The organism is Streptomyces sp. NPDC048297 (assembly GCF_043201585.1).
Taxonomy (GTDB): Bacteria; Actinomycetota; Actinomycetes; order Streptomycetales; family Streptomycetaceae; genus Streptomyces.
Genome location: NZ_JBICZA010000008.1, coordinates 1 through 57,671 on the forward strand (window position 1 = coordinate 1; position 57,671 = coordinate 57,671).

A 57,671-nucleotide genomic window follows, 5' to 3' on the forward strand; every position below is an offset into this window, starting at 1 on the left:
AACTGACCCGTCACCCCGATGCTGGAACGCACCCCGTCCGGATCCGCGACCAGATCATGCCCGGCCACGCTCACCTGTCCCTCGTCCGCCTTCAGAAGCGTCGAGAGGATCTTCACCGTCGTCGTCTTGCCCGCACCGTTGGGACCCAGAAGAGAGAACACCGAACCCGCCGGGATCGACAGATCCACCCCGTCCAGCACCCGGTGCTCGCCATACGCCTTCCGCAGCCCGACAACCGAAATCGCCGCACTCGTCATCGCAATCCTCCTCACTGACTTGCACGTTGTTCAAGTCCATACCGTAGGGGTGACTTGCACGATGTGCAAGTGCTGGCTTGAACTTTGTGCAATCCGAATTTCTGATCTAGCCTGAGCCCATGCCCCGTGACACGTTGACCCGCGAACAGATCGTGCGTGCCGCCATCGAGCTGCTGGACGCCGAGGGTCTCGAGGGCTTGAACATGCGCAGTCTCGGCAAGCGGCTCGACTCGGCGGCCACCGCCGTCTACTGGCATGTGAAGAACAAGGACAACCTCGTCATACTCGCCAGCAACGAGGTGTGGAACGAGGTCGGACTACCCGACCTGGACACCGTCGACTGGCGTACGGCGGCGACGACCATGGCGACCGATCTCTACCGCATGGTCACCGCACACCCGTGGCTGGTGATGGCCTTCGCGTCGCAGCCGCTGTACGGGGAGAACAAGGCCCGCCATGACGACCACAGTCTCGCGGTCTTCGAGAAAGCCGGCTTCGTCGGTGCGGAGGCCGACCAGGCGGCCGCCGCGGTCTTCACGTTCGTCCTCGGACACTCCATCGGTCTGTCGGCCACCGTGTCGGTGAACCGGCGTCTGACCAATGCCGGCCGGAACGCCCAGGAGACCATCCGGGAGGCCATGACGCAGGCGACGGAGATCGCGATGCGGTTCCCGCACCTGCGCGAGCGCGTCGACTCCTTCGCCGCCGGCGACTACGGAGCCGCACCCGAGCACAGCTTCGAGTTCGGGCTCCAGGCCATCCTGGACGGAATCGAGCACCGGCTCGGCGCCCGGTCGCTGCCGCTGCCGGACCGGGACGACCGGACCGACCGGACCGACCGGGCCGGCGCGGAGGACCTGGACAGCGTCCATCGGTGAACTCCCGTCGGTAGGTGAGGGGTTCGCTCCCCTCGGTTCGCCTACGACGTTACGGAGTCCCCTTATCGCCGGGTTATCGACGCGCTATCGCGTCCGGACATGCGAAGTCCCCGCCGGGGATCCAGCGGGGAATCCGGCGGGGACTTCGCATGTCCGGGCAGGTCAGGATGGTACGGACCGGCAGGTCAGGACAGTACGGACCGGCAGGTCAGGACGTGCGGACCGCCAGGGAGCGGACGCCGGTGAACTCGGGCGAGCCGAAGAAGACCGGGGCGATGTCCGGGTCCACCCGCAGCACCGGATAGCGGTCCAGGAGCAGGTTGAAGATGATCCGGGTCTCCACCCGGGCCATCGCCGCGCCGACGCAGTAGTGGGCGCCACGGCCGTACCCGACGTGCTGGTTGGGCGCGCGGCCCGCGTCGAAGGTGTCCGCGTCCGGGAACTGGCGCGGGTCCCGGTTGGCGGCGCCCAGCTGGATGCTGACCAACTGGTCCTTGGGGATCTTCACCCCGCCGACCTCGACGTCCGCCTCGGTGGCCCGGTACGAGGTGGTCGCCGGCGTGAAGTACCGCATGACCTCCTCGAACATGCTGGGCACCAGCGCGCGGTCGGCCCGCACCCGCGCCGCCTGCTGCGGGAACGACTCCAGGCACAGCATGGTGTTGCCGATCAGGATCGGGCTGGTCAGGTGGCCCGCGCCCAGCACGGCCACCGCGAAGTTGATGATCTCGTCCCGGGCCATCGGACTGCCGTCGAGACAGCGGAACTCCAGCATCAGGCTGAGCAGGTCCTGCCGGGGCTCCTTGGCGCGCTCGTCGATGATCTCGCCGAGGAAGTCGCGCAGCGGCAGCAGCGGGCCGAGCAGCGAGTCGAAGTACTCCTCGCCGCCCTCGCCGACCGTGCTCATCTGGACGTCCGCGTCCATCGTCTGGTCCACGGCCTTGAACATGTCCCGGTGCTCGGGCGGGGTGCCGAGCAGTTCGCTGAACAGGATCCCGGACAGGTCGTCGATGAAGTCGCCCAGCAGGTCGAACCGGTCCCGGCCCGCCAGCTTGTCGAGCAGTTCGGTGCCCAGCCTGGTGATGCGGATCTCCAGGTCGTCCATCCGCTTGGGGCTGAACGCCTTGCCCACCTGGCGGCGCATGTGGAGGTGCTCGGGGCCGTTCATCTGGGCCATGTCGCCCTTGATGAGTTTGGCCTGCTCCTCGTCGACGTCGAACAGGCGGGTGGAGTCGGCGGAGAACGACTCGGAGTCGTTCAGCACCTCCAGCACCTCCTGGTACCCGGTGACCTGCCAGACGCCGAGGCTCTCCTCGAAGGCGACCTTCTGCTCGGGCAGTTGCCCGCGCAGCCAGTACTTGTCCGGTCCAAGACCCCACCGGTCGGCGAACTCGGTCATCCGTCGTCACCCCCTACTTCGTCAGGACGTGGAGGGAGCGCACGCCCACCATGTCCTCCGAGGGGAAGAACGTGGTCGGCTTCTCCGGGTCGGACTGGAAGTCCGGGTACCGGTCGAGCAGCGCGTTGACGGCGATCTTCCCTTCGAGACGGGCGAGCCGGGCGCCCAGGCAGAAGTGCACGCCGTGGCCGAAGACGATGTGCGCGTTGGGGGTGCGCTCGGGGAGGAACGCGTCCGGGTCCTCGAACTGGCGCGGGTCGCGGTTGGCGGCGCTCACCCACGGCAGGATCATCTGCTCGGCCGGGATGGTGACCCCGCCGACCTCCACCTCCCGCGTGGTGACCCGGGACAGGGTCGCGGCCGGCGGCAGCAGGCGCAGCGCCTCCTCGATGGCACCGGGCACCAGCGAGCGGTCCTCGCGCACCCGGTCCCGCTTGTCGGGCTCGGTGTCCAGGCAGGTCATGGTGTTGCCGACCATCATCGTGCTGGTGATGTGACCGGTGATCAGCAGCACGTTGGCGATGTTGACGACCTCGGTGTCGGTCAGCCGGTCGCCGTCCTCCTCGGCCTGCGTCAGATACGTCAGCAGGTCCTCGCGCGGCTTCTTGCGGCGCGCCAGCACCTCGCCGTGCATGTAGTCCAGCAGCGGCTGCAGCCGCTGCTCGGCACTGTGGATCTGCTCCTCGATGCCCTCGCCGCCGGCGACGAAGTCGAGGCCCGCCATGTTCTCGATGATGTCGAACGCGGCGCCCTTGAACAGGTCGAAGTCCTTGCTGTCGACGCCGAGCATGTCGGCGATGACCCGGACCGGCAGCGGGTAGGCGAGGTCCGCGACCAGCTCGAAGCTGCCCTTCTCCCGGGCCGCGTCGAGGAGTTCGTCGGTGATCTTGATGATCGAGGGCTCCAGGTTGCTCACCACGCGCGGGGTGAAGGCACGCCCGATGAGCTTGCGGTACTTGGTCTGCTCCGGCGGGTCCATCTGGGAGATGTCGCCCTGCTGGAACTTCTCGTCCACCTGTACGGCGGCGTAGGCGGCCGTCTTGGCGGAGAAGGTCTCGTGGTCACCGAGGACCTGCTCGACCTCGGCGAAACCGTAGATGTTCCACGCGCCGAAGGCCTCGCTGAACTCGACCGTCTTCTCGGGGCGGATGCCGCGCAGCCAGGGGCTGTTGGGGTGGAAGTTCCACCGCTCGACGACTTTCGACATGGGGAAGGGGATTCCTCTCGCTGCTTGGCTGGGCGGTTCTCGGGCTGGGGCTACTTCTCCGCGGCCATCGCGGCCCGCAGGGACCTGGGCCGCAGGTCGGTCCAGTTCTGCTCGACGTACTCAAGGCACTCGGCGCGGCCCGCCGGGCCGAAGACGGCCCGCCAGCCGGCCGGCACGTCCGAGAACGTCGGCCAGAGCGCGTGCTGGTCCTCGTCGTTCACCACGACGTGGAACTGGCCGTTCTCGTCGTCGAAGGGGTTGCTGCTCATGTGTCGGATCTCCGTTTCCTCGGGGCGTCACAAGCCGTCGAAGGCAGCGCGGGTCGGTGTCGGCGCGGGTCGGTGTCGGCGCGGGTCGGTGTCAGGGCCGTTCGGGTGTCTCGTTCAGCCCCCGTGCGGTGAACTCCCGGTCGATGACACGGCAGATCTCGTCGGCCGGGTCGGCGTCGATCAGGCCGTGGTGGGTGGACTCGATGTCGACCTGGGTGACCGTCCCGGTGATGTACGGCTTCCACAGGTCGCCGTAGCGGGCGTCCGGGTTGGGCACCGCGTTGAAGAACAGCGCGTCGCCGTGGAAGACCGGCGAGGTGAACCCGGGTGTCAGGGAGGTGTGGTTGACGATGACGCGGACCGCGTTGTCGAGGAACGCCTCATAGTCCTCCTGGGAGCCGACACCGCTGGTGAGGTGCTCGCGGAAGTACTCGCGCAGCGCGCTCGGGGTGGGCGCCGGCTGGGTCGCCAGGTAGTCGCCGGGCACGCTGTCCAGCAGCACCAGGAACGCCACCGTGTGGCCACGGGCCTGCAGTCGGGCGGCGACGGCCTGCGCGAGGGTGCCGCCGATCGAGTAACCGGCCAGGTGGAAGGGGCCCTCGGGCTGGAGCGCCAGGATCTCCTCGACGTAGTCCAGGACCATCTCGTCCAGGGAGCCGGGCAGTTGGGCCGCTCCGTCGAAGCCCTTGGCCTGGATGCCGTAGACCGTCCGGTACTGCGGGAGGCGTCCGCCGAAGCCCAGGTAGGGCCAGCAGATGCCGCCGCCGGGGTGGACGAACCACAGCGGTGCCCCGGAGCCCGCCGCGGCCCCGGCGCCCTCCGCCGCGCCCGCCTCGCCGCCCTCCGCCGTACCCGCCCCGCCGCCCTCCGCCCTACCCGCCCCGCCGCCCTTGATGGACAGCACCGGTGCGAACGGGTCGCCCGAGGCTCCGGAGTCGCCCTCCTCCAGCAGCGCGGCCAGTTCGGCGACCGTCGGCGCGTCGAACACCGCGCGCAGCGGCAGGGTGACGCCGAGGACCACGCTGATCCGGCTGATCAGGCGGGAGGCGAGCAGCGAGTGGCCGCCACGGGCGAAGAAGGAGTCGTCGACGGTGACCGACGCGAGGCCCAGCACCTCCGCGAACAGACCGCACAGGATCTCCTCGCGGGTGGTGCGCGGCGCCCGCCCGGCGGAGTCGCCGGCGAAGTCCGGGGCCGGCAGCGCCCGCTTGTCGAGCTTGCCGCTCAGCGTCAGCGGCAGCTCCTCGATGACCATCAGCGCGGCGGGCACCATGTGCTGCGGCAGCCGCTCCCGCACCAGTGCGCGCACCTCGGTCACCAGCTCCGGGTCGCCGGCCCGGTCCGCGGCCGGCACCAGGTAGCCGGCCAGGCGCCGGTCGCCGCCGCTGGTGTCGACCACCACCGCGGCCTGGTCGACGCCCGGGTGGGCGGTCAACCCGGCCTGTACTTCGCCGAGTTCGATGCGGAAGCCGCGGATCTTGACCTGGTCGTCGGCGCGCCCGTGGAAGACCAGCGCGCCCTCGGCCGTCCACGCCACCACGTCGCCCGTGCGGTACATCCGATCCCCGGGCTCCCCGAACGGGCAGGCCACGAAGCGGGAGGCGGTCACGAGCGGCTTGCCGAGGTAGCCGCGGGCGAGGCCCGGACCGGCGATGTACAGCTCGCCGGGGACACCGGCCGGGACCGGCCGGAGCGCCGCGTCCAGGACGTACAGGCGGGTGTTGTGGATGGGTGTGCCGATCGGGAACACCCGGTCGTCCGGGGCCATCGGGGCGCTCATGGTGGCGCACACGGTGGTCTCGGTCGGGCCGTACACGTTCATCATCAGGCGGCCCGGCGCCCACTGGGCGACCAGCTCGGGCGGCGGCGCCTCACCGCCGACCAGCAGCGCGACCACGCTGGTCAGCGAGCCGGCGGGGAGCGCGGCCAGCATGGACGGCGGCAGCATCATGTGCGTGACCTGATGCCGGTCCACGGTCCTGGCGAGCGGCAGCCCCGGCGCCAGCTCCTCCTTGTCGGCGAGGACGAGGCAGGCCCCGGACAGCAGCACCGTGAAGATCTCGCACAGGGAGACGTCGAAGCTGGGCGAGACCAGCTGGAGCATCCGGCTGCCTGCGGTGACCCGCATCCGCTGGACGTGCGACTCGACCAGGCTCGCCACACCCCGGTGGGTGACCGCCGTGCCCTTGGGCAGACCGGTCGAACCGGAGGTGTAGATGACGTACGCGGCACTGTCCGCCGTCGTCGCCCGGTCCACGCGCGGCACATGCCCGCCGCCGGACGGCACCCGGTCCACGCGCAGCGTGGCCAGGTCGTGCCCGGCCAGCACCTCGGCCGCGGCGGCGTCCACCACCGCGAGCCGGGCACCGGAGTCCGCCAGCATGTAGGCGATCCGCTCGGCCGGGTAGGTGTGGTCCACCGGCAGGTAGACGCCGCCCGCCTTGGTCACGCCGAGCAGGGCGACGATCAGGTCCGGGGAGCGCAGGGTGGCCACCGCCACCACGGTCTCCGCCCCCACGCCCCGCTCGCGCAGCGCGTACGCCAGCCGGTCGGCGCGCTCGTCGAGCTGCCGGTACGTGATCGCCTGGTCCTCGAAGAGCAGCGCGGTGGCGTCCGGGGTCGCGGCGGCCTGCCGTTCGAAGTGGTCGGCGACGGTGCCCTCGGCGGTGAGCGCCGCCGTGTCGTTGAAGCCGTCGAGCAGGTTCCGGCTCTCCTGCTCGGACTGGAGGGGGACGGCGGCGACGGGCACGTCCGGGTCGGTCGCGATCTGGCTGAGGACCCGGCCGAGCCGGGCCGCGATGCCCTCGGCGGCGGCCTGCCCGAAGTGGTCCCGCTGGTACTCCATGACGACGTGCAGCCGGTCGTCGGCGGCGGCCGCGATGCCCAGCGGGTAGTGGGTGCCGTTGCCGGTGCCCACGCCGGTGATGGCGATGCCGCCGTTGGCCTCGGCGTCGCCCAGGCCGCCGCGCTCCATCGGGAACGACTCGAAGACGACGACCGTGTCGAACAGCGTGCTCAGACCGGCGATCCGGCTGATCTCGGTGAGGCCGACGTGGTGGTGGTCCATCAGCGCGCCCTGCCGGTCCTGGAGGCCGGTCAGCACCTGGCGGAAGGTCTGCCAGGGCGACAGCTCGGCGCGCACCGGAAGGGTGTTGATGAACAGGCCGGCCATGGACTCCACGCCCGGCACGGCGGGCGGGCGCCCGGAGACCGTCGTACCGAACACCACGTCCTGCCGGCCCGTGAGCCCGGCGAGGACGATCGCCCACGCGCCCTGGACCAGGGTGTTGAGCGTGACGCCGAGTTCGGCGGCGGCCCGGATCAGGTCGCGGGCGGTGTCCGGGGCGAGCGGGATGTCGGCCTGCCCCACGCGCCGCGCGTCGGCCCGCACGCTGCGGTCGGTGACGACGAGCGTCGGCTCCTCGACCCCGGCCAGCTCGGTCCGCCAGGCCCGCGCCGAGGCGTCAGCGTCCTGCTCCGACAGCCAGCGCAGGAAGTCCCGGTAGCGGTGCGCCCGCGGCAGCACCGACGGGTCGCCGGCGGAGCCGTACAGGCGCAGCAGCTCGCCCATCAGGATGCTCAGCGACCAGCCGTCCAGCAGGGCGTGGTGGGAGGTCAGGACGAGCCGGGCCTCCTCGGGTCCGGTCAGCGCCAGGGTGATCCGCAGCAGCGGGGGCCGTGCCGGGTCGAAGTGGTCGGCCTCGTCGGCGGCGAGGATCCGGCGCAGCTCCTCGGCGCGCGCGCTCTCGTCCAGGTTCCGCAGGTCGGCCTGGTGCCAGGGCAGTTCGACCGTGTCGAGGACCAGCTGCACCAGCTCGCCGGCCGCGTTCGACACGTAGGCGGTGCGCAGGTTGGCGTACCGGTCGAGCAGGGCCTGCCCGGCGGCGCGCATCCGGCCGGGGTCGACGGCGCCGGTCAGGTCGTAGACGACCTGCACGTGGTAGGCGTCGTACGAGGTCTGCGCGAGCATCGACTCGAAGAGCAGGCCGTGCTGGAGCGGGGTCAGCGGCCACACGTCCGCGAGGGACGGGTAGCGGTGTTCCCAGCGCTCCAGCTCGCTCTGGCGTACGGCGACCATCGGCACGTCGGACGGGGTCAGGCCGCCGGCGCCCGGCTGTGCGGCGTGCCGGGCGAGGCCGGTGAGGGCGGTGCCCCACAGGTCGGCCAGCTCCTGGACGTCCTGCCGGGCGAGGACGCCGGTCGGGAAGCCGAAGCGGACCGAGAGCCGCGGGCCCTCGTCGGTGTCGGTGACGGCCGCGTTGATCTCCAGCGTGGACATCACCGGCATGTCGGCGTCCGGAACGGCGATCAGCTCGTTCATGCCGGGCGTCTGCGTGAAGCCGAGGCCGCGCAGTTCCTCGGGCATGTCGGTGGTGGCGGAGAACCGGCCCAGGTAGTTGAAGGCGATCTGGCCCGTGGGGTGCGGGGCGAGGACGGCACCCGTCTCGTCGTTCAGGTGGCGCAGGAGGCTGTAGCCCATGCCCTTGTCGGGGATGCGCAGCAGCTGTTCCTTGACCGCCTTGATCACGGAACCGGCCGCCGCGCCGCCCGCCAGCGCCTCGTCCACGTCGGCGTCACCGACGTCGAGACGCACCGGGAACATGCTGGTGAACCAGCCGACCGTACGGGACAGGTCGGCACCCGGGACCACGGCCTCCTCACGGCCGTGGCCCTCCAGCTTGACCAGCAGCGACGACTCCTCGACACCCCGGTCGCGGCGCCAGCGGGCCACGGCCAGCGCGAGCGCGCTCAGCAGGCCGTCGTTCACACCGCCACGGAAGGCGGCCGGGACGGTGGTCAGCAGGGCCTCGGTGACCTCGGCCGGCAGCTTCAGCCACACGTGGTCCACGGTGGACACGACGTCCACGGCCGGGTCGACCGGCCGGGAGCCGATCACCGGGTCCGGGCCCTCCACGACCGAGCGCCACAGGTCCAGCTCGGCCGTGCGCTCGGGCGCGTGCGCCTCCTCCACCAGGGCGTGCGCCCAGCGGCGCGCGGAGGTCGCCACGGCGGGCAGCTCGGGGGTGCGGTTGTCCCGGACGTGCTTCCAGGCCTCGGCGAGGTCGGGCAGCAGGATGCGCCAGGAGACACCGTCCACGACGAGGTGGTGCAGCACGATGACCAGACGGCCACCGGTGGCCGCGTCGAACCACACGAACTGGGCCATCACACCCGCCGCCGGGTCCAACCGGTCGGTGGCCGCGTCGAGTTCGGCGACGGCCCGCTCGTGCCAGGCCTGGTCCCAGCTGCCGTCGGCCGCCACGCGGTGGACCAGCGCGGTGAGGTCCACGGAGCCGGGCGCGGCGACCTCCAGGCCGTCGGCGACGAGCCGCGAGCGCAGCAGGTCGTGCCGGTCCCAGACCGCCCGGAGCGTGGCCACCAGGCCCGCCCCGTCGATGCCGGCCGGCAGATCGGCGACCGTCGACATGGTGAACCTGCCGAATCCGCCGCCCAGTTCGAGCAGATAGCGGGCCACCGGCAGCAGCGGGGCGAACCCGACGCCGCCGCCCTCCAGTTCGGCCAGCTCGACCACGTCACCGCGCCCGGCCGCGACCCGCGCCAGCTCGGCCACCGTGCGGTACTGGAAGATCTCGCGCGGCGTCACCTCGACGCCCCGGGCGCGGGCGCGGGAGACGACCTGGATGGAGCGGATGCTGTCACCGCCGACGACGAAGAAGTCGTCGTCCACGCCGACCCGGTCGGCGCCGAGCACCTCGGCGAACACGGCGGCGAGGGTCTTCTCCGTCTCCGAGGCGGGCGCCCGGTAGGTCTCGCTCCGGAAGGCCGGCGCGGGCAGCGCGGCCCGGTCCAGCTTGCCGTTGGGCGCGAGCGGGAGCCGGTCCAGGACGACGAACGCGGACGGCACCATGAACTCCGGCAGCCGCGCGGCGACGAACTTCCGCAGCTCCGGCACCTGCACGCCCGCCGTCAGGTCGAGGCTGTCGCGGGTGCGGGCGGAGTCGTCGGCGCCGCCGCGGGACGGGACGACGTAGCCGACGAGCTGCCTGCCGCCGCCGTTGCCCTTGCCTGTGCCTTTGCCTTTGCCCGTGCCCGTGCGGACCATGACGACCGCCTGCTCGACGGACGGGTGCGCGGTGAGGGCCGCCTCCACCTCGCCCGGCTCGATGCGCAGGCCGCGGATCTTCATCTGGCCGTCGCCGCGGCCGACGTACTCCAGCTGTCCGTCCCGGTTCCAGCGGACCAGGTCGCCGGTGCGGTACATGCGCGAGCCGGCCGGTCCGAACGGGTCCGGCACGAACCGCTCGGCCGTCAGCGCCGGGCGCCCGTAGTAGCCGCGGGCCACCGAGCCGCCGGCGACGTACAGCTCGCCGGGGACACCGGGCGGCACCGGCAGCAGGCCGTCGCCCAGGACGTAGGCGCGGGCGCCGTCCAGCGGGGCGCCGATCGGGGCGCCCGTCCGGTCCGTCCACTCCGCGTCGCCCGGGAGCGTGAAGGCGGAGGCGTAGAAGGTCTCGGTCTGGCCGTAGCCGTTGACGACCCGCACCCCGGGGAAGGCCGCGCGGGCCCGCTCCACCAGGGCGGCGGGCAGCGGCTCGCCCGCGAAGACCAGGGTCTCGACGGCCACCTTCCCGGCGATCTGGTCGAGGAGTTCGGCGAACACCGACGGCACGGAACTGACCACCGTGCCCTGCCAGTTCTCCCGCTCGCCCAGCTCCAGGACGTCCCGGACGACCTCGGCCACGGCGCCGGTGGTCAGCGCCGTCAGGATCTCGAACACCGACACGTCGAAGTTGACGGAGGTGCCCGCGAGGACCCGGCCGCCCGGCTCCAGGCCGACCGCCGCCACCAGGGAGGGCAGGCAGGCCGCGATGTTGCGGTGGGTGATCGTGACACCCTTGGGGACACCGGTGGAGCCCGAGGTGTACATCACGTACGCCGCGTTGTCCGGGTGTACGGCGGCCCCTGGTACGGCGATCTCGTCAAGGGGTACGGCAGCCTCGTCGTGCCCGGCGTCGCCGGAATCCGGTCCGGACTCCAGGTCCGGCCCGTCCAGGTCCAGCCCCTCCAGGGTCAGCACCGGCACCTCGTGCGCGGGCAGCGCGTCCGCCGACTCCCCGTCGGCCAGCAGCAGCCGGGGGCGTGCCTGGTCGAGCATCAGGCCGAGGCGGGCGCTGGGGTAGCGCGGGTCGATCGGGACGTACGCGGCACCGGACTTGAGGATGCCGAGCAGGGCCACGACCAGGTCGGCCGTGCGGGGCAGCGCGAGCCCGACGAGGGACTCGGCGCGCACGCCCCGCTCGCGCAGGACGCGGGCCAGCCGGGTGGAGCGCTCGTCCAGTTCGCGGTAGGTCAGGGCCCGGTCGCCGCAGACGACGGCGGTCTCCTGCGGGCGGGCGGCGGCCTGGGCCGCGAACAGGGCGGGCACGGTGGTGCCGGGCGTGGGACGGCCCGGACCGGCGACGGCGGCGAGCCGCTCGTCCTCGCCGGGCAGCAGCACGTCGGGCAGGCCGATCCGCTGCTCCGGGTCGGCGACCAGCTGCTCGACCAGGCGCACGAAGCGGGCCGCGAGGTCCTCCACCGTGCTCCGGTCGAAGAGGTCGGTGGCGTACTCGAGATGGCCGATCACGCCCTGGCCGGGGATGTCGCCCATGTTGAAGAACAGGTCGAACTTCGCGGTCCCGGTGAAGGACGGCTCCCAGGCGACCTTCAGGCCGCGCATCCGGAAGTCCTCGCGGGTGATGTTCTGCCAGGCGAACATCACCTGGAACAGCGGGTGGTAGGCGGTGGAGCGCTCCGGGTTGAGGAGTTCCACGAGCCGCTCGAAGGGCGCGTCCTGGTTGTCGTACGCCGTCAGCGCCTTGTCCCTGACCCGGCCGAGGACGTCGGCGAAGGTCGGGTGGCCGGACAGGTCGGCGCGCAGCACCCAGGTGTTGACGAAGAAGCCCACCAGGTCGGCGAGGGCCTCGTCGGTGCGGTTGGCGATCGGGGAGCCGATGGTGACGTCCTCGCCGCCGCCGAGCCGGCCGAGCAGCACCGCGAGGGCCGACTGCAGGACCATGGCGGCCGTGGCGCCGCGGTCCCGGGCCAGCCGCTCGACCGCCTCCGCGACCTGCGGGGGCAGGCCGAACTCCACGACGTCGCCGTGGTGGGTGGGCGCGGGCGGGCGCGGCCGGTCGGTGGGCAGCCGCAGCGGCTGCGGCACCCCCGCCAACTCCCCCCGCCAGTAGGCGGCCTGGGCGTGCAGCACCCCGTCCGGGTCGTCCTCGTCGCCGAGCAGTTCGCGCTGCCACAGCGTGTAGTCGACGTACTGGACGCTCATCTCGGGCCAGTCCGGCTCGGTGCCGTCCAGGCGGGCCGCGTAGGCGGCGGCCAGGTCGCGGGCGAGCGGGGCGATCGACTCGCCGTCGACGGCGATGTGGTGGATCACCAGCGCCAGCAGGTGTTCGTGCTCGTCGACGCGCAGCAGCGTGGTGCGGGTGGGGATCTCGGCGGCCAGGTCGAAGGGGCGGCCGAGGACCCGCCGCAGCTCGGCGTCGGCGCTCTCCCGGGTGACCTCGATCAGCGGGGTGGCGAGGTCGACCGCGGCGGCGGGCAGCACCCGCTGGTACGGGGTGCCGTCCTCCTCGCCGATGACCGTGCGCAGCACCTCGTGCCGGGCGACGACGTCACGCAGCGCGGCCCGCAGCGCCTCGGTGTCCAGGGCGCCCGTCAGGCGCAGCACGAACGCGTGGTTGTAGGTCGCCGAGGGGCCCTCGAAGCGGTCCACGAACCACAGCCGGGTCTGCGCGTACGACAGCGGGACCCGCTCGGGGCGGACCCGTGCGGCACGCAGCAGCGGACGGGCCGGTCCGCCGCGCGTGACGTGCTGGGCGAGCCGCGCGACCGTGGGCGCGTCGAACACCATCCGGACGCCGATCTCCGCGCCGAGTTCGGCGCGGATCCGGTTGACCAGACGGGTGGCCAGCAGGGAGTGGCCGGTGCGGACGAAGAAGTCGTCGTCGATGCCGACCCGCTCCACACCGAGCACCTCGGCGAACAGCCGGCACAGCACGTCCTCGGTCGCGGTGCGCGGCGCCCGGTAGGCGACGCCGGTGAACTCCGGGGCGGGCAGGGCGGTGCGGTCCACCTTGCCGTTGGGCAGCACCGGGAAGCGGTCCAGGGTGACGAACGCCGAGGGCACCATGTGGTCGGGCAGCTTCGCGGACATGAACGCGCGCAGGTCGCCTGGAGCCTCGCCCGCGACCGGAATGACGTACGCGGCCAGGTACTTGGACGTGCCGCTCGCGTGGCCCTCGCGGGCGACGACCACGGCCTGGGCGACGCCGGGGTGCGCGGTCAGCGCCGCCTCCACCTCGCCGGGCTCGACCCGCACACCACGGATCTTGACCTGTCCGTCGCCGCGCCCGACGTACTCCAGCAGTCCGCCGTCGCTCCAGCGGGCCAGGTCGCCGGTGCGGTACATGCGCGAGCCGGGCGGGCCGTACGGGTCGGGCACGAAGCGTTCGGCGGTCAGCGCGGACCGGCCGCGGTAGCCGCGGGCCAGGGAGGCACCGGCGACGTACAGCTCGCCGGTCACGCCCTGCGGGACCGGGCCGAGGCCCGCGCCGAGCACATAGGCGCGGACGTGTTCCAGCGGGGCGCCGATGGGTGCGCTGCCGTCGCCGCCGAACTCCTCCTCGGGGGCGAGCGCGAAGGCGGTGGCGTAGAACGACTCGGTCTGGCCGTAGCCGTTGACCACGCGCAGGCCGGGGAAGGCCTGCCGGGCGCGGGCCACCAGCGCGGCCGGCAGTCCCTCGCCCGCGAAGACCACGGCGCTGGGGCTGATCCGTCCGGGCAGGGCGTCCAGCAGTTCGGCGAAGGCGGACGGGACCGAGCTGATCACGTCGGCCTCCCAGTCGTCCCGCTCGCCGAGCGCCAGCACGTCCCGGACCAGTTCGACGGTGCCGCCGCAGGTCAGGGTCGTGAAGATCTCGAAGACCGACACGTCGAAGTTGACGGAGGCGCCGGCCACCACGCGGGTGCCCTGCCGGGCGCCGAGTGCTGCGGCGAGGGCGGGCAGGCAGCTGGTGACGTTGCGGTGGGTGAGGGTGACGCCCTTGGGCAGGCCGGTGGAGCCCGAGGTGTACATCACGTACGCCACGTTGTCCGGCAACGGGCCGCCGCCCTCGGGACCCGCTTCGACGCCCGCTTCGGTACCCGCCCCGACGCCCGCTTCGGTACCCGCCTCGACGCCCGCTTCGACGCCCGCCTCGGTACCCACCCCGACGTCCGCCGCGGTACCCGCCTCGATGTCCGCGAGGTGCAGCACCGGCAGGCTGGTCTCCGGCAGCACCGCTGCGGAGTCGCGGTCGGTGAGGATCAGCGCGGGCGCCGCGTCGCCGAGGATGAACTCCAGCCGCTTGCTGGGGTATTCGGGGTCGACCGGCACGTATCCGGCACCGGCCTTCAGGATGCCGAGCAGCCCCACGACCAGGTCGGCGGTGCGCGGCAGGGCGACGGCGACCAGCGTCTCGGGTCCGGCGCCCCGCTCGCGCAGGGCGCGGGCCACCCGGTCCGCCCGCTCGTCCAGTTCGCGGTACGACAGCCGCTGCCCGGCGGCGACCAGGGCGAGCGCGTCCGGGGTGGCCGCGGCCTGCTCCTCGAACCTGCCGGGGATCGTCGCGTCCGGTGCCGTCGTGGCGGCGGCGCCGGCCCGTACCCGGTCCCGCTCGGCGTCGGTGAGCACGTCCACCGTGCCGACCGGCCGCCACGGCTCGGTGACCAGGGCGTGCAGCACCCGCTCCAGGCGGACGGCGAGGGTGTCCGCCGCGCTCCGGTCGAGGGCGTGCGGCTGGTACTGCAGCGACAGCCGCAGATGGGGGTCGGCGTCGGCCATGACGGTCACCGGGTAGTGGGTGCCGCTGAACGGCGTGATGCCGGTGATGGCGACGCCCGCCGTGTCGTTGGCCTCGCTCAGGCCGACGTGGTCGACCGGGTAGGACTCGAACACGACGAGGGTGTCGAAGAGGGTGCTGGTGCCGACGGTCCGGTGGATCTCCGTCAGCCCGTAGTGGTGGTGGTCCAGCAGCGCGCCCTGCCGTGCCTGAAGTCCGGCGAGCAGCTCGGCGAAGGTCTCGCCGGGCGCGATCCGCACCCGTACCGGCAGGGTGTTGATGAACAGGCCGACCATGGACTCCACGTCCGGCACGGCCGGCGGGCGGCCCGAGACCGTGGCGCCGAACACCACGTCCTGGCTGCCCGTCAGCTGGCCCAGCAGCACCGCCCAGGCGCCCTGCACCAGGGTGTTGAGGGTGACCCCGAGGTCGGCGGCACGCGCCGACAGGTCCAGGGCGAGCCGCGAGGTGAGCGGTACGTCGACGTGGCCGACGTCGTCCACACGCTCCCCGGCGTCCTTCTCCCGGGCCAGCAGCGTCGGCTGGTCGAACCCGGCCAGCTCACCTGCCCAGGCCCGCGCGGAAGCGGTGCGGTCCTGCCGCTCCTGCCACACCAGGAAGTCGCGGTACGGCCGCACCCGGGGCAGCGCCGAGGGGTCGGCCGCGGAGCCGTACAGCCGCAGCAGGTCCTGCATCAGCGTCGGCACGGACCAGCCGTCGAAGAGGACGTGGTGGGCGGTGAAGACGAGGGCCGCGCGGTCCGGGCCGCGGGTGACCAGGGTGCAGCGCAGCAGCGGGGGCGCCGCCGGGTCGAAGCGGGCGGTCCGGTCCCCGGCCAGCAGCGCCTGGAACTCCTCCTCACCGGCGCCGGACAGGTCCACGTGCCGCCAGGGCAGTTCGACGTCGTCCAGGACCAGCTGGGCCAGGTCGCCGGAGCTGCCGGGCACGAACGCGGTGCGCAGGTTGGCGTACCGGTCGAGCAGGGCCTGCCCGGCGGCGCGCATCCGCCCGGGGTCGACGGCGCCGGACAGGTGGTAGGCGAACTGCATCTGGTAGGCGTCCTGCGTCGCCTCCGACACCTGGGACTCGAAGAGCAGGCCCTGCTGCAGCGGGGTCGGCGGCCACACGTCCGCGAGGGACGGGAAGCGCCGCTCCCAGGCCTCCAGGTCGCGCTGGCGCACCGGGGTGAGCAGCACGTCGGACGGGGTCAGGCCGCCTGCGCCTGGCCGGCTCACATGCCGGGCGAGCCCGGTCAGGGCCGACTCCCACAGGTCGGCCAGCTCCTGGACGTCCTCGCGGGAGAGCACACCGGCCGGGAAGCCGACGCGGGCGGTGAGCCGCCCGGAGTCGGTGACGAGCGCGTTGATCTCCAGCGTGGACATCACGGGCATGTCGGCGTCGGGGACGGCGATCAGCTCGTTGGTGCCCGGGGTCTGGGTGAAGCCGAGGCCGCGCAGTTCCTCGGGCATATCGGTGGTGGCGGAGAACTGGCCGAGGTAGTTGAAGGCGATCTGCCCGGTGGGGTGCGGGGCGAGGACGGCCGCGGTCTGGTCGTTGAGGTGGCGCAGCAGGCCGTAGCCCATGCCCTTGTCGGGGATGCGCAGCAGCTGTTCCTTGACCGCCTTGACGACCGTGCCCGCGGCGGCGCCGCCGACCAGCGCCTCTTCCAGGTCGGCGCCGCCGATGTCCAGGCGCACCGGGAACATGCTGGTGAACCAGCCGACGGTGCGGGACAGGTCGGCGCCGGGGACGACGGCCTCCTCGCGGCCGTGGCCCTCCAGCTTGACCAGCAGCGAGGACTCGTCGATGCCCCGGTCGCGGCGCCAGCGGGCGACCGCCAGCGCGAGCGCGCTCAGCAGGCCGTCGTTCACGCCGCCCCGGAAGGCGGCGGGCACGTCGGTCAGGAGTGCCTGGGTGACGGCGGCGGGGACGCGGACCCAGACGTGGTCGACGGTGGAGACGGTGTCCACGGCCGGGTCGACGGGCCGGGAGCCGATCAGCGGGTCCGGGCCCTCCACGACCGAGCGCCACAGCTCCAGCTCGGCCGTGCGCCCGGGCGCGGACGCCTCCTCCACCAGGGCGTGCGCCCAGCGGCGCACGGAGGTGCCGACCGCGGGCAGTTCGGGCGTGCGGTGTGCGCGGACGTCCTTCCAGGCCTCGGCGAGGTCGGGCAGCAGGATGCGCCAGGAGACACCGTCCACGACGAGGTGGTGCAGCACGATGATCAGGCGGCCCGGCACGTCCGCACCGGCGTCGAACCACACGAACCGCGCCATGACCCCCGCGGCCGGGTCCAACCGGCCGGTGGCGGCGCCGAGTTCGCGCTCGGCCGCCGCGTACCAGGCGTCGTCCCAGCTGCCGTCGGCCGCCACGCGGTGGATCAGCGGGGCGAGGTCCACGGAGCCGGGCGGGGCGACCTCCATGCCGTCGTCCAGCAGGCGCGAGCGCAGCAGGTCGTGCCGGTCCCACACCGCGCTCAGCGTGGCCACCAGGCCCGCCTCGTCGATGCCGACGGGCAGGTCGGCGACCGTCGACATGGTGAACCGGCCGAATCCGCCGCCCAGTTCGAGCAGATACGTGGTGACGGGCGACAGCGGGACGAAGCCGACGCCGCCGCCCGCCAGCTCCTCCAGCACCTCGGCCGCCCGGCCCCGCCCGGCCGCGACCCGCGCGAGTTCGGCGACGGTGCGGTTCTGGAACACCTCGCGCGGGGTGACCTCCACGCCCCGGGCGCGCGCGCGGGAGACGACCTGGATGGAGCGGATGCTGTCACCGCCGACCACGAAGAAGTCGTCGTCCACACCGACCCGGTCGACGCCGAGCACCTCGGCGAACACCGCCGCCAGCACCTGTTCGGTCTCGGTCGACGGAGCCCGGTAGGCCTCGTTCTTGAACACCGGGGCGGGCAGGGCCCGGCGGTCCAGCTTGCCGTTGGGCGCCAGCGGGAGCCGGTCCAGGATCACGAACGCGGACGGCACCATGAACTCCGGCAGCCGCGCGGACACGAACGCGCGCAGCTCGGGCACGGACACGCCCGCCGTCAGGTCGACGTGCAGGTCGCCGATGCTCTCGGCGGAGCCGGGCGCGTTGGCGATGACGCCCACCGGGACGACGTAGCCGACCAGTTGCCTGGTGCCGACGTGCTCGTGCACGGACACCACGGCCTGGGCGACACCGGGGTGCGCGGCGAGCGCCGCCTCCACCTCGCCCGGTTCGATGCGCAGGCCGCGGATCTTGACCTGTCCGTCGCCGCGGCCGACGTACTCCAGGCGGCCCTCGCGGTTCCAGCGGGCCAGGTCGCCGGTGCGGTACATGCGCGAGCCGGCCGGTCCGAACGGGTCGGGCAGGAAACGCTCCGCCGTCAGCGCCGCACGCCCGTAGTACCCGCGGGCCACCGCGCCGGCGACGTACAGCTCGCCGACCACGCCCGGCGGCACGGGCAGCAGGCCCGGACCCAGCACATAGGCGCGCATGTTGCCGAGCGGCTCACCGATCGGCACGCCGCGCGAGGCGTCCCACTCCTCGGCCGCGTCCACGGTGAACGTACCGGCGTAGAAGCTCTCGGTCTGGCCGTAGCTGTTGACCACGCGCACACCCGGGAACGCGGTGCGGGCGCGCTCCACCAGCGCCGCGGGCAGCGCCTCGCCCGCGAACACCAGGGTGTCCACCGTGGCCTTGCCGGTGATCTGGTCGAGGACCTCGGAGAACACCGACGGCACGGAGCTGATCACGCTGCCGTGCCAGTGCTCGCGCTCGCCCAGCTCCAGCACGTCACGGACCACCTCGACACTGCCGCCCGTGGTCAGCGCCGTCATGATCTCGAACACGGACACGTCGAAGTTGACGGACGTGCCGGCCAGCATCGTGCGGCCGGGACCCATCCCGACGACCGTGGCCAGCCGCAGCACGCCGTTGACCACGCCGTGGTGGGTGATGGCGACACCCTTGGGGATACCGGTGGAGCCCGAGGTGTACATCACGTAGGCGAGGTTGTCGGGGCGCAGGGCGACCCCGGTGGGGCTCGCGTCGGCGCCCTGAAGGTCCACGTCGTCGAGCAGCAGCGCGGGCACGTCGTGCTCGGGCAGCAGGCCGGCGGTGGCACTGTCGCTGAGCAGCAGGGCGGGCCGGGCCTGGCCCAGCACGACACCGAGACGCTGGCTGGGAAAGCGCGGGTCGATCGGCAGATAGGCGGCGCCCGACTTCATGATGCCGAGCATCGCCACGACCAGGTCGGCGGTGCGCGGCAGCGCGAGCCCGACCAGGGACTCGGCGCCCACACCCCGCTCCAGCAGGGCGTGCGCGACCCGTTCGGCCCGCTCGTCCAGGTCCCGGTACGACAGCCGTACCTCGCCGCACAGCACGGCGAGCGCGTCCGGGTCCACGGCGAGCTGCTGCGCGAACAGCTCCGGCACGGTCAGGTCGGGCGTCGGCGCGGCCTGCCCAGCGAACCGGGCGAGCTGCTCGCGCTCCCCCGGCAGCAGCACGTCGGTGGTGCCGACCGGCCGGGACGGGTCGGTCACGAAGTCCCGCAGCACCTGGAGGAAGCGCGGCCCGAACCTCTCGACGGTGGTCCGGTCGAAGAGGTCGGTGGCGTACTCCAGGACGCAGCGCATGCTGCCGTCGGCGGGGTCGACGGCGAAGTTGAACTCCAGGTCGAACTTGGCGGTGTGGGTGGGCACCGCCTCCAGACGGCCGCGCACACCGGGCAGGTCCAGCTCGATGACGTCGTTGCTCTGCCAGGTGAACATCACCTGGAACAGCGGGTGGTAGGAGGTGGAGCGCTCCGGGTTGAGCACCTCCACCAGCGACTCGAACGGCGCGTCCTGGTTGTCGTACGCGGCCAGCGCCCGGTCCGCGACCCGGCCGAGCGCCTCGGCGAAGGTCGGGTTGCCGGACAGGTCGGCGCGCAGCACCCAGGTGTTCACGAAGAAGCCGACGAGGTCGAGGAGTGCCTCGTCGGTGCGGCCGGCGATGGTGGCGCCGAGGGGGATGTCGTCCCCGGCGCCCAGGCGCTGGAGCAGCACCGCGAGCGCGGTCTGCATGATCATGGGAGTGGTCGCGCCGTGCTCGGCGGCCAGCCGTTCGGCGGCCTCGACCAGCTCCTGGCCGATGGCGAAGTCGACCATGTCGCCGCGGTGGCTGATGACCGCGGGCCGGGGCCGGTCGGTGGGCAGCTGCAACTGCTCCGGGGAACCGGCCAGCGCGTCACGCCAGTACGCCAGCTGGTCCGAGAGCACGCTGTCCGGGTCCGACTCGTCGCCGAGCAGCTCGCGCTGCCACAGCGTGTAGTCCTTGTACTGGACCGGGAGTTCCTCCCAGTCCGGGACGCCGGAGCGGACGCGCGCGGTGTAGGCGGCGGACAGGTCCCGGGTGAGGGGCTCCATCGACTCGCCGTCGGCCGCGATGTGGTGGATGTTCAGCACCAGCAGGTGCTGCTCGGGCCCGGTGCGGACCAGCACGGCCCGCACCGGGATCTCGGCCGCGAGGTCGAAGTGGTGCCCGCCGACCTCGGCGATCACGGCGTCCACCCCGTCCGCGCCGGTCTCGACGAGGGGAACCTCCAGGCGCAGGTCCTCCTCCGCGACGACGTGCTGACCCGGCACCCCGTCCGCGTCGACGACGAACACCGTCCGCAGACTCTCGTGCCGGACCACCACGTCACGCAGGGCCGCCGACAGCGCCGCCACGTCGAGCCGTCCCTCCAGGTGCAGGAGGAACGGGATGTTGTACGTGGCCGAGGGTCCCTCGAAGCGGTCGATGAACCAGAGCCGCCGCTGGGCGAAGGACAAGGGGATCATGTGGTGTCTACTCCTCGATCAGTCGTCCTGCGCACGGCCCTGCGTGCGGCCGGCAGGACACCACCGGTGACGGGCTGCTGTCGGACGGGTCGGCAGGTCAGCCGGCCGTGTGCTGTTCGATCACCGCGGCCATGCCCGCCACGGTCGGGTTCTCGTACAGCTCCTGCGTCGTGACGCGGACGCCGAGCTTCTGTTCGGCCAGGGCGAGCAGCCGGGTGGCGCGCAGCGAGTTGCCGCCGAGCTCGAAGAACGACTCGTCCCGGCCGATGCCGGTGCGGGCCAGCGCGTCGGCCCACAGGTGCGCGAGTTCGCTCTCCAGGCCCTCGTGCGGCGGGGTGGACGGGCGCCGGGACCGCTCGGGGGCGGTGTCGGCGAGCAGCTGGGCGGTGTCGATCCCGCCGTAGGCGTCGCGCGGCAGGCGCGCCACCTCCACCGGCCGCACCGGCACCGGGCTGGCGGCGGCGCTCGCCGCGAGCGCCGTGCGCAGCGCCCCGGCGTCGGCACCGCCGGACACGTACGCCAGGACGATCTCGCTGATCCTCAACCGCTGCGGCACCAGTTCCCCGACCATCGCGGGGTTGCGCAGGTCGAGGCCGACGATCGTGTACGGGCCGGGCAGCGCCAGGGCCTCCAGGAAGAGCCTGAGCCCGGTGTCCGGGTCGATGGTGCGAAAACCCCGGTTCTCGGCGGCGGCCGAGGACTGGCCCCGGTTCATGCCGACCCCGGACCACTGACTCCAGGCCAGGGTGTGCACCCGGCGCCCGCGTTCGTGGTGCCAGTGGTCGGCGAAGCCGGTCAGGAAGCTGCTGGCGGTGGCGTAGGCGCCGAACGAGTGCCCGCCGAACTCGCCGTTGACGGACCCGAACAGCACCAGCGCGGCGGCCGGCCGGTCCTCCAGGGCACGGGCGAGGGCCAGGGTGCCGTCGACCTTGGCCCGGAACTGCCCGGCGTAGGTCCCGGCGCTCTCGTTGACGATGAGGTGCCGGTCGGGGTCCGCCCACTGCCCGGTGGGGTCGGCGGCAGCGAGGTGCAGTACGCCGTCCAGGGCACGGCCGAAGCGCCGCTCGGCGGCGGTGAGGGCCGCGTCCAGCGCGTCCGCGTCGGCGACGTCGAGCCGCTCGTACGCCACCTGCCCGAGCCGGGACAGGGCGGTGAGCCGCTCGCCCCGCGCGCCGTCGGCGGCCGAACGGCCCACCAGCAGCAGCTTCACGCCGAACGCGGCCAGCAGATAGGCGGCGATGTCGTGGGCGATACCGCCGAGACCGCCGGTGACCAGGTACAGGCCGCCCGCCGTGACCGGCGCGGCCGGGGCCGCGGCGTCCGCGTCCAGGGGCACGAGCCGCGGCTGCCAGCGGGCACCGGCGCGGGCGGCGACCAGCCCGGTGCGATCCGGCGCGGCGAGTTCGGCGCGCAGGGCACCGGCCCAGCCGTCCGGGTCGCCGGCGGGCAGGTCGAGCTGCTTGACGGCCAGCGGCGCGGCCTCACCGATCGCGGTGCGCACGAAACCGGGCAGCGCGCACACGCCGAGGTCGACGCGGTCGCCGTCGTGGACGTGGAAGGCACCGCAGGTGAGCACGAGCAACCGGGGCGTCCCGGCCTCGCCACCGTCCAGGGCCGCGAGCAGCGCGCCGAGTTCGGCAGTCGCCGTCACCAGCCGCTCGGCGGGCCCACCCTCACCGGCGGGCGCGAGCGGCAACGCGTGCACGACCGTCCCGATCGGCCCGTAGCGCTCGCTGACCGAGGCGAACAGCCGCCGCAACTCGGTCCGGTCGGCGGCCGGCACACGGTAGCGGTACGGCCGTTCCTCCACGAGGACGTCCCCACGACCGACCGCCACGAACGGACCGTCCAGACCGAGCCGTTCGAGGTCGGAGTCCTCACCGAGGACGACGACGAGACCGGGGGCGGTGCCGGCGGCGGGGCCGGTGCTGTTGGTGAGGCCGGTGCTATTGGTGAGGCCGGTGCTGTTGGCGAGGCTGGTGCTATTGGTGAGGCCGGTGCTGTTGGTGAGGCTGGTGCTATTGGTGAGGCCGGTGCTGTTGGTGAGGCTGGTGCTATTGGTGAGGCCGGTGCTGTTGGTGAGGCCGGTGCTATTGGCGAGGCTGGTGCTATTGGTGAGGCCGGTGCTGTTGGCGAGGCTGGTGCTATTGGTGAGGCCGGTGCTGTTGGTGAGGCTGGTGCCGCGGGCGGGCTTCGTCTCCTCGGCGGAGCCGGTACCAGTGGCAGACTCCGTGCTCCGGGCGGGCGCCGTGTCGTCGGCGAGGCCCGTACCGGCGGCGAGCTTCGCACCCGCAGCGAGGCCCGTACCGGCGGCGGGCTCCGTACCGGCAGCGGACTCCGTGGTCCCGGTGGGTGCCGCGCCGTCGGGGAGACGTACCCACTGGCGTCCGGCGAACCAGGTGTCCGGGCCCTCGTCCTCGGCGGTGGCCGGTGAGCCGGTGCGGTCGGCGAAGCGGCCGGAGGTGAAGTCGGCGACGAGCGCGGCCCGTTGGATCTTGCCGCTCGCGGTCTTGTGGAACTCGCCCTCGGTGACCGGGATCAGCAGGTCCGGCGCGATGCCGGACTCCCGGACCAGGATCGCGCGCGCCTGCTCCTTGGTCGCGGCCAGCGCGTCCGCGTCCCAGTCCACGGGCACGAAGAAGACGACCAACTGGTCGGTGGAGACGCCCGGTTCACGCACGCCCGCCGCGGCCGAGAAGGTGACCCGCACCCCGTCGACCCGCTCGATGACGCTCTCCAGCTCGTGCGCCATGTAGTTGATGCCGCGCACGATGATCTGGTCCTTCTGACGGCCCGCGATCACCACCTCGCCGTCCCGGACGAACGCCAGGTCGCCGGTGCGGAACCAGCCCTGCGCGTCGAACGCCTCCCGGTCGGCCTCCTCGTTGCCGAAGTAGCCGGCCGTGATGGTGGGGCCGGTGATGCGCAGCTCGCCCATCCGGCCCTCGGGCAGCACCGCGCCGCCGTCGTCCACGACGCGGACGCGCACCCCGGGGATGGGCCGGCCGACGAGGGAGAGCACGACGGCCTCCGGGTCGGCCGGATCGACATACCGGATGGTCTCCCCGAGCGAGGCCGGGTCGATGGACACGGTGCCCGCCGTCAGGTCCTCGCGGGACTGACGGGTGTAGGTGACCCCGGAGCAGGTCTCGGACATGCCCCAGGCGGGCACCATCGCGTCGGCCGGCAGCCCGTGCGGGGCGAGCAGTTCGAGGAAGCGGTGGCTGGTGGAGGCGATCACCGGCTCACCGCCGTTGGTGATCTCCCGCAGGCACGACAGGTCCCACGAGCGCTCCCGGATGTCCGCGGCCCGCTCGGCCACCATCGCCATGGCGAAGTTGGGCGCCCAGGTGTTGGTGGCGCGGTAGCGGTCGGCCCAGTCGAACCACAGCAGCGGGTCGGCGAGGAAGTGGTCGATCTTGGCGTTGACGTGCAGACAGCGCAGGAAGACGTCGCGGACGTTGTAGAAGGCGACCGTGACGTGGTCGAACGGCATCCAGATGAGGCTGACGTCGCCCTCGCTCAGCCCGCAGTGCCGGGCGACGGAGAAGGAGCGGGAGACCACCGAGGAGTTGGTGTGCTGCACGCACTTCGGCACACCGGTGCTGCCGGAGGTGAGCAGGTTGAGCACCGGGGAGTCCCAGCCGGCCGCGAACCACTCCTCGTCGGCAGGATGCCGCGCCAGTTCCTCGACGGTCAGGATGCGGACGTCCGGCTCACCCCACAGCGCGTGCACCCCGGCCAGCGCGTCGACGGTGCCGGCGTCGGTGACCAGGACCGGGCGGCCGAGCAGCTTCCAGGCGCCGTGCAGCTTGCGGTTGGTCTCGTTCTCGGTGGTGTACGACGTGGCGACGGCGACCGGGGTCGGCACGAAGCCGCCGAGGACACAGGCCCAGAACGCGGTGAGGTAGCCGCGGTTGTCGTCGAACACGAACAGCGCGGCGTCGCCCGGCTTCAGGCCCGCCGCACGCAGGCCGCCGAGCACGTGCTGGGCCTCGTCCAGCAGCTCGGCGTAGGTCTGCAGGACGTCCTCGCGGCCCTGCCGGATGTACACGGTGCCCTTGTCCGGGGCGAGTTCGGCCGCGCGGCGCAGGCCCTCCTGGAGGGTGGTGGGCGCGTCGCCGGGGAGCAGCAGGTCGCCGCCGTACAGGTCGGACGGCGGCAGGTCGGACGGCGGCAGGTCGGACGGCGGCAGGTCGGTGCCGGCCCGCTCGGAGAGGGGGCGTACCGCGGCCTGCTGCGGGGCTGCCGCCCGCGCCTCCGCCGCCTGCGCGGCGCCGGCGGCTCGCACGCCCACGCGGGCGACCGCCGCGGCCTCCAGGACACCGGGCACGCCCCGGGCCGCGTCGGCGAGTGAGGTCAGGAAGCCCGGTCCGACCGCCTCGGGAGACGATGTCGTCATGCGCTCCTCCGGTGCGTCGCGGGGGCCAGGATCGTGTGGCCGATGACGGAGACGACCTCGGCGGGCGCGTCCAGGAAGTAGAAGTGGCCGCCCGGGAAGAAGCGGGTCTGGAACTCGGCGGTGGTGTGCTCGCCCCACCGCTTCACCTCGCCCAGCGGCGCCCGCGGGTCGGACTCGCCGGACAGCACGGTGACCGGGACGTCCAGCGGGGCGCCCGGCTCGACGGTGTGCCGCTCCCAGAGCGTGAAGTCGGCGCGCAGCGTGTAGAGCATCGCCTCCATGACGTCCTCGTCCTCGGCGACCTCGTCGTCGATGCCGCCCAGGGAGAGGATCTCGGCGGCGAACTCGTCGTCGGGCAGCTCGTGCAGCCGGCGCACCGCGCTCTCGCCGGGCGCGGGCTGCGCGGACAGGAAGAGGTGCTCGGGGCCGCGCGCGCCGCGGTCCCGCAGGGCCCGGGTCAGCTCGTAGGCGAGGGTCGCGCCCGCGGAGTGCCCGAAGAAGGAGGTCGGCAGGTCGAGGACGGGCCGCAGCACATGGGTGAGCACCTCGACCAGCGGCCCCGCCTCGGTGAACGGGTCCTCGCCGATACGGTTCTGCCGACCCGGCGGCTGGATCGCGACCAGCTCGATCCCGGCCGGCAGCAGGGCCGCCCAGTCCGCGTAGGCGCCCGCGCCGGCGCCGGCGTGCGGGAAGCAGACGAGCCGGTGGGTGGCCGAGGGCCGCCGGGCCCGCCAGATGTACGGGCTCTCCGGGGCGAGTTCATTTTCCAACGGAATCATCTGCGGGCGACTCCTCGCTTGTTTCGCGCAGCGCGCCACTGTTTTCCCGCGCGGCGCATCACGTCGATGGGCGCGGCAAAAACGGGCGGCGGGTGCGGTGGCGACCGGGACGGGTGCGGCGGCCCCCGGCGGACATGCGGAAATCCGGATCGGGGCCGGCAGAAGGTGTGGAGTGGAAAACTGCGTGACGACGTTTCGCGCGGCGGAAACTCACACCACGTCGAATTCCGGCGTCAGGGCGGACAGGATCACGCCGCTGTCATCGCCGCCGTTTCACGAACAAACCTGATTCGGTGAACCAGATTCGGCACTAACGCCGTCACCGACATCCGCTGCGCTCCCCCCGTCGCGATTTCGTCAGATCCCGGGCCGGAAATCGCGCCTCAGGACGTCCTTACCTTCATGCCTGCGAGCGGCCGGAGTCAAGGCCCTTCATGGTCGGCGGCGGCCCCGGGGCAAGCGGAGAATCCGCCACCTGCGACGGCGGCCGATTCCGTCCTGTCGACAGGACGGGACCGGGGTTCACGGGGGTGCGTCGCGGATCAGGAAGTCGGGCGTTGACTCCTGCGCGCAGCACGGCTGTGCCATGGTGCGAACGACCGGGCCCGTGCGCTCCCGGCGGCCCGTGCGCGCCGGAACTGTTCACTGCCCATCAGCGCCCATCACTGCCCATCAGCGCCCATCACTGCCCATCACTGCCCATCACTGCCCATCAGCGCCCATCATTTCCCACCACGGCCCATCGCTGCCGATCACTGCCCATCACTGGAAATCACTGCCAATGACCGCCGATCTGCGAGGTAATTCCATGGAGTACGGCATTCTCGGGCCGGTGCAGGTGCGGCACGACGGGGAGGAAATACCGCTGGACGGCACCAAGCAGCGCACGGTGCTGGCGGCCCTGCTGCTGGCCGAGGGCGGCTTCCTGCCGGACACGGAGCTGAGCTGGTTCCTGTGGGGCGACCGGCCGCCCGCGACGCTGACCGCGCAGCTGTACAACTACGTCTCCCGGCTGCGCCGCAAGCTCGGCCCCTCGGCCCGCATCGACCGGCGCGAGCACGGCTACCTGATGCGGACCGACGACTCCTCCTTCGACCTGCTGTGCTTCCGGGACCTGGCCGCGCACGGGCAGTCGGCGATCGGCGCCGGCAAGTACCAGGAGGCCGGCGAGCTGCTCCGGCAGGCGCTGGCGCTGTGGCGGGGGCCGGTCCTGGCCAACGTGTGCGAGTACCTCGCCAACTCCGAGGGCCCCCCGCTGGAGGAGGCCCGGATCTCGGCGCTGGCCGGCCGGATCGAGGCCGATCTCGCGGCCGGCCTGCACCCCCAGTTGCTGCCGGAACTGACCCGCCTGGTCGCCCAGCACCCTCTGCATGAACGTTTCCGCGCCCAGCTCATGACCACCCTCTACCGCTGTGACCGGCAGGCCGAGGCCCTCTCCCTCTACGACCAGGGCCGCCGCCTGCTCACCGGCGAACTCGGCGTCGAACCCGGCCCGTTGCTGCGCGCCGTGCACCGCGCCATCCTGTCCTGCGACCCGCGCCTGGACCGCCCCCTGGACGCGTGGCACTGAGAGCGGTCCGGCCCTTGACCCCCCTGACCCCCTTGCCCCGCTTGGCCCAAACCCCCCTCACCCGGACGCGGACGGCCGCCGCGCGATGTACTCGTACGGCGTGGGCAGCGCCTCGGTCAGCGCCCGGCCCAGATCCCGGACCGCCGCGAACTCCTTGCGCGCGACCGTGTCGTCCACCAGCGACAGCGCGGCCGGCGGGCGCAGCGGCACGGCACCGGTGCCGATCAGCAGCGAGGCGTACGCGTGCCGCGGCAGGCCCCGCGGATGGAGCGGCGAGGGCTCCGCGTACGGCGGCAGCACCCGCCAGCGGGACAGGTGCTCGGCGATCCGGCCGGGCAGCGGACGGGTCTTGGTGTCCCGCCAGTACTGGGTGTCGTCCCGGGCCGCGCCCTGGTAGTGCAGGGTGAGGAACTCGCGCGCCCCGTCCAGCGAACGGGCTACCGCCACGTTGTAGCCGTCGCGCAGCCGGGGGCTGAAGTCGGCCCCCGGAAAGTGCCTGACCAGCTGTTCCAGGGCGTGGTGCGCGAAGGAGGCGACCCCGGTGGTGCCGAGCGGCTCCACCCGGCCGGCCGGCGGGCCCACGGCCACGCAGTTGTGCCGCCAGGCCTCCTGGCTGCGCCCGGACACCAGCCGCCCGTGCCGGGCCGGCACCCCGGCCGCCTCGGGACCGGCGTACTCGCGCAGCGTGCGCTCGGCCTCCTCGGGCGTGCAGTACTCGCCCGCGTACGCGTAGCCCGTGCCGATCCGGTCGGACAGCGGCACCGTCCAGATCCACCCGGCGCCCTGCGCGCACACCGTGGTGTACGGCGGGATGCCCCGGGCCCGCATGTCCGCCGGCACCCGAAGCGTCACCACGCCGTCGCCGGGCAGGGTGTCCTGGTAGGAGAGGCGGGGCACCTTCAGCGCCTGGTGCAGCAGCAGACCGCGCTCCCCGGTGCAGTCCACGAACAGATCCCCGGCGACCTCCCCGTGCCCCTCGACCACCAGGCACTCGATCCAGCCGCGCGCGTCCAGCCGTACCCCGACCGCCCCGCCGGCCAGCCGCCGCGCCCCGCGGTCCACCGCGTACCCGGCGAGCAGCCGGGCGAGCGGCCTTGCCGCGCAGTGGTAGCCGTAGGGAAGCGGGGCCGCGCCGGCGCCGGCCGCCGTGTCGCCCACGGGCCACGGGCCCCGGCCCGCGTCGCACAGCCAGGCGGCGACGAAGCAGTCCCGGTCGAAGCGCGCGCTCGGCCCGCCGTGCAGCCACCACTCGGTGAGCGGAAAGCCGTCGGCCTCCCGGACCGGCTCGAAGGGAAGATAGAAATGGCGGCCCGTGCCGCTCCAGTCCTGAAACCGGACGGCCAGCTTGTACGTGGCGTCGCAGGCCGGCATCCAGTCCTCCTCGGCGAGACCGAGGAAATCGAAGAACTGCCCGAAGTCACCGAGCGTCGACTCGTCCTCGTCCTCGTCCTCGCCCTTGTCCTCGTCCGGGACGCCGTCCGCCGGTAAATCGACCAGGGTGACCGAGATCCGGTCACGGAACGCCGCCTTCAGATACGCGGCGGTCATCGAGCCGGCGACACCCGCGCCGACGATCACGACCTTTTCGGGGGTCTGCGTATTCAAGCCAGCACCTCGGTTCCTGTGTTCACTTGTGAAGCCGACTGTTCCTGCTCGGGCCGCCACTGTGGCATTCACTTCTATGCCGCCTCTACAAACGGCCTATCTCCCCCAATTCACCCATCCCGGCGCCAGCCGCGGGAATCCCGCGGAACACCGCCGGAAACACCGCCGGGTGCACCGCCGAGAACCTCGCCGGTAACGCCCCGGCTGTCCCGGCGACCGGACACCCGTCGGCGGTGTGCCGGGGACTGGTCAACTGCCCGGTGCGGTGGCGATGATGACCAGGCCGGCGAATCCCGAAGCCGCCCCCACCCCCGCCATCAAAAGCCTGGGAATCCCGCCGTTTCACGACTCCGCCCGGACGTCGACGGCATCCGGAATCATCACCCCGAAGGAAGGGCACTTTCGATGCAACGGAACCAACTCGACGTGCGGGCCTACGAGACGGCGGAACGGCTGCTCAAGCACCACCGCAAGGAGCTGGTGTTCGCCGACCGGGCCAGCCCGCGCTGGCTCGGGGACGGCGCCCGCTTCTGGTACACGGTCAACACCGCCGAGGGAAAGCGGTTCGTCGTCGTCGACCCCGCCGGCGGCAGCCGCCGGCCCGCCTTCGACCACGAGCGGCTCGCCACCGCCCTCGCCGCCGCCACCGGCCAGGAGATCAGCCCGGCAGCCCTGCCCCTCCCCGCGATCCAGCCGACCGAACAGGCCGTCGAGTTCGACGCGTTCGGACAGCACTACCGCTGGGACCTGACCGACCAGACCCTGCACCAGGCCGAGGGCGACGCCCCCGGCAACCCCCTGGAGGTCGCCGCCCCCGACCGCAAGCACGCCGTCTACCGCGCCGGGCACGACCTGCGCGCCCGCACCCTGGACGGCGCCCGCGACTGGGCCCTGACCTGCGACGGCACCGAGGACCGGGACTACGCCGCCAACCCCGACTACCTCATGTACTCCACGCTGCTGACCAAGCTCGGGCTGCCCCATCTGCCGCCCGCCGTGGCCTGGTCGCCCGACGGCAGCCGGCTGCTGACCCACCGCGCCGTCCAGAGCGGAGTGCGCCGCAGCCACCTGCTGCGCGCCGCCCCGGCCGGCGGCGGCGAACCCGCCCTGCTCTCACCGCGGTTCGCGGTCCCCGGCGACGAGCACATACCGCTGGCCGAGTACGTCGTCGTCGACATCGCGTCCGGCACCGTCACCGAGGCCCAGGGCGAGCCCGCCGGGATGTCGATGATGTCGCCGCTCTTCCAGAAGTGGGCCTGGTGGTCCGAGGACGGCTCCGCCGTGCACTACCTCGCCCGCAGCCGCGACGCGCGCACCCTGACCCTGCACCACCTCGACCCCGCCACCGGCGCCGTCCGCACCGTGATCACCGAGTCGGGCCCGACCCGCGTCGACCCCGCACCCACCCAGCTCCAGCCGCCACTGGTCAAGGTGCTGAGCGGCAGCCGCGAGATCCTCTGGTACTCCGAACGCGACGGCTGGGGCCACCTCCACCTCCACGACGCCACCACCGGCGAGCCCATCAACCAGGTGACCTCAGGCGACTTCGCGGTGCAGGAACTGCTGCACGTGGACGAGGCCACCCGCACCGTCCACTTCACCGCCTCCGGACTCGTCCCCGAGGACCCCTACCGGCGCACGGTGTGCAGCGCCGCACTGGACGGCTCGGACTTCCGGCGGATCACCGAGGACGACCTCGACCACGTCGTCACCACCGCCCCGGACGGCACCTGCTTCATCGACTCCGCCTCCACCACCGCCACCGCCCCCGTCATCACCGTCCGGGACTGGTCCGGCCGCGTGCTGGTCGAACTGGAGCGCGCCGACATCACGGGCCTGGAGGCGGCCGGCTGGCGCGCCCCCGAGCACGTCCGCACCACCTCGGCCGACGGCACGACCGACATCTACGGACTTCTCCACCTCCCCCACGACTTCGACCCCACGCGCCGCTACCCGGTGATCGACACCCCGTACGGGCTGCCCACCGCCAACCGGGTCAGCCCCTCCTTCGACCCCGGCCACTACGGCTACGAGGCACAAGCCCTCGCCGCCCTCGGCTTCGTCGTCCTCGCCGTCGACGGCAAGGGCTCCCCCGGCCGCAGCAAAACCTTCCTCGACGCGTCCTACGGCAACCTCGGCGACGCCTGCGGCCTCGACGACCACGTCGCCGCACTGCGCGAACTCGCCACCACCCGGCCATGGATGGACCTGGAAAGGGTCGGCGTGACCGGCATGTCCTCCGGCGGCTACGCCTCCACGCGCGCCCTGCTGCGCCACCCCGACGTCTTCAAGGCCGGAGTCGCCGAATCCGGCATGCACGACTTCCGCCTCCTGGAGCCAGGCCTCGGCGAGGCCTACCACGGCCCCTACGACGCCGAGGAGTACGCCGCCCTCGCCAACGAGACCCTCGCCGACCGGCTCCAAGGCGCACTCCTGCTGATCCACGGCGGCCTCGACGACCGCGTCCCCCCACAGGTCACCCTCCGCCTCGCCGAACGCCTGATCGCCCACGGCAAGGACTTCGACCTCCTCCTCGTCCCCGACGCCGACCACATCTACTTCGGCTACGAGCACTACGTGACCCAACGCAAGTGGGACTTCCTCGTCCGCCACCTCCACCACCAAGACCCCCCCACCGACTACCGCCTCCCCCCGGTCCCCATCGACATGGAAGCCCTGGCCGACCTCTTCGCCTGACCGCCCGGGCGACACCACGCCCTGCCTCCCCCGCGCACGACAGAAGGTGCCCGCCCCCGACGACCTCCCGGGGCGGGCACCTTCCTGTCCGCTGCGACCCGGTCAGCCCACCAGCTCCGCCAGCGCCTTCTCCGCCCGGCGGACCCAGATCAGCGCACCGACCTCGGCCAGCATCTCCTTGGCATGACGCAGATGCTCGCAGGCCTCCTCGGTGCGGCCCTGGCTGCGGCTCACCTCGGCCAGCACCAGCCGGACCCGGCCGGCCGCCAGCGGGCTGTGGCACTCCTCGGCGACCTCCAGCGCATCCGCCAGCGTCGTCTCCGCCTGCTGCGCGTTCCCCCGCCGCAACCGCGCCTCGCCGAGACCGAGCAGCGTGAACGCCAGCCCCACCCCGTCGGACTTCTCCTTGACGATGCGCACCGCCCGCAGGAACTCCTTCTCCGCGTCGGCCAGTTCGTCCAGAGCGAGATGGACCATGCCGAGCCGGTACAGCGCCTGCGCGAGGTTACGGGTGTCGGAACCGAGCCCCTCCGCGAGCCGTACGGCCTCCAGCGCGTACGTCAGCGCCGAGTCGGGGCGGCCCGCGACGAGTTCGGTCTCCGCGATGTTGTGCAGGGTGTGGCACTCCGTGTGCACATCACCGACCTCCCGCAGGATGCGCAACGCCTCCGTGAAGTACCCCATCGCCTCGTCCAACTGGTCCCGGGCGCGCGCGGTCTGCCCGAGCGAACGCAGCGCCACCGCCCGCCCGTGGTCCTCGCCGGCCTCCTCGTACAGCCGCACCGAATCGGCCAGATACGTGAAGCTCTCGTCCATCTGGTTGTGGACCAGCTCGATGCAGCCCAGCGCGAACAGCATCGCCCCCTGCCCGCGCAGATCACCGCTCGCCCGCGCCGCCTCCAGCGCCTCCTCCGAGCAGCGCCGGTAGTCGTCCGTGTAACTGCGGGTACCGAAGAAGAAGGACGCCGAGACCGTCAGGTCCCACGCCAGGTCGGCCAGCCCCAGCCGCGCCGCCTGCCGCACGGACGCGACCAACGCCAGCCGCTCCGTCTCGTACCACTCCAAGGGCGCCGCGAGCAGCTCCTCCAGCAGCTCGGAGTCGATCCTGCGGCGCTGCACCGCACTGTGCACCCCCGTCCCGGTACTGGCACTCTCCCGCCGGTCCGCCTCCTCCGCGATGGTCAGCAAGGTGCGCAGAAAACGGGTGACAGCCGCCGTACGGTCCGGCTCCGCCTCCTCCTTACGCGCGCACTCCCGCGCGTACAACCGCACCAGACTGTGCAACCGGTACCGCAACTGACCGGTGACATCGACACTCACGACCTCAAGAAACTGCGCGTCGACCAGGTCCTCGATCAGCAACTCGGCATCCAGCACCTCCTTGTTGAGCAGCGCCGCCCCCACCCACGCCGTGAAGTCGGGCACGTCCAGCAGACCGAGCCGCCGCAACAGCCGGGCCGCGTCCTCGGAAAGGTACTTGTAGCTCAGCGCCAGGCTCGCCCGGATCTGCGACTCGCCCTGACTCAACTCGTCCAGCCGGCGCCGCTCATCGGTCAACCGGTTCGCCAGGTACTTCGCCGTCCAGTGCGGCTTGGACGCCAGCCGCGCACCGGCGATGCGCAGCGCCAGCGGCAACCGGTCGCACAGCTCCACCAGCCGGACCACGTCATCGGGCGCCGCGGCGATCCTGCGCTCGCCCACGATCGCCGTCAGCAACTCGACGGCCTCCGGCTCGGACAACAACCCCAGATGCACCCGCGCCTGCGAGGGCCACGTGACCAGCTCCTCCATCTGATCCCGGCTGGTCACCAGCACACAGCACCGCCCACCACCCGGCAGCAACGGCCGCACCTGCGCATACGCGCGGGCGTTGTCCAGCACGATCAGGACACTGCGATCGGTGAGCACACTGCGGTACAGCGCCACCCGCTCTTCCAGATCGTCGGGTATCTGCTCACCCGGCACCCCGAGCGAGCGCAGAAAACGGCTGAGCACGTCGTGCGCGGGCACCGGCTCATGGTGTTCGTCGTAACCACGCAGATCCGCGAAGAGCTGGCCGTCCGGGAAGTACTCGGCGGCCCGGAACGCCCACCGCATCGCCAGACCGCTCTTGCCGATCCCCGCAGCCCCCGTGATCAGACCGATGGTGGAGGCGCTCCCCTCCCCCGCACCGGCCACCAAGCTCTGCAACGCGGCCAGTTCCTCGATACGACCCGTGAACGCCGGAACGTCCGGCGGCAGTTCGGACGGCACCGCGAGCGCGGGACCCGCACCGGCCACCGGCTGGGACGCGGCCGGCCGCCGCTCCACCACCACCGGCGCGGGCGCCAGCGACGGATCGTCCCGCAGGATCGCGTCGTGCAACTCCTTCAGATCGGGGCCGGGTTCGATCCCGAGTTCGTCGATGAACCGGCTGTGCGCGTCCCGGTACGTCTCCATCGCGTCCGCGCGACGGCCCGAACGGTACTGGGCGAGCATCAGATGATGCCGGGTGCGCTCCCGCAGCGGATGCTCACGCACCATGGCCGCGAGCCCCGGGATGAGCTCCTGATGCTGACCGAGTTCGAGATGGACGAGGATCGAGTCGTCGTAGGCGTTGAGCCGGTGCTCCTCCAGCCGGCCCGCCTCGTCCTCGACAGGCTCCCCACCCACCCCGGCGAACGCCGGCCCGCGCCACAGATCGAGCGCGCGGGCGTACGCGTGCGCCGCGTCGGGGAACTCGCCTTCCTTGGAATGCTGTTCGGCCGACTGCACCAGCTCGGCGAACCGCAGCGAATCGATGACATGGTCCCGGGTGTTCAGGACATAGCCGGGATGCGCGGTCACGATGACGTCCTCGCTGACCCCCGCGCCCTTGAAGACCTTCCGCAGCGCCGCCACACAGATCGCCACCTGCGTACGGGCGGTGGGCGGCGGATTGCTGCTCCACACCGTGTCGACCATGGTGTCCACGGACACGACCCGGCCGGGCGTCAGCAGCAACAGGGCCAGGATCGTGCGCTGCCGCGCGCCCCCGAGCGGGACACCGGCGTCCCCCGCGGTCACCGCGAGCGGCCCCAAGACCTTGAAGCTGAGCTGTTCGCCCACTCCGGCTCCCCCTGATCGAAGTCCTCAGCCCGGACGTGAACCAATGTAGGTCACAGTCCGCGGGGAGTCGCACGTGTGGATCGAACGAGGATGATTTCTCGAACACTCCGGTGACGAAGAGAGGCAACGGCCTTCATTCACCCCTCTTTGGCTTGCGCTCAACCGCGCAGCGGGGCGGATAACCGGGTGGAGTTTTTCGATACGTGCGCAGTGTTGCCGTGCGCAGTGTTGTCGTGCGCCGTGCTGTCGTGCTGTCGTGCGATGCGTTCCCGTGTGTCGCGGGTCGCGTCGTGCGCCGTGCGCTCGTCGCGCCGTGCGCTCGTCGCGCCGTGCGCTCGTCGCGTCGCATCCGTCCGGGCCTGCTTCGCCGGTCCCTCCGGACCTGCTCACCCGCCGGTGTCAGTTGCCGGGCGCGACACCCCAGTTGCCGCCCTCGGCCAGGACCGTCGTCGAGGTCCGGGCCGTGTGGTCCGAGCCGCTCAGCGTGTGGGTGGCGGCGCCCCCGACGGTCCAGATCGCGATGCCGGCGACCAGCGCGACGACGGTGGACTTGGCGGCGGTGATCAGGTTCTCGTTCATCTTCATCAGCCCTTCGGGTGGGGCCCCCGGGCTGGTTCCCGGGGGCGCTGCCGTCCTTGTGGCTACGAAGTTAGGAAGCCGCGCTTTCGGCCTGTTATCACGTCGTTTATCGCTGCCAGGCAGGCCTTTAACAGCCGTGCCCGTCAGCAATAACGGCACCCGGGGGGAGGGTTTTCCACCCCCGCGGTCGGAGGATTTCCTGCTATCCCGGCACCCCCCTCGAACCGAAAACTCGGTAGGGCGGCAGACGCTCTGCCGCGGTACGGAGGTGAAATCGCGATGACGCCAACCCCGGCACCCGGCACCACGCCGGCCCCGGCACCCGGCACCACGCCGGCCCCGGCCCCCGGCGCCGATGCACCACAGCTCGCCGCCGAGTGCCACATCTGGTCGCTGCCCCCACTGACCCAGCCGTCCTCCTGGTTCGGCCTGCTGGACAGCACGGAACTGAAACGCTGCTCGTCCTTCGCCCACGAGCGGGACCTCGCGCGCTTCGTCACCGGACGCATGCTCGCCAAGACGGCCCTGGCCTCACTGCTCGGCACCGGCCCGGAGTCGATCCGCTTCCGCACACGGTGCCCCGACTGCGGCGGCCCGCACGGCAAACCGCACGTCGTCGGCCCCGGCGCGGGATGGGAACTGTCCATCTCGCACTCGGGCGACGTCGTGGCCGTGGCCCTCGCGGCCGGCCGGCCCCTCGGCCTGGACGTCGAGAAACTCGAACCGTGGGAGGGCCCCGGCCTGCCACCGGAATACGAACTCGTCCTCACCCCCGCGGAACGCGCGGCGGTCGAAGCACTGTCGCCCGAACGACGGGCCCGCGCCTGCCTCACCTACTGGACCCGCAAGGAAGCCGTCCTCAAGGCCACCGGAGAGGGACTCAACAAGCCCATGACGGACTTCACCCTCACCGGCCCCGACCAACCGCCCGCCCTCGTGAGCTGGCACCCGCCGGACCCCCGCCGCCCGGTCCCCGCCCTCGCCGACATCCCGCTCGGCGAGGACTACCACGGAGCCGTCGCCGTCCTCGGAGTCCGCTCCGTCCTGCCGACCGTGCACCGCAGCACCGAACTGCTGCACGTACGACCGCAGCGCAGGACACTGCGCCCGAACACCAACTCCCTTTATATGCCCGTGAGTTGACCATCCAGCCGACCCCCGAGGAGCAGCCATGCCCAAGATCACGTACCTCGCGACCGACCGCACCGAGACCACCCTCGACCTCCCGGTCGGCACCACCCTCATGCGCGGCGCCGTCACCAACGACGTCGACGGCATCGTCGGCCAGTGCGGCGGCGCCGCCCAGTGCGCCACCTGCCACGTCTACGTCGACCTCGAAGGCCTCGACAAGCTCGACCCCATGGACGAGGAAGAAGACGGAATGCTCGACTTCACCGCCTGCCCGCGCGCCGACAACAGCCGCCTCGGCTGCCAGGTCAAGGTCACCGACGCCCTCGACGGCCTCGTCGTCCACATCCCCGAGAGGCAGGACTGACATGAGCGCGCCGCAGCACACCGGCCACGTCGTCGTCATCGGCGCCGGCCAGGCCGGCCACCAGACAGCCGCCTCCCTGCGGGACCGCGGCCACCGAGGCCCCCTCACCCTGGTCGGCGACGAAGGCGTCCCGCCCTACGAACGCCCCCCGCTGTCCAAGGCCTACCTCACCGGCGAAGCCGACGAGTCCCAGCTGCGGCTACGGCCCGAAACCTTCTACGAACGCCACGCCATCACCCGCCTCACCGGCACCGCCGTCACCCTCGACCGCACCCGGCACACCGTCCGCCTCGCCGACGGCACCCTCCTCGACTACGACCACCTCGTCCTCGCCACCGGCGCCCGCCCCCGCACCCTGCCCGTACCCGGCGGCGACCTCGACGGCGTCCACACCCTGCGCACCCTCCGCGACGCCGACCACCTGCGGGCAGCCCTCACCCGGGCCCGGCAGGTCGTCGTGATCGGCGCCGGATTCATCGGCCTCGAATTCGCCGCCGCGGCCCGCGCACAAGGACACGAGGTGACCGTCGTAGAAGCGCTCCCGCGCCCCCTCGCCCGCGTCGCATCGGCGCCCACGGCCGAGCACTTCACCCGCCTGCACGAGGAACACGGAGTCCGGCTGCTGTTCGGACAGGGCATCACCGCCCTGCACGACGACGGCACCGGACACGTGGCCGCGGTCGAGCTGGCGGACGGCCGGCGACTCGACACGGACCTCGTGCTGGCCGGTGTCGGGGTCACACCGTGCACGGAGCTGGCCGAAGCGGCCGGCCTCGCCGTCGACGGCGGGATCGTCACCGACGCCCGCCTGCTGACCGGCGACCCGCGCATCTCGGCCGTCGGCGACTGCGCCCTCTTCCCCCACCCCCGCGCGACGGCACCCCTGCGCATCGAGTCCGTACAGAACGCCGTCGACCACGCCCGGCTCGTCGCCGACCGCCTCACCGGCACCACCCGCCCCTACGACGACCTGCCCTGGTTCTGGAGCCGCCAGTACACGACGACCCTCCAGATCGCCGGCCTCGGCCACACCCACGACACCGAACTGACCCTCTCCGGCGACACCCCCGGCTCCTTCTCCACCCTCCTCTTCCACGACGACAACCTGATCGCCGTCGAATCCGTCAACCGCCCCGCCGACCACATGGCCGCCCGCCGCCTCCTGGCAGCGGACATCCCCCTCACCCCGGCCGAGGCAGCCACCCCGGGCTTCACCCTCCGCGCCCACCTCAAGACCCACACCGCCCCCCGTGTCCCGGCACCCCTATGACCCACCTGAACCCACTCCCTCCCCCCAGGGGCGTCACATGCCCCACCCGCACCCGGCGACCGCGGCCCACTCCCGCCCGGACCGCCACCCCCCTCCGCCCGGCGGAGCCGGCCCCGACCGGACCGGCCCGCACGGCCCGCGGGCGCGCAGCGGAGCCCGACCGGCTCCCTCGCGTCCGCGCACCGCGGACCCTCGGCCAGCCCGTTTTCAGGGCACACCCCGTCCTCTGATACGCTGCTCCAGCGACGTCACCCCAGCTGATGGCCACCTCACCACAGGTGAAAATCACGTTGGGAGCACACGTCACACTGTGCGACACTGTCGTACGAAGCGCCTGGTCCTGTGGAGCAGTTTGGAGTGCTCGCCACCCTGTCAAGGTGGAGGCCGCGGGTTCAAATCCCGTCAGGACCGCCAAGGTTTTGCAAAAGACCTTGACGGCTGGGTAGCTCAGTTGGTACGAGCGTCCGCCTGAAAAGCGGAAGGTCGCCGGTTCGACCCCGGCCCCAGCCACAGCTAAGGCCCCGATCTCAGATCGGGGCCTTGTTGTATGTCCTCTTGGTTGTGTGTCCCGTTGATCCCGCCCGTGGGGTACGAGCGATCGCGTCCGCTACCGGAAACCACGTTCCCGGCTTGCAAGCTCGCCTCCGTCGATGGCTTCGGCGGTGGCGGCGCATCCAGCCCTACGCGGTGAGCGTGAGGGCAGGGGCCTGGGGGGCTGGGCCTGAGCCCCCGGCCCCAGCCCCAGCCCCGGGCCCCGGTCGGCCCCAGCCCCGGGCCCCGGTCGGCCCCGGCCCCGGGCAAAAGCGTTCGCCCCTTCTTCGTCGGAGGTGAGATCCTGGACCGCGTATGTCTACGCACCCTGCCCCCGCCCTCGGTACCCTCGCCCCCCGGCTGACCGAGCTGACGCTGCGCGACGCGCACCGGCTCGGACGGCGGCTGGAGGGCGCGCGCAAGATCCGTAAGCCGGAAGCCCGTGACGCCGTCCTCGCCGAGATCGAGGCGGAGATCGGCAAGGCCGAGACCCGGATCGGTGAACGGCGTGCCCGGGTACCCGCCGTCACCTACCCCGAGCAGCTGCCCGTCAGCCAGAAGAAGGACGAGATCGCGGCGGCCATCCGCGATCACCAGGTCGTCATCGTCGCCGGTGAGACGGGGTCCGGAAAGACCACGCAGATCCCGAAGATCTGTATGGAGCTGGGGCGGGGTGTGCGGGGCATGATCGGGCACACGCAGCCTCGTCGTATCGCCGCGCGCACCGTCGCCGAGCGGGTGGCGGAGGAGCTGCGCACCCCTCTCGGGGAGGCCGTCGGCTGGAAGGTCCGCTTCACCGACCAGGTCAACCCGGACGCCACCTTCGTCAAGCTGATGACGGACGGCATCCTGCTCGCCGAGATCCAGACCGACCGCGAGCTGCGTGCCTACGACACGATCATCATCGACGAGGCGCACGAGCGGTCCCTCAACATCGACTTCCTGCTCGGGTATCTGGCGCAGCTGCTGCCGAAGCGGCCGGACCTCAAGGTCGTCATCACGTCCGCGACCATCGATCCCGAGCGTTTCTCGCGGCACTTCGGCCACGCGCCGATCGTCGAGGTCAGCGGGCGGACGTATCCGGTGGAGGTCCGGTACCGGCCGCTGCTGGAGGAGGATTCCGAGGACGCGGACCGGGATCAGATCACCGCGATCTGCGACGCCGTCGAGGAACTCCAGGGCGAGGGCAAGGGCGACATCCTCGTCTTCCTCTCGGGCGAGCGGGAGATCCGCGACACGGCGGACGCGCTGGAGAAGAGGAAGTACCGGTTCACGGAGGTGCTGCCGCTGTATGCCCGGTTGTCGCACGCCGAGCAGCACCGGGTCTTCCAGCCGCACACCGGGCGCCGGATCGTCCTCGCGACCAACGTCGCCGAGACCTCCCTGACCGTTCCGGGCATCAGATACGTGATCGACCCCGGCTTCGCCCGGATCAGCCGCTACAGCCACCGCACGAAGGTCCAGCGGCTGCCGATCGAGGCGGTCTCGCAGGCGAGTGCGAACCAGCGCAAGGGCCGCTGCGGTCGTACGTCCGACGGCATCTGCATCCGCCTGTACTCCGAGGACGACTTCGTCGCGCGTCCGGAGTTCACGGACGCGGAGATCCTGCGTACGAATCTGGCGAGTGTCATCCTGCAGATGACGGCGGCCGGCCTCGGTGACATCGAGAAGTTCCCCTTCATCGATCCGCCGGACCACCGCAACATCCGTGACGGTGTCCAGTTGCTCCAGGAGCTGCACGCGCTGGACCCGGCCCAGAAGGATCCGCGCAAGCGGCTCACGGACACCGGCCGCAAGCTCGCCCAGCTGCCCGTCGACCCCCGCCTCGCCCGTATGGTCCTGGAGGCCGACCGCAACGGCTGTGCCCGCGAGGTCATGGTGATCGCGGCGGCGCTGTCCATCCAGGATCCGCGCGAGCGTCCCGCCGAGAAGCAGGCGCAGGCCGACCAGCTGCATGCCCGTTTCAAGGACGAGACGAGCGACTTCCTCGCGTACCTGAACCTGTGGCGGTACGTCCGCGAGCAGCAGAAGGAGCGGGGCTCCAGCTCGTTCCGCCGGATGTGCAAGCAGGAGTACCTGAACTTCCTGCGGATCCGGGAGTGGCAGGACATCTATACGCAGCTGCGCACGGTCGCCAAGCAGATGGGCATTCACCTCAACGAGGACGACGCCCCGGCCGACCGCGTCCATGTCTCCCTCCTCGCCGGTCTCCTCTCCCACATCGGGATGAAGGACGTGAAGGACGGCAACAAGAACGAGTACCTGGGCGCCCGCAGCGCCAAGTTCGCGATCTTCCCCGGTTCGGCGCTGTTCCGGAAGCAGCCGAAGTTCGTGATGTCGGCGGAGCTGGTGGAGACGAGCCGGCTGTGGGCGCGGGTCAACGCGAAGGTCGAGCCGGAGTGGGTGGAGCCGCTCGCCGGGCATCTGCTGAAGCGCACGTACAGCGAGCCGCACTGGGAGAAGGACGAGGCGGCGGTGATGGCGTACGAGAAGGTGACGCTGTACGGCGTCCCGATCGTCGCGCAGCGCAAGGTGAACTACGGGCGGATCGACCCCGAGGTCTCCCGCGAGCTGTTCATCCGCAACGCGCTGGTCGAGGGCGACTGGCGTACGCACCACAAGTTCTACGCGGACAACCGCAGGCTTCTGAGCGAGGTCGAGGAGCTGGAGCACCGGGCCCGGCGCCGGGACATCGTCGTGGACGACGAGACGCTGTTCGACTTCTACGACGAGCGGGTGCCCGAACACGTCGTCTCCGGGGCCCACTTCGACTCCTGGTGGAAGCGCAAGCGGCAGGAGCAGCCGGAGTTCCTGGACTTCGAGCGGGAGATGCTCATCCGGGAGTCGGCGGAGGCGGTCACCAAGGCCGACTATCCGGACTCCTGGCGCCAGGGCGGTCTGACGTTCCGGGTGACGTACCAGTTCGAGCCGGGCGCGGACGCCGACGGTGTGACGGTGCACGTTCCGCTCCAGGTCCTCAACCAGGTCACGGACGAGGGGTTCGACTGGCAGATCCCGGGGCTGCGCGAGGAGGTCGTGACGGAGCTGATCCGCTCCCTCCCGAAGCCGATCCGGCGCCACTACGTGCCGGCGCCGAACTACGCGAAGGCGTTCCTGGACAAGGCGGTGCCTCTGCGGGAGCCGCTCACCGTGACGATGGCGCGTGAGCTGAAGCGGATGGTCGGTGTGCCCTTCGAGGCGGAGGACTTCGACTGGGCGAGGCTCCCCGACCATCTGAAGATCACCTTCCGTATCGTCGACGAGCGGCGCCGCAAGCTGGCCGAGGACAAGGACCTGGAGGCGCTCAAGCTCCAGCTGAGGCCGAAGGCGCGCAAGGCCCTGTCCCAGGCTGCCGCGGCGACGGCCTCCCGCGAGGGCGGGGAGTCCCTGGAGCGCGGGGGCCTCACGGACTGGACGATCGGCACGCTCAACCGGGTCTTCGAGACCCGTCGCGCCGGTCAGCCGGTGAAGGCGTACCCGGCGCTGGTGGACGACGGCGACACGGTCTCGGTGCGGCTGTTCGACACGGAGGCCGAGCAGGCGGAGGCCATGTGGAAGGGCACCCGGCGGCTCATCCTGCGCAACATCCCGGTGAACCCGGCGAAGTTCGCGTCCGAGAAGCTGAGCAATCAGCAGAAGCTCGGGCTGTCCGCGAACCCGCACGGTTCGATCCAGGCCCTGTTCGACGACTGCGCGATGGCCGCGGCGGACAAGCTGATCGCGGACTTCGGCGGTCCGGCGTGGGACGAGGAGTCGTACCGGAAGCTGTACGACAAGGTGCGCGCGGAGATCGTCGACACGACGGTCCGCACGGTCGGCCAGGTCCAGCAGGTCCTGGCCGCCTGGCAGGCCTGTGAGCGCCGCCTGAAGACCGTGAACAGCCCCACCCTGCTGGCCAACCTGACGGACGTCCGCAAGCAGCTGGACGCCCTCGTGAAGCCCGGTTTCGTCACCGGGGCGGGGATACGCCGGCTGCCGGACCTCATGCGCTACCTGGTGGCCGCCGACCGTCGTCTGCAGCAGATGCCGACGAACGTCCAGCGGGACACCACCCGTATGGAGAAGGTCCACGAGATGCGGGACGAGTACGCCTGGCTGCTGGAACAGCTCCCGCAGGGCCGCCCGGTCCCGCAGCAGGTCCTGGACATCCGCTGGATGATCGAGGAGCTGCGGGTCAGCTATTTCGCGCACGCTCTGGGCACGGCGTACCCGGTCTCCGACAAGCGCATCGTGAAGGCGATCGACGCCGCCGTTCCGTAATCGCCCGACCGCATAAAGTGAGTTCGACCAGGACCCCGCCGCTCCTGTACAGTCTCATCTCGCAGCGCAACGCACCAGCAAGCGCCGCGAAACCTGGTCCTGTGGAGCAGTTTGGAGTGCTCGCCACCCTGTCAAGGTGGAGGCCGCGGGTTCAAATCCCGTCAGGACCGCATAGAACGAAGGGCCCGCATCCGGCAACGGAAGCGGGCCTTTCTGCTGCCTCCCCACAGGCCGCGCCCGCGGCGGAGCCGCAATCAGACACAGCAAATCCCGCCAGGACCGCACAGCACCAAGAACCCGCAACGGAAGCAGGCCCTTCCGCCGTCCCCCCACAGGCCGCGCCCGCGGCGGAGCCGCAATCAGACACAGCAAATCCCGCCAGGACCGCACAGCACCAAGAACCCGCAACCCGCAACCCGCAACGGAAGCAGGCCCTTCTCGCGTTGGGCCCCGGGGCCGGGACGGCACCCGCGGCCTTGACGGTGTCGCTTTCCGCCGGTACCCAGAAACCAGGCCCCGCTTCCCCTGGGCGGCCTTCGGAGGTGGCGTATGGCGGCATCGGCCAGGCACGAGACGCGGGCGCTTCTGAGGGCGCATCTGTCCGCCGCCTCGTCGTACCGGCATCTGACCCGCCACTGCCCGATCTGCCATCAGCTGCTGCGGCTGGCCATGAGCGCCGGCCCGCACCCCCGGAAAGCCGGCGACGAGGTCGTGGGCGAGGTCGTGAACGAATCCATGGAGGTGGCCGTGGATGCATTCATGGAGGAGGGGAGTGCGCAGAGCGCGTGACGTGACCGGTCCCGGCCCAACACCCGTACGCACAGGGGCCGATGGAACGGCAGGCTCCATTAGCGCACACATGGCGACGGCAACAAGAACCCCGGCGTGTGACGGGAGTCACCGCACGAGTTTCTGAAACGGCTGCGCTTAACCCCCTCCTACAACCGGTCGATTTAATATGTGCAATTGCACCCCCTTCGAGAGTGGCGCGACGGCCGTTCCGACAACCCTCCCCAGACTCCGACAAGCCCGCTCACGAGGACCCGCGTAGACCGCACGCCACCCCCCGGCCGGCGCACAAAAAAGATCGCGCTGGACCCGGCGGAGTCCAGCGCGATCTACGACGCACCCTGTGTCGCTTGCCTACAACGTTCTCTTCGGCCTGGGCGTGGGCCCTGTTGGGGCAGGTCCCGCGTCGCTTGGAGCTAGGGTTCCGGGCGCCTCGGCAGGTTGGGGGATCAGCCGTTTTGCCCGGTTATGAAGTTGTTCAGGCCTCGCTGCGCTGCTGCGGGATACCCGCCAGCAGGGCACGAACTTCGGCCTCGCGGTAGCGGCGGTGTCCGCCGAGCGTACGAATGGACGTGAGCTTGCCGGCCTTCGCCCACCGTGTGACCGTCTTGGGGTCGACGCGGAACATGGTGGCGACCTCAGCCGGGGTCAGCAGCGGCTCGGCATCAGGGGTGCGAGCGGTCATGAGCGGCCTCCTCGGGAGAACCGAACCTTCTCGGTTCTTTCCTCTAAATTCTGCACCTTGACCCGCGTTGCCCGAAATGGCGGACGCGAGTCGAGTCGGTTATAGGACGAACGGCTTGTCCTCGGCACTACAACTACACCATCTGTCCAGCCGCGTCGGCCAAACCGATGGAATTGCCCTCCCAGGTGTTCATCAGCGACGGAAGCCGATGGACCATGCCATAGCGGACAGTCACCCCAGTGTGACGATCAGTCACAGCGGCGCTCAGGAGTCACCAGACCCCCCAAAGCGTGCAATGCGGAGATTCCGCCCAGGCTGGAGCATAGTTGGGCGGAAGGAGCCCTCCCCGGGCTCCTTGTCCTATTTTGGCATGAGGGGCGGCAAGGGGCGCAAGAGCCCCGTAAGTGCCGTCCGTCACCCTTGGGAACAAAATCCCGGATCGGGACCAACATCCCGTCAGGTGGTCTAAGTGCCGTCGACCGTACGCTGTTCGAGGGTATTTCGACCGTGACGTGCGTCACTCAGTTCGCGGAGCGCAACTCCCGCACCGCACGCCACCGCTCCACCAGCCGCGCGTAGGCCTCGCCGGCGGCCGGGCCGTCGCCCCGGCGCAGCGCCTCGATTCCGGCGGCCACGTCCGCGGCCGAGCGGTCGTCCTCCAGTTCGCCGGCCGGCACGACGTGCACCAGTCCGCCGTAGTCCAGTTCCACCAGCGAACGCGGGTGGAACTCCTCCAGCCAGCGGCCGACATCGACCAGGCCGTCGCTCAACGGCCCTTCCTCGACGGTGTCCTTGAGCGTGCGCAGCGCTCGCGCGACCCGCCGCCTGGCCTGCACCATCGGCGTCCGGTAGCGCAGCATCGGGGGCACCTCGCCGCTTCCCTTGTCGTAGCGCCGCTCCTCGTCGGAGACCAGCACGAACCAGGTCAGCGGGACCTGCCAGGTCGCGGTGCGGATCCAGGGCCGGGCGTCGGGGTTGCGGGCGAGCCAGCGCTCGTAGTCCTGGGCGGCCTGGTCGCGCACCACCGGCGGCAGCACCGCGTCCAGCACCGGCGCGGGCAGCTCGGACGCCATGTCCGCGAGGGCCTGCCAGCCGCGCAGCCGGGTCCGCCAGGGGCAGACGCAGACGACGCCGTCCACGTCCAGCACGAAGGCGTCGCTGCTCTCGTGCACCGGCACCGCGACGGGCGGGGTGGGCAGCAGGTCGGCCAGCGAGCGGCGCAGCTCGTCCTGGTAGGAGGGGCGGTCGCGGCGGCGGGCGTAGCGGGCCCAGTGGGTGCGCTCGGGCTCCGGGAAGGCGGCCAGCGGCTCGTAGACGCGCAAGTACGCGGCATAGGGGACGACCACGGAGGACACCTTCGGCACGCCTGCTCCCTCCCCATCGGACCCGGCTCGAAACCACTGCAAATCGTCCCACGGTCATGCGTGCGCGCACGGCGCGGGAGAGTGATCCTGAACACTGCACGGATGGTGAGTGGGGCAAGGCTCTACGCTCATGCTGGACGGCTCACCGGCCGTCCGCCCGACCCCCGCCACCCTCCCCCACTACCGGGAGTGTGGGGGGACCCCCAGGGGACCGAGCCCCACTCGCCGCTCTTTACACAGGAGTCACCACAGTGACCGACGTAACCGGCGCACCCGCTGATGTCCTGCACACCCTGTTCCACTCGGACCAGGGAGGCCATGAGCAGGTCGTGCTCTGCCAGGACCGCGCCACCGGCCTGAAGGCCGTGATCGCCATCCACTCCACCGCCCTGGGCCCCGCGCTCGGCGGTACGCGCTTCTACCCCTACGCGACCGAGGCCGAGGCCGTCGCCGACGCTCTCAACCTCGCGCGCGGGATGTCGTACAAGAACGCCATGGCCGGCCTGGACCACGGCGGCGGGAAGGCCGTGATCATCGGCGACCCTGAGCGCGACAAGACCGAGGAGCTGCTGCTCGCCTACGGGCGCATGGTCGCCTCGCTCGGCGGCCGTTACGTCACGGCGTGCGACGTCGGCACGTACGTCGCCGACATGGACGTCGTGGCCCGCGAGTGCCGCTGGACCACCGGCCGTTCCCCCGAGAACGGCGGCGCCGGCGACTCCTCCGTGCTCACCGCCTTCGGTGTCTACCAGGGCATGCGCGCCTGCGCCCAGCACCTGTGGGGCGACCCCTCGCTGCGCGGCCGCAGGGTCGGTGTCGCGGGCGTCGGCAAGGTGGGCCACCACCTGGTGCGCCACCTGCTGGAGGAGGGCGCCGAGGTCGTCGTCACCGACGTGCGCGCGGACGCCGTGCGGCGCGTCCTCGACCAGCATCCCGAGGGGGTCTCGGCCGTCGCCGACACCGAGGCGCTGATCCGGGTCGAGGGGCTGGACATCTACGCCCCCTGCGCCCTCGGCGGCGCCCTGAACGACGCCAGCGTGCCGGTGCTCACCGCGAAGGTCGTGTGCGGCGCCGCCAACAACCAGCTCGCCCACCCGGGTGTGGAGAAGGACCTCGCCGACCGCGGGATCCTCTACGCGCCGGACTACGTGGTGAACGCGGGCGGTGTCATCCAGGTGGCGGACGAGCTGCACGGGTTCGACTTCGACCGGTGCAGGGCGAAGGCCGCGAAGATCTTCGACACCACTCTGGCGATCTTCGCACGCGCGAAGGAGGACGGGATTCCGCCGGCCGCCGCGGCCGACCGGATCGCCGAACAGCGGATGGCCGAGGCCCGCGCGGCCCGTTGAACCACCCGTTGAACCACCCGTTGAACCACACGGCGAACCACCCGGCGAGAACCGCGAGGCGATCGCCGGAAAGCCGTAAATGACCCGCGATCGGGTGTCCGATCGCACACACGAGCGGTACCCGCCGGCGGGAACTTCGAGAGAACTCTCACTTCCACCGGCGGGTCGTACCCCGATAAGTGGTTAAAATCGCCATTGACCAGCGAGGACGGGGCGCCTCGTGGGTCCTGTGCACACGCGCTTGCTGCGGGCGACGTACCGTATGGGCGCGGGCTCAGGTACCGTGGAAGCCCTACGGACCGGCCTCTCCGCGGAGGGTCCGTTCCGATCATGAACGCGTGTCAGACTCTGGGGCCGTCGAGCCCCGTCACCGAGGGGGTCGAGCCATGGGGCGCGGCCGGGCCAAGGCCAAGCAGACAAAGGTCGCCCGCCAGCTGAAGTACAACAGCGGCGGGACTGACCTGTCGCGTCTGGCCAACGAGCTGGGCGCATCGACGTCGAACCCGACTTCGAGCCAGCCGCCGAACGGCGAGCCGTTCGAGGACGACGAGAGCGACGAGGACGATCTCTACTCTCGGTACGCCGACCTCTATGAGGACGACGACGAGGATGAGGACGAGGGTCCCTCACAGCACCGTCGCGGCGCTTGACCTCGCTTTGAGCACCTGTCCGGTCGGTGGCATCGCCACCGACCGGCTTCTGTGCTACCCGCAGGTCGGGCCGCACCGCCGCTGGACCGGGTCTAGATCGCGTACGTCCCGACCAGCTCGGCGCCGCTCTCCTTGTCGCCCCGCTCGGTGATCTCGCCCGCGACCCACGCCTCGACCCCGCGGTCGGCCAGCGTGGCCAGGGCCACCTCGACGGACTCCTGCGGGACGACCGCCATCATGCCGACGCCCATGTTCAGGGTCTTCTCCAGCTCCAGGCGCTCGACGTTCCCGGTCCTGCCGACCAGGTCGAAGATCGCGCCCGGGGTCCAGGTGGAGCGGTCCACGGTGGCGTGCAGCCCGTCGGGGACGACCCGGGCCAGGTTGGCCGCGAGTCCGCCGCCGGTGATGTGGCTGAACGCGTGCACGTCGGTGGTGCGGGTCAGCGCCAGGCAGTCCAGCGAGTAGATCTTGGTGGGCTCCAGCAGCTCCTCGCCGAGGGTGCGGCCGAGTTCCGCGATCTGCGTCTCCAGGGCCAGGCCCGCCGTGTTCAGCAGGACGTGGCGGACCAGGGAGTACCCGTTCGAGTGAAGCCCGGAGGACGCCATGGCGATCACCGCGTCACCCGTACGGATAAGATCCGCGCCCAGCAGCCGGTCGGCCTCCACGACGCCCGTACCGGCGCCGGCGACGTCGAAGTCGTCCGCGCCCAGCAGCCCCGGGTGCTCGGCCGTCTCGCCGCCCACCAGCGCGCACCCGGCGAGCACACAGCCCTCCGCGATGCCCTTGACGATCGCGGCGATCCGCTCGGGGTGGACCTTGCCGACGCAGATGTAGTCGGTCATGAACAGCGGCTCGGCGCCGCACACCACGATGTCGTCCATGACCATGGCGACCAGGTCGTGGCCGATGGTGTCGTACACGCCCATCTGGCGCGCGACGTCGACCTTCGTACCGACGCCGTCGGTGGCGGAGGCGAGCAGCGGGCGCTCGAAGCGCTTGAGGGCGGAGGCGTCGAAGAGGCCGGCGAAGCCGCCGAGGCCACCGAGGACCTCGGGGCGCCGGGTCTTCTTCACCCACTCCTTCATCAGCTCGACGGCGCGGTCGCCCGCCTCGATGTCGACTCCGGCAGCCGCGTAGGAAGCACCGGGAACAGCAGTCTCAGACATTGCCTGGGATCTTTCGGGTTGGTTTCTACGAGGCTTACGGGCGACGGATCGCGTCGGCCGCGGCCGTGGCGGCGGGCCCTGCGGCCAGCTCGGTCTCCAGGAGCTGCTTGCCGAGCAGCTCGGGGTCCGGCAACTCCATCGGGTACTCGCCGTCGAAGCAGGCGCGGCACAGGTTCGGCTTGGCGATGGTGGTCGCGTCGATCATGCCGTCGATGGAGATGTAGGCCAGGGAGTCGGCGCCCAGCGAGGTGCCGATCTCGTCGATGCTCATGCCGTTGGCGATCAGCTCCGCGCGGGTGGCGAAGTCGATGCCGAAGAAGCAGGGCCACTTCACGGGCGGCGAGGAGATCCGGATGTGGACCTCGGCGGCGCCCGCCTCGCGCAGCATGCGCACCAGGGCCCGCTGGGTGTTGCCGCGCACGATCGAGTCGTCCACGACGACCAGGCGCTTGCCCTTGATGACTTCCTTCAGCGGGTTCAGCTTGAGCCGGATACCGAGCTGGCGGATGGTCTGCGAGGGCTGGATGAAGGTGCGCCCGACATAGGCGTTCTTCACCAGACCGGCACCGAAGGGGATGCCGGAGGCCTCCGCGTAGCCGACGGCGGCCGGGGTGCCGGACTCCGGGGTCGCTATGACCAGGTCGGCGTCGACCGGGGCTTCCTTGGCGAGCCGGCGGCCCATCTCCACGCGGGAGAGGTACACGTTCCGGCCGGCGATGTCGGTGTCCGGGCGGGCCAGGTACACGTACTCGAAGACACAGCCCTTGGGCTTCGCTTCCGCGAACCGGGAGGTGCGCAGGCCCTTCTCGTCGATGGCGACGAACTCGCCGGGCTCGATCTCCCGCACGAAGCTGGCGCCGCAGATGTCCAGGGCGGCGGACTCGGAGGCGACGACCCAGCCGCGCTCCAGGCGGCCGAGGACCAGCGGGCGGATGCCCTGCGGGTCACGGCCGGCGTAGAGGGTGTGCTCGTCCATGAAGACGAGGGAGAAGGCGCCCTTGACCTGCGGGAGGACCGTGTGGGCGGCCTCCTCGATGGTCAGCGGCTTGCCGTCCTCGTCGACCTGGGCGGCCAGCAGGGCCGTGAGCAGGTCGGTGTCGTTGGTGGCCGCGACCCGGGTGGAGCGGCCGTTGCCGTCCTTGGGGAGCTTGGCGACCATCTCGGCGAGTTCGGCCGTGTTGACCAGGTTTCCGTTGTGGCCGAGCGCGATCGAGCCGTGCGCGGTGGCGCGGAACGTCGGCTGGGCGTTCTCCCACACGGAGGCGCCGGTGGTCGAGTAGCGGGCGTGTCCGACCGCGATATGACCCTGGAGGGAACCGAGGGAGGTCTCGTCGAAGACCTGGGACACGAGGCCCATGTCCTTGAAGACGAGGATCTGAGAGCCGTTGCTGACCGCGATACCCGCGGATTCCTGGCCTCGATGCTGGAGGGCGTAGAGCCCGAAGTACGTGAGCTTTGCGACCTCTTCACCAGGAGCCCAGACACCGAAGACGCCGCAAGCGTCCTGGGGGCCTTTTTCGCCGGGAAGCAGATCGTGATTGAGTCGACCGTCACCACGTGGCACGCCACCGAGTGTAGGCGAGGTCGACCACTGGTCCGAATTGGGGATGTGCGGCCCGCACGCCGCCCGCCTTGGTGATCACCTTGTCGGTTTCCGCGTTTTCGCAGGTCAGCGGCTACGTCTCGGGGAGGTTCGGTGCTTTGGGGCGGCTGTGGGGGTGGGGTCGGGGGGCTCTTCACCCCGTGTGCGAGTGAGGCGTCGCACATCATTCGGGGGCGTCGCGGCTCAGCAGGACCCGGTCTCCGTCGCCGTTGGTGAGGGTCAGTTTCCCGTCGTCGGCGCGTGCGGTGAGGGTGCCGGTGGTGAGGGCGCGGGCGAGGGCCCGCTCGAAGGTCATGCGGGGTTCGGCGCAGGCCATCCTGGTCGTGCGGACGTTCCCGATCGTGATCCGGTCGCCGCGCACGGTGGCGTCGGCGCTGAAGTGGTTGCAGCCGAGGTTGCCGCCCGCCTTGCCGTCCTCGCCGATGCGCAGACGCGCGACGGCGGGCGCGCGCAGGGACTCGCCGCCGGCGGTGAGGCCGTCGACACGCCAGTCGATCCCGGTCACGGCCTGCCGGGGCCGCTGCTCACTCATGGCCCCACTCTCCGCCGCCGCACCGCCACAGGCCAGCACGAGCGGCACGAGCACGCCCGCCGCCACCAGATTCGTACGCTGCTTGTACCGGTTCATACGCATTCGACGGCCCGTCCGCGCGACCGGTTCCATCAACCCGCGCGACCGGTTCCATCAAACCCGCGCGACCGGTTCCAGCAGACTGACGGCTGCCTGCCGACGCCCGTCAGGACATGACCGGCAGCAGTCCGCCGATGTCCGCCCGCTCCCCGCCGGCGCTGACCCTCGCCGACTGGAGGGCGTCCGCCCAGGCCAGACGGCCGGTGGCGAGCCGGATCCAGGTCAGCGGGTCGGTCTCCACGACGTTGGGCGGGGTGCCGCGGGTGTGCCGGGGCCCCTCGACGCACTGCACGACCGCGAACGGCGGCACCCGCACCTCGGTGGAGGCGCCGGGCGCCTTCACGGCGAGGGCGTCGGCGAGCAGCCGGGTGGCGGCGGCCAGCGCCTGCCGGTCGCAGGGCGCTTCGAGACCGGGCACGGCCGCGTTGAGGTCGTCGGTGTGGACGACGAGTTCGACGGTCCGGGTGACCAGGTAGTCGTCCAGGGACATCGCGCCGGCGCTGGTCCGCAGCAGCCGGGTGCCCGGATGCGTGTCGAGCAGCTCGCGCAGGGTGCGCTCGACATCGGCGAGGTAGGCGTCGAGGTCGGTCCGTTCGGCGGCCAGGGTGCGGGTGAAGTCGTCGATGGCGGCGGAGTTGGCGGAGGTGGCGAAGGGCCACTGGACGACCGTCACGTCGGCCTTGAGCGGGGCCGGCAGGTCCACGGCCCGGTGAACGGCGGTGACGGCCATGCCGATGTGCGCGACCAGTTCCCGCACCGTCCACGCGCCGAGCCGGGTCGGCAGGGCCAGTTGCCCGGGGCCGAGGCCGCGCACGGCCTCCCGCACGTTGCCGAGCTGGGCGAGGACCGCGGCACGGGTCCGGGCGGGGTCGTAACTGCGGGCGCGCTTCTTGGCCGGAGGCATGGCCGTGAGCCTATGCCCTGACCGCGAAGCCCTTCAGGCCGTTCTCCACCAGGCCGAAGGCGGACCGGGCCCGCTCGGCGGCGTCGGCGGCGACCCGGTCGGGGTCCTCGCCCTCGCCGACACGGCGGTGGTTCTCCTCGACGAGGGCGTTGCGGGCGGCGCTGAGGGAGGCCGCGGCGACCGTGGCGAGCATGCGGTCGCCGGTGTCGGCGGCCAGCAGCGCGGCCAGTTCCCGGGTGCCCTTCTGCGCGGCGAGGAAGGCACGCTCCATCAGCACCGGGGTCTCCTGGACGAGTTGGCGCACCTGACCGACGAACGGCTCGGGGTAGAGCCCGACCGAGGGGTCACGGCCTTCCACCATCTCCAGGAACTGCCGGCGTACGGCGTCCACGGCCGACTCCCCCGGCTGCCGCTCGCGCACCGCGCGGGCCGCGTCGCCGAAGTGCTCCTCCAGCGGCCGGAAGACCAGGTCCTCCTTGGTGCCGAAGTAGTTGAAGACGGTCATCTTGGAGACCTCGGCGGCGTCGGCGATCTCCTGCACGGAGACCTGGTCGAAGCCCCGCTCGGCGAACAGCCCGATCGCGACCCGGTAGATCCGGCTCGCCGTCTGCAGCTTCTTGCGCTCGCGCAGCCCCATCGGTTCAGCCATGCGAACACCTTACCGCGATGAATTTTAGGCCTGGATGAACCTTAGCCTGAGATGAAAGATTGACTCAGTACATGTTTTCCCGCCATGGTGATGCCATGACCGCGACTCAGCGCAAACTCGGCTTCCTCGCCTGCCTCGTGACGATCGTCCTGGCCGTCCTGGACCTCCAGATCGTGTCCGCGGCGACCGTCCCGATCGTCCGGGACCTCGATCCCGGCCACGGCATCGGCAAGATCCCGTGGCTGATCGCCGCGTTCTCGCTGGGGTCGGCCGCGATGCTCCCGCTCTACGGCGGGCTGTGCGACGTCCTCGGCGCCAAGCCCGTCTTCCTCGGCGCGCTCGGCACCTTCCTCACCGGCTCGGCGCTGTGCGGGGCGGCCCCCCACCCTCGGCTGGCTGATCGCCTCCCGGGCCGTCCAGGGCATCGGCGCGGGCGGCCTGATGAGCGTCACGATGGTCGTGATCGCCCAGCTCAGCGGGCCCGGCGAGAAGAGGAACAAGAGCGCGGGCACCGGCGGGATCCTCGCCGGCGGCGGTATGGCCGTGGGGCCGTGGCTCGGCGGCTTCCTCGCCGACCACGCGAGCTGGCGCTGGGCCTTCTTCATCAACCTGCCCCTCGGCCTCGCCGCCCTCGCCACCGCCGCCGTCGTCATCAGGCTTCCGCGCACCACCCTCACCCGCGCGATCGACTTCCCCGGCGCGGCCCTCGCCGCCGCCTTCTCCAGCACCCTGCTGCTGGTGACCCAGTGGGGCGGCAGCCAGTACGCCTGGACCTCCCCGCAGATCCTCGGCCTGACCCTGGCCTGCCTCGCCACGCTCGCCCTGTTCCTGCGCCGGCAGGCCACCGCCGCGGAACCGATCCTGCCGCCCGCGCTGTTCCGCGTCCCCGAACTGCGCCTCGGCTTCGCCCTCCAGGGCCTGATGGGCGTGGCCATGACCGGCGCCATCTACTACGTCCTGGTCTACCTCCAGGTCGCCCGGGGCGTCGCCAGCTCCTCCGCCGGGATGTTCCTGATCCCGATGGCGGCCGGCATCACGGCCATCGGTGTCGTCACCGGCCGGCTCACGGCACGCGGCTGGACCGAGCGGACGTTCGTGATCAGCGGGGCCACCGTCACGACGGCCGCCTTCCTGCTCCTCGCCACCACCGGCACCGGCACCTCGTTCTGGCAGCTGCGCGCCGCGCTCCTGCTCGTCGGCCTCGGCTTCGGCCAGCTCCTCGGCCAGCTGATCCTGCTCGTCCAGCAGGCCGCGCCCCGCGAGCAGCTCGGCGTCGCCACCACCGCCATCCGCTTCTTCCAGACCCTCGGCACCGCCCTCGGCGCCGCCCTCTTCGGCACCCTCATCGACCGCCTCTACGACGGCCCCGGCGACGTCGGCTCCCTCGCCGCCCTGCACGGCCCGGCCCGCGCCCAGGGCGTGAGCGCGTTCGTCTCCGCCATGGACACGGTGTTCCTGTGCGGCGCCGCGGTGATGGTGCTGTGCCTGCTGCTGGCCCTGCGCCTGCCGAAGCCCGGCCCGGCACAGGCCGAACCGCCGGTCCGGGAGGCGGCCACGGTGTGAAACCCCGGTCCCGGACGCAGGCCTGGAGGGGTGGGCCGGAGGTCGACACGCGCGAAGGGCCCGCCCGGATGTCACCGGGCGGGCCCTCGCGTCGTACTGGTCGCTTACGCCAGCAGCGCCGGGATCGTGCCCTCGTGGGCCTCGCGCAGCTCGGCCAGCGACAGGCTGAACTCGCCCTGGATCTCGACCGAGTCGCCGTCCACGACACCGATGCGGGTGACGGGCAGGCCCCGCGCACCGCACATGTCGTTGAAGCGGACCTCTTCGGAGCGCGGCACGGCGACGACCGCGCGGCCGGCCGACTCGGAGAAGAGGAAGGTGAAGGCGTCCAGGCCGTCGGGGACGACCAGGCGGGCGCCCTTGCCGCCGAGCAGCGCCGACTCGACGACCGCCTGGACCAGACCGCCGTCGGACAGGTCGTGCGCGGAGTCGATCATGCCGTCGCGGGAGGCGGAGATCAGGATGTCGCCCAGCAGCCGCTCACGCTCCAGGTCGACCTGCGGAGGCAGACCGCCGAGGTGGTCGTGGACGACCTGGGACCAGGCCGAGCCGCCGAACTCCTCACGGGTGTCGCCGAGGAGGTAGAGCAGCTGGCCCTCCTCCTGGAAGGCGACCGGCGTGCGGCGGGCGACGTCGTCGATGACACCCAGGACCGCGACGACCGGGGTGGGGTGGATGGCCGCCTCGCCCGTCTGGTTGTAGAGGGAGACGTTGCCGCCGGTCACCGGGGTGCCGAGCTGCAGGCAGCCGTCCGCGAGACCGCGCACGGCCTCCGCGAACTGCCACATCACCGCCGGGTCCTCGGGGGAGCCGAAGTTCAGGCAGTCCGAGACGGCGAGGGGCTTCGCACCCGTGGTCGCCACGTTCCGGTAGGCCTCGGCCAGGGCCAGCTGGGCGCCCGTGTACGGGTCCAGCTTGGCGTAGCGGCCGTTGCCGTCCGTCGCGATCGCGACGCCGAGGCCGCTCTCCTCGTCGACACGGATCATGCCGGAGTCCTCGGGCTGGGCGAGGACGGTGTTGCCCTGCACGAAGTGGTCGTACTGGGACGTGATCCACTTCTTGGAGGCCTGGTTCGGGGAGGACACCAGCTTCAGGACCTGGTCCTTCAGCTCCTCGCTCGTCGCCGGGCGCGGCAGCTTGTTCGCGTCGTCGGCCTGGAGGGCGTCCTGCCAGTCCGGGCGCGCGTACGGGCGCTCGTAGACCGGGCCGTCGTGCGCGACCGTGCGCGGGTCGACGTCCACGATCTTCTCGCCGTGCCAGAAGATCTCAAGGCGGTCGCCGTCGGTCACCTCACCGATGACGGTGGCGATGACGTCCCACTTCTCGCAGATCTCCAGGAAGCGGCCGACCTTCTCCGGCTCGACCACGGCGCACATGCGCTCCTGCGACTCGCTCATGAGGATCTCCTCGGGCGAGAGCGTCGAGTCGCGCAGCGGGACGTCGTCCAGGGTCACGCTCATGCCGCCGGAGCCGTTGGACGCCAGCTCGCTCGTCGCGCACGACAGGCCCGCCGCACCCAGGTCCTGGATGCCGACGACGAGCTTCTCCTTGAAGGCCTCCAGGGTGCACTCGATGAGGAGCTTCTCCTGGAAGGGGTCGCCGACCTGGACGGCCGGACGCTTCGAGGGCTTCGCGTCGTCGAAGGTCTCCGAGGCGAGGATCGAGGCGCCGCCGATGCCGTCGCCGCCGGTCCGGGCCCCGTACAGGATGACCTTGTTGCCGGCGCCCGAGGCCTTCGCGAGGTGGATGTCCTCGTGCTTCATGACGCCGATGGCACCGGCGTTGACCAGCGGGTTGCCCTGGTAGCAGGAGTCGAAGACGACCTCGCCGCCGATGTTGGGCAGGCCCAGGCAGTTGCCGTAGCCGCCGATGCCGGCGACGACGCCGGGCAGCACGCGCTTGGTGTCGGGGTGGTCGGCCGCGCCGAAGCGCAGCGGGTCCACGACCGCCACCGGGCGGGCGCCCATCGCGATGATGTCGCGGACGATGCCGCCGACGCCCGTGGCCGCGCCCTGGTAGGGCTCGACGTAGGACGGGTGGTTGTGCGACTCGACCTTGAAGGTCACGGCGTAACCCTGGCCGACGTCCACCACACCGGCGTTCTCGCCGATACCGACGAGCATGGCGTCCGACTGGGGCGCCTTCTCACCGAACTGGCGCAGGTGCACCTTGGAGGACTTGTACGAGCAGTGCTCGGACCACATGACCGAGTACATGGCGAGTTCGGCGCCGGTCGGGCGGCGGCCGAGGATCTCCACCACGCGCTCGTACTCGTCCTTCTTCAGACCGAGTTCGGCCCAGGGCAGCGCGACGTCGGGGGTCGCGGCCGCGTGCTCGACCGTGTCCAGAATCCTGGGGGCGGCCCGAAGGGCCTCCGTTGAGGGCGGTGGTGGGAGACGGGAGGGCGTGCGGCTCATGCGTTGACCAGCTTCTTGAGGATCGAGGTGAAGAACGGGAGGCCGTCGGTGCGGCCGGTGCCGATCAGCGGCTCGACGGCGTGCTCGGGGTGCGGCATGAGACCGACGACGTTCCCGGCCTCGTTGGTGATGCCGGCGATGTCCCGCAGCGAGCCGTTCGGGTTGAAGTCCACGTAGCGGAAGACGACCCGGCCCTCCGCCTCCAGCTTGTCGAGCGTGTACTCGTCGGCGACGTACCGGCCGTCCATGTTCTTCAGCGGAATGTGGATCTCCTGGCCCTGGCGGTAGTCGCCGGTCCAGGCCGTCCCCGCGTTCTCCACCCGCAGCTTCTGGTCGCGGCAGATGAAGTGGAGGTGGTCGTTGCCGAGCATGCCACCCGGAAGGAGGTGGGCCTCGGTGAGGACCTGGAATCCGTTGCAGATACCGAGGACCGGCAGGCCGGCCTTCGCCTGCGCGATGACGGTCTCCATCACCGGCGAGAACCGGGAGATGGCACCGGCCCGCAGATAGTCGCCGTAGGAGAAACCGCCGGGCAGCACCACGGCGTCGACCTGCTTGAGGTCCTTGTCCTTGTGCCACAGGGCGACGGGTTCGGCGCCCGCGAGACGGATCGCGCGCTGGGTGTCCCGGTCGTCGAGACTTCCCGGGAAAGTGACGACGCCAATACGAGCGGTCACTTGGCCGCCTCCGCGACTTCCGCGGGGTCTTCCACCTTGACGATGAAGTCCTCGATCACGGTGTTGGCGAGGAAGGATTCCGCAAGATCGCGGATGCGGGCGAGGGCGGCCTCGTCGACCGGCCCGTCAACTTCCAGTTCGAAACGCTTTCCCTGACGGACGTCCGAGATCCCTTCGAAACCCAGACGCGGCAGCGCACGCTGGACCGCCTGGCCCTGGGGGTCGAGGATCTCCGGCTTGAGCATGACGTCGACTACGACGCGTGCCACTGGCACTCCCGGTGTGTGGTGCTGAGCAGGTTCCTTC

At 71.6% G+C, this 57,671-nt stretch carries 32 protein-coding genes and 3 tRNA genes; 14 read left to right on the top strand and 21 right to left on the bottom strand.

Annotated features, from left to right (window positions below; translation table 11 throughout):
* A partial coding sequence (locus tag ACGFYV_RS10770) for an ATP-binding cassette domain-containing protein (protein WP_393878021.1) occupies nucleotides 1–257 on the bottom strand: 257 nt, incomplete at its 3' end.
* 119 nt (nucleotides 258–376) lie between these two features.
* Between ACGFYV_RS10770 and ACGFYV_RS10775 the strand changes: the two genes are divergently transcribed.
* Nucleotides 377–1,135 carry a TetR/AcrR family transcriptional regulator gene (locus ACGFYV_RS10775; protein ID WP_393878022.1) on the top strand — a complete coding sequence of 253 codons (759 nt, stop codon included), beginning with the start codon at nucleotides 377–379 and terminating at the stop codon, nucleotides 1,133–1,135.
* Nucleotides 1,136–1,343: 208 nt separating this feature from the next.
* Here ACGFYV_RS10775 and ACGFYV_RS10780 read toward each other — a convergent pair whose 3' ends face one another.
* The 6 genes from ACGFYV_RS10780 to ACGFYV_RS10805 form a co-directional block, all read right to left on the bottom strand.
* Nucleotides 1,344–2,534 carry a cytochrome P450 gene (locus tag ACGFYV_RS10780; RefSeq protein WP_393878023.1) on the bottom strand — a complete coding sequence of 397 codons (1,191 nt, stop codon included), beginning with the start codon at nucleotides 2,532–2,534 and terminating at the stop codon, nucleotides 1,344–1,346.
* Nucleotides 2,535–2,547: 13 nt separating this feature from the next.
* Entirely contained in the window at nucleotides 2,548–3,741 is a 1,194-nt protein-coding gene (locus tag ACGFYV_RS10785; RefSeq protein WP_393878024.1) for a cytochrome P450, read from the bottom strand.
* A 50-nt stretch (nucleotides 3,742–3,791) separates the two neighbouring features.
* A complete protein-coding gene (locus ACGFYV_RS10790; protein ID WP_393878025.1) occupies nucleotides 3,792–4,010 on the bottom strand; it encodes an MbtH family protein in 219 nt (72 codons plus the stop codon).
* Nucleotides 4,011–4,101: 91 nt separating this feature from the next.
* Entirely contained in the window at nucleotides 4,102–20,643 is a 16,542-nt protein-coding gene (locus ACGFYV_RS10795) for an amino acid adenylation domain-containing protein (protein WP_393878026.1), read from the bottom strand.
* 97 nt (nucleotides 20,644–20,740) lie between these two features.
* The gene (locus tag ACGFYV_RS10800) at nucleotides 20,741–25,045 is read right to left on the bottom strand and encodes an SDR family NAD(P)-dependent oxidoreductase (protein WP_393878027.1); all 4,305 of its coding nucleotides are present in this window, start codon (nucleotides 25,043–25,045) and stop codon (nucleotides 20,741–20,743) included.
* On the bottom strand, nucleotides 25,042–25,824 hold the full coding sequence (locus tag ACGFYV_RS10805) for a thioesterase II family protein (protein WP_393878028.1): 783 nt from the start codon (nucleotides 25,822–25,824) through the stop codon (nucleotides 25,042–25,044). The genes ACGFYV_RS10800 and ACGFYV_RS10805 overlap by 4 nt, the downstream gene beginning before the upstream one ends.
* Before the next feature lie 808 nt (nucleotides 25,825–26,632).
* On the opposite strand from ACGFYV_RS10805, the gene ACGFYV_RS10810 reads away from it, so the two are divergent.
* Nucleotides 26,633–27,394, top strand: coding sequence for a BTAD domain-containing putative transcriptional regulator (locus tag ACGFYV_RS10810; RefSeq protein WP_393878029.1), 762 nt, complete (start codon nucleotides 26,633–26,635; stop codon nucleotides 27,392–27,394).
* A gap of 57 nt (nucleotides 27,395–27,451) precedes the next feature.
* Here the strand turns inward: ACGFYV_RS10810 and ACGFYV_RS10815 are convergent, their stop codons facing one another.
* Nucleotides 27,452–28,999, bottom strand: coding sequence for a tryptophan 7-halogenase (locus ACGFYV_RS10815; RefSeq protein WP_393878030.1), 1,548 nt, complete (start codon nucleotides 28,997–28,999; stop codon nucleotides 27,452–27,454).
* A 405-nt stretch (nucleotides 29,000–29,404) separates the two neighbouring features.
* On the opposite strand from ACGFYV_RS10815, the gene ACGFYV_RS10820 reads away from it, so the two are divergent.
* Nucleotides 29,405–31,696 carry a prolyl oligopeptidase family serine peptidase gene (locus ACGFYV_RS10820; protein ID WP_393878031.1) on the top strand — a complete coding sequence of 764 codons (2,292 nt, stop codon included), beginning with the start codon at nucleotides 29,405–29,407 and terminating at the stop codon, nucleotides 31,694–31,696.
* A 102-nt stretch (nucleotides 31,697–31,798) separates the two neighbouring features.
* Here ACGFYV_RS10820 and ACGFYV_RS10825 read toward each other — a convergent pair whose 3' ends face one another.
* On the bottom strand, nucleotides 31,799–34,783 hold the full coding sequence (locus ACGFYV_RS10825) for a BTAD domain-containing putative transcriptional regulator (RefSeq protein ID WP_393878032.1): 2,985 nt from the start codon (nucleotides 34,781–34,783) through the stop codon (nucleotides 31,799–31,801).
* Nucleotides 34,784–35,182: 399 nt separating this feature from the next.
* Entirely contained in the window at nucleotides 35,183–35,362 is a 180-nt protein-coding gene (locus ACGFYV_RS10830; RefSeq protein WP_393878033.1) for a hypothetical protein, read from the bottom strand.
* 279 nt (nucleotides 35,363–35,641) lie between these two features.
* Here ACGFYV_RS10830 and ACGFYV_RS10835 point away from each other — a divergent pair, with 279 nt between their 5' ends.
* The 8 genes from ACGFYV_RS10835 to ACGFYV_RS10870 all read left to right on the top strand — a co-directional run bounded on the left by ACGFYV_RS10835 (nucleotide 35,642) and on the right by ACGFYV_RS10870 (nucleotide 43,707).
* Nucleotides 35,642–36,505, top strand: a complete 864-nt coding sequence (locus ACGFYV_RS10835; protein WP_393878034.1) for a 4'-phosphopantetheinyl transferase family protein — start codon at nucleotides 35,642–35,644, stop codon at nucleotides 36,503–36,505.
* A gap of 28 nt (nucleotides 36,506–36,533) precedes the next feature.
* Nucleotides 36,534–36,857, top strand: coding sequence for a 2Fe-2S iron-sulfur cluster-binding protein (locus ACGFYV_RS10840; RefSeq protein WP_393878035.1), 324 nt, complete (start codon nucleotides 36,534–36,536; stop codon nucleotides 36,855–36,857).
* Nucleotide 36,858: 1 nt separating this feature from the next.
* Nucleotides 36,859–38,127, top strand: coding sequence for an NAD(P)/FAD-dependent oxidoreductase (locus ACGFYV_RS10845; protein ID WP_393878036.1), 1,269 nt, complete (start codon nucleotides 36,859–36,861; stop codon nucleotides 38,125–38,127).
* Between the two features lie 336 nt (nucleotides 38,128–38,463).
* Nucleotides 38,464–38,541 (top strand) — tRNA-Asp (locus tag ACGFYV_RS10850).
* Nucleotides 38,542–38,563: 22 nt separating this feature from the next.
* Nucleotides 38,564–38,637, top strand: a tRNA-Phe gene (locus tag ACGFYV_RS10855).
* Between the two features lie 336 nt (nucleotides 38,638–38,973).
* Nucleotides 38,974–42,918, top strand: a complete 3,945-nt coding sequence (gene hrpA, locus ACGFYV_RS10860) for an ATP-dependent RNA helicase HrpA (protein ID WP_393878037.1) — start codon at nucleotides 38,974–38,976, stop codon at nucleotides 42,916–42,918.
* A gap of 95 nt (nucleotides 42,919–43,013) precedes the next feature.
* Nucleotides 43,014–43,088 (top strand) — tRNA-Asp (locus ACGFYV_RS10865).
* Nucleotides 43,089–43,467: 379 nt separating this feature from the next.
* On the top strand, nucleotides 43,468–43,707 hold the full coding sequence (locus tag ACGFYV_RS10870) for a DUF6274 family protein (RefSeq protein WP_393878038.1): 240 nt from the start codon (nucleotides 43,468–43,470) through the stop codon (nucleotides 43,705–43,707).
* Nucleotides 43,708–44,185: 478 nt separating this feature from the next.
* On the opposite strand, the gene bldC is transcribed toward ACGFYV_RS10870, so the two are convergent.
* Together bldC and ACGFYV_RS10880 are read right to left on the bottom strand one after the other, a co-directional pair.
* Complete coding sequence (gene bldC, locus ACGFYV_RS10875; protein WP_003949541.1) at nucleotides 44,186–44,392, bottom strand: developmental transcriptional regulator BldC; 207 nt, start codon at nucleotides 44,390–44,392, stop codon at nucleotides 44,186–44,188.
* A gap of 521 nt (nucleotides 44,393–44,913) precedes the next feature.
* Nucleotides 44,914–45,756, bottom strand: coding sequence for a hypothetical protein (locus tag ACGFYV_RS10880; protein ID WP_393878039.1), 843 nt, complete (start codon nucleotides 45,754–45,756; stop codon nucleotides 44,914–44,916).
* A gap of 251 nt (nucleotides 45,757–46,007) precedes the next feature.
* Between ACGFYV_RS10880 and ACGFYV_RS10885 the strand changes: the two genes are divergently transcribed.
* Both ACGFYV_RS10885 and ACGFYV_RS10890 read left to right on the top strand, forming a co-directional pair.
* Nucleotides 46,008–47,105, top strand: a complete 1,098-nt coding sequence (locus ACGFYV_RS10885) for a Leu/Phe/Val dehydrogenase (protein WP_393878040.1) — start codon at nucleotides 46,008–46,010, stop codon at nucleotides 47,103–47,105.
* A 386-nt stretch (nucleotides 47,106–47,491) separates the two neighbouring features.
* Entirely contained in the window at nucleotides 47,492–47,755 is a 264-nt protein-coding gene (locus ACGFYV_RS10890) for a DUF3073 domain-containing protein (protein ID WP_393878041.1), read from the top strand.
* Nucleotides 47,756–47,847: 92 nt separating this feature from the next.
* On the opposite strand, the gene purM is transcribed toward ACGFYV_RS10890, so the two are convergent.
* The 6 genes from purM to ACGFYV_RS10920 all read right to left on the bottom strand — a co-directional run bounded on the left by purM (nucleotide 47,848) and on the right by ACGFYV_RS10920 (nucleotide 53,160).
* Nucleotides 47,848–48,921, bottom strand: coding sequence for a phosphoribosylformylglycinamidine cyclo-ligase (purM, locus tag ACGFYV_RS10895; RefSeq protein ID WP_393878042.1), 1,074 nt, complete (start codon nucleotides 48,919–48,921; stop codon nucleotides 47,848–47,850).
* A 34-nt stretch (nucleotides 48,922–48,955) separates the two neighbouring features.
* On the bottom strand, nucleotides 48,956–50,485 hold the full coding sequence (gene purF, locus ACGFYV_RS10900; RefSeq protein WP_393878043.1) for an amidophosphoribosyltransferase: 1,530 nt from the start codon (nucleotides 50,483–50,485) through the stop codon (nucleotides 48,956–48,958).
* 202 nt (nucleotides 50,486–50,687) lie between these two features.
* On the bottom strand, nucleotides 50,688–51,056 hold the full coding sequence (locus ACGFYV_RS10905) for an META domain-containing protein (RefSeq protein ID WP_393878044.1): 369 nt from the start codon (nucleotides 51,054–51,056) through the stop codon (nucleotides 50,688–50,690).
* A gap of 205 nt (nucleotides 51,057–51,261) precedes the next feature.
* A complete protein-coding gene (locus tag ACGFYV_RS10910) occupies nucleotides 51,262–52,059 on the bottom strand; it encodes a sterol carrier family protein (protein ID WP_393878045.1) in 798 nt (265 codons plus the stop codon).
* Nucleotides 52,060–52,069: 10 nt separating this feature from the next.
* Entirely contained in the window at nucleotides 52,070–52,708 is a 639-nt protein-coding gene (locus ACGFYV_RS10915) for a TetR/AcrR family transcriptional regulator (protein WP_393878046.1), read from the bottom strand.
* Between the two features lie 41 nt (nucleotides 52,709–52,749).
* Nucleotides 52,750–53,160 carry a hypothetical protein gene (locus ACGFYV_RS10920; protein WP_393878047.1) on the bottom strand — a complete coding sequence of 137 codons (411 nt, stop codon included), beginning with the start codon at nucleotides 53,158–53,160 and terminating at the stop codon, nucleotides 52,750–52,752.
* Between ACGFYV_RS10920 and ACGFYV_RS10925 the strand changes: the two genes are divergently transcribed.
* Nucleotides 53,150–54,271: an MFS transporter gene (locus ACGFYV_RS10925; RefSeq protein WP_393878048.1), complete on the top strand. Its 1,122-nt coding sequence runs from the start codon at nucleotides 53,150–53,152 to the stop codon at nucleotides 54,269–54,271. The genes ACGFYV_RS10920 and ACGFYV_RS10925 overlap by 11 nt on opposite strands.
* Nucleotides 54,272–54,375: 104 nt before the next feature.
* Here ACGFYV_RS10925 and purL read toward each other — a convergent pair whose 3' ends face one another.
* The 3 genes from purL to purS are packed head-to-tail and all read right to left on the bottom strand — an operon-like array spanning nucleotide 54,376 to nucleotide 57,634.
* The gene (gene purL / locus ACGFYV_RS10930) at nucleotides 54,376–56,688 is read right to left on the bottom strand and encodes a phosphoribosylformylglycinamidine synthase subunit PurL (protein ID WP_393878049.1); all 2,313 of its coding nucleotides are present in this window, start codon (nucleotides 56,686–56,688) and stop codon (nucleotides 54,376–54,378) included.
* Entirely contained in the window at nucleotides 56,685–57,365 is a 681-nt protein-coding gene (purQ, locus tag ACGFYV_RS10935) for a phosphoribosylformylglycinamidine synthase subunit PurQ (protein WP_393878050.1), read from the bottom strand. Before purQ ends, purL begins: the two co-directional genes overlap by 4 nt.
* Entirely contained in the window at nucleotides 57,362–57,634 is a 273-nt protein-coding gene (gene purS / locus ACGFYV_RS10940) for a phosphoribosylformylglycinamidine synthase subunit PurS (RefSeq protein WP_393878051.1), read from the bottom strand. The genes purQ and purS overlap by 4 nt, the downstream gene beginning before the upstream one ends.
* Nucleotides 57,635–57,671: the final 37 nt, after the last annotated feature.

What these genes read in the sequence shown, in the direction of transcription:
- ACGFYV_RS10870 (WP_393878038.1), top strand. Translation starts at nt 43,468, where the DNA reads ATGGCGGCATCGGCCAGGCACGAGACGCGGGCGCTTCTGAGGGCGCAT.
- ACGFYV_RS10835 (WP_393878034.1), top strand. Translation starts at nt 35,642, where the DNA reads ATGACGCCAACCCCGGCACCCGGCACCACGCCGGCCCCGGCACCCGGC.
- ACGFYV_RS10830 (WP_393878033.1), bottom strand. Translation starts at nt 35,362, where the DNA reads ATGAACGAGAACCTGATCACCGCCGCCAAGTCCACCGTCGTCGCGCTG.
- ACGFYV_RS10890 (WP_393878041.1), top strand. Translation starts at nt 47,492, where the DNA reads ATGGGGCGCGGCCGGGCCAAGGCCAAGCAGACAAAGGTCGCCCGCCAG.
- ACGFYV_RS10905 (WP_393878044.1), bottom strand. Translation starts at nt 51,056, where the DNA reads ATGAGTGAGCAGCGGCCCCGGCAGGCCGTGACCGGGATCGACTGGCGT.
- ACGFYV_RS10775 (WP_393878022.1), top strand. Translation starts at nt 377, where the DNA reads ATGCCCCGTGACACGTTGACCCGCGAACAGATCGTGCGTGCCGCCATC.
- ACGFYV_RS10925 (WP_393878048.1), top strand. Translation starts at nt 53,150, where the DNA reads ATGAGCGTCACGATGGTCGTGATCGCCCAGCTCAGCGGGCCCGGCGAG.
- ACGFYV_RS10910 (WP_393878045.1), bottom strand. Translation starts at nt 52,059, where the DNA reads ATGCCTCCGGCCAAGAAGCGCGCCCGCAGTTACGACCCCGCCCGGACC.
- ACGFYV_RS10800 (WP_393878027.1), bottom strand. Translation starts at nt 25,045, where the DNA reads ATGACGACATCGTCTCCCGAGGCGGTCGGACCGGGCTTCCTGACCTCA.
- ACGFYV_RS10805 (WP_393878028.1), bottom strand. Translation starts at nt 25,824, where the DNA reads ATGATTCCGTTGGAAAATGAACTCGCCCCGGAGAGCCCGTACATCTGG.
- ACGFYV_RS10795 (WP_393878026.1), bottom strand. Translation starts at nt 20,643, where the DNA reads ATGATCCCCTTGTCCTTCGCCCAGCGGCGGCTCTGGTTCATCGACCGC.
- purM (WP_393878042.1), bottom strand. Translation starts at nt 48,921, where the DNA reads ATGTCTGAGACTGCTGTTCCCGGTGCTTCCTACGCGGCTGCCGGAGTC.
- ACGFYV_RS10820 (WP_393878031.1), top strand. Translation starts at nt 29,405, where the DNA reads ATGCAACGGAACCAACTCGACGTGCGGGCCTACGAGACGGCGGAACGG.
- ACGFYV_RS10810 (WP_393878029.1), top strand. Translation starts at nt 26,633, where the DNA reads ATGGAGTACGGCATTCTCGGGCCGGTGCAGGTGCGGCACGACGGGGAG.
- ACGFYV_RS10780 (WP_393878023.1), bottom strand. Translation starts at nt 2,534, where the DNA reads ATGACCGAGTTCGCCGACCGGTGGGGTCTTGGACCGGACAAGTACTGG.
- bldC (WP_003949541.1), bottom strand. Translation starts at nt 44,392, where the DNA reads ATGACCGCTCGCACCCCTGATGCCGAGCCGCTGCTGACCCCGGCTGAG.
- ACGFYV_RS10845 (WP_393878036.1), top strand. Translation starts at nt 36,859, where the DNA reads ATGAGCGCGCCGCAGCACACCGGCCACGTCGTCGTCATCGGCGCCGGC.
- purL (WP_393878049.1), bottom strand. Translation starts at nt 56,688, where the DNA reads ATGAGCCGCACGCCCTCCCGTCTCCCACCACCGCCCTCAACGGAGGCC.
- ACGFYV_RS10785 (WP_393878024.1), bottom strand. Translation starts at nt 3,741, where the DNA reads ATGTCGAAAGTCGTCGAGCGGTGGAACTTCCACCCCAACAGCCCCTGG.
- hrpA (WP_393878037.1), top strand. Translation starts at nt 38,974, where the DNA reads ATGTCTACGCACCCTGCCCCCGCCCTCGGTACCCTCGCCCCCCGGCTG.
- ACGFYV_RS10840 (WP_393878035.1), top strand. Translation starts at nt 36,534, where the DNA reads ATGCCCAAGATCACGTACCTCGCGACCGACCGCACCGAGACCACCCTC.
- ACGFYV_RS10790 (WP_393878025.1), bottom strand. Translation starts at nt 4,010, where the DNA reads ATGAGCAGCAACCCCTTCGACGACGAGAACGGCCAGTTCCACGTCGTG.
- ACGFYV_RS10915 (WP_393878046.1), bottom strand. Translation starts at nt 52,708, where the DNA reads ATGGCTGAACCGATGGGGCTGCGCGAGCGCAAGAAGCTGCAGACGGCG.